The sequence below is a fragment of the Pseudomonas sp. EL_65y_Pfl2_R96 genome (assembly GCF_963970905.1).
In the GTDB taxonomy this organism is placed as follows: Bacteria; Pseudomonadota; Gammaproteobacteria; order Pseudomonadales; family Pseudomonadaceae; genus Aquipseudomonas.
The window spans coordinates 1-55,035 of the sequence record NZ_CAXAQH010000009.1 but is presented as its reverse complement, the minus strand read 5'-3'; the positions used below and the strand labels follow the sequence as shown (position 1 = coordinate 55,035).

Sequence of the window (55,035 nt, the reverse complement as noted above, 5' to 3'; positions counted from 1 at the left end):
ACAGGTCAAGCGTCTGGTTATCCACCCCAATCGGATTTACAGGCAGGGCAAGTGAAACGTTAATCCTGGCGCCGGGTATCTGGGACAGCTCCTACACTCTCACGGCCATCTCCACCCGCTCGGCTGCAAATTGGGGTGGCGGCTGTGCGCAGGTGTGCAAGACCGGGGCAACATAGGAAACCCGGCAGCCCCCGAAGATCTCCGATGGCCTCAGCCGTTTTGCTCCATTTAAGATAAGAGATCGGCAGCAGGCGACCTTCCGAACTAACTATCTCAAACCGGCACTGGCCGCCAATTTGATTGAAATGACGAATCCCGATTCGCCCAATAGTCCGGCTCAAAGGTATCGTTTGACCGAGCTTGGCAAGCAGACCGCGACGCGGTGAAGATTGAACTGGATGGACACAAAAAAATGCCCGCATCAATTGATGCGGGCATTTTCGTTTACGTCTCAAAGCAAAGAGCGCAGCCTTCGGCAAGCTCCTGCATAACCGGCCTTACCGGTTATTGATCGTCAAAGTAGCGCTCATGCCAATCCACCAGCGGCTGCGGTGAATTGAGTTTCTGGCCGTAGATCACCGAGTACGACAGCACGTTCTGCACATACTGGCGGGTTTCGTCGAACGGGATGCTTTCTACCCACACATCGAAGCTCAGGTGATCGGCACCGCGCAGCCATTGACGCACGCGGCCGGGGCCGGCGTTGTAAGCGGCGGAGGCAAGGACGCGGTTGCCGTTGAACTGGCTGTGCACCTGGCTCAGGTAAGCGGCACCGAGCTGGATGTTCTTGTCCGGATCCAGCACCTGCTGCGGCGAGGCCAGCGGAATGCTGAACTTGCGCGCGGTTTCCTTGGCGGTGACGGGCATCAGTTGCATCAGGCCGCTGGCGCCGACGCCGGAGCGGGCGTCGTCCATGAAGGCACTTTCCTGGCGGGTGATGGCGAATACCCAGCTCGAGTGCAGTCCACGGACCTTGGCTTCGCGCACCAGGGTTTCGCGGTGGGCCATCGGGAAGCGGATGTCCAGATCGTCCCAGTACTGCGCCTGACTGATGGTGCGGATCGCCGGGAAATACCATTTCAGGTCGTAGGCCAGTTTCGCCTGGGCGACCATTTCATCACGGCTGAAGTGCCGGCTGACGTGGTACCACTCGCGGCGGCCGTCGACGATCTGCCCGCGGGCATGGAACTCCAGCGCGCGGCGCACACCTGGGGTATTGCGAACCTTGTTGATCAGCGCCTGGCTGAGCACCAGCGGTTTGTTGTTCAGCGAATAGGATGACTGTGAGCGATCGGCCGCCAGGAAACCGTAGAAGTCGCGCTCGTGAGCCAGGTTCTTGTAAAGCGTCTGCGCTTGCGGATTCTGCGGCTGCGCCAGCTCCAGGCTGCGAGCCTGCCAGTAACGCCAGCGATTGGTAGTGGCCAGGTCCTGAGGCAGGCGGCGGGTCAACTGATAGGCGTCGTCCCAACGGGCCAGACGCAACAGCAGGCGCAAGCGCCATTCGGAAACGGTGTTGTCCCGCAGTTCCGGGTCGTATTTGGTCATCACGTCCAGCGCGCGGCTGTCGAAACGTCGAGCCAGGGTCAGGCCGATTTCCCGGGCGATCGCGACTTTTTCGTCACGGGAGAAGTGCATGCTGCTGGCATAACCGTCGAGCAGGGCCATGGCCTTGTCCGGATCCTGACGAGCCAGGCGGCGCAGGCCAAGGCTGACGATGTCGGACATCGGCTCATCGGCCGGGATGAAGCGCGACGGCTGATTCAGCAGCTCGGGTTTCTGCGCCACATCCACCAGCAGACGACCGCGCGGGGCGAGGGTTGTCAGGCCATTGATCAGGCTGTTGGCCAGCGGGTAGTTGCGGGCGTGGGCGGCGAGTTTGGTGCGTTCCCAGCGTTTCTGTTCAGTCAGTTGACCATCGGCGGCCCACATGCCGAACACTGCATCGCATGCCTCGGGCTGGGTTTTGCCGCTCAGCCAGAGCTTTTCGGCGTTGACGTAGCCTTCAGCCTTGCGGTTATGGCTGATCTGATACTGCGCGTTCAGGCAGTCCAGTTCGGTGAAATTGAGCTTGGGATCATAGTATTTGACGAAGGTCGCCCAATCGCCGCGTTCGGTCAGCCAGCGCAGCCAGCGCAATTTCATCCAGTTGGCTTGCGGCAGGTCACCGTGTTCGGCGAGGAAGTTCTCGATTTCGGCATTGCTCGCGGTTTTCAGCCGCGCGGTCAGTTCGTCATAAGCCAGGTAGGGGGTCAGCGGATAATCGCTGAGCGCCTGGCTATAACGGAAATAAGGGCCGGAATCGCCCTTGGCCAAGGCACGCTTGGCTTCGTCGTAATACTGGCGTTGGGTAGACAGGTCTACCGCCTGGGCGGATTGAACGGCAGCGGCGGTAAGAAGCAAACATGAAAAAAGATTGAAAAGGCGACTGCGCATGGTACGTCCGGGCAGAGAAATCGTGACATGTGCCGGCAACGCCGGCACTTGATATCTGTAGCTTAGCCTTTTGCCAGCACCCGGTGAAAGCTTTGCCGGGCTAGCGGCACAAGTTCGCAACAATTATTAGTCAGAGTGTTGTCACAGCGAAATTGCCGGCCTTCTGAAGCCTCAAGTCAGGTAGAATGCGCGCCCGGTTTTTGGAGAAGCTCATGACCCTGCTCAAATTCAGCGATGTGTCCCTTGCTTTCGGCGCTATGCCGTTGTTGGACAAGGTGTCCTGGCAGATCGCCCGTGGTGAGCGGGTGTGCATCATCGGCCGCAATGGCACTGGCAAGTCCAGCATGATGAAGCTCGTCAAAGGCGACCAGAAGCCTGATGACGGCTCCGTTTGGCGTGCGCCTGGTCTCAAGATCGGCGAATTGCCGCAAGAATTGCCGGTAGCCGACGAGCGGACCGTGTTCGACGTGGTTGCCGAAGGCCTGGACGGTGTTGGCGAGCTGCTCGCGCAGTATCACCACCTGAGCCAGAATATCGTTACCGACGCCGATCTGGACAAACTGATGCACGTCCAGCACGACCTCGAAGCCCGCGATGGCTGGCGTTTGCAGCAACTGGTCGACAGCACGTTGAGCCGCTTGCAACTGCCGGCCGACAAAACCCTCGCCGAATTGTCCGGCGGCTGGCGTCGCCGCGTCCTGCTGGCCCAGGCTCTGGTTTCCGAACCGGACCTGCTGCTGCTCGACGAACCGACCAACCACCTGGACATCGGTGCCATCGCCTGGCTCGAAGAAGCGCTGAAGGATTTCCAGGGCGCTGTGCTGTTCATCACGCACGACCGTTCATTCCTGCAGAACCTTGCGACCCGCATCCTGGAACTGGATCGCGGCGGCTTGATCGACTGGAACGGTGATTACGCCAGCTTCCTCGTGCACAAAGAAGCCACACTGGCCGCTGAAGAAACCGCCAACGCGCTGTTCGACAAGAAACTGGCCCAGGAAGAAGTCTGGATCCGCCAGGGCATCAAGGCGCGTCGCACCCGTAACGAAGGCCGTGTCCGTGCACTCAAAGCCCTGCGCGTCGAGCGTAGCGAGCGTCGTGAGCGTACCGGCAAGGCCAACATCCAGCTGGATACCGCCGACAAGTCCGGCAAGCAGGTGATGGTGCTCGAGAACGTGAGTTTCGCTCACCCGGGCGGTCCGTTCCTGATCAAGGATTTCTCGATGGTCCTGCAGCGCGGCGACCGCATCGGTCTGCTCGGCGCCAACGGTACCGGCAAGACCACGTTGCTGAAACTGATGCTCAGCGGTCTGCAACCGACCAGCGGCACAGTGGAAGAGGGGACGCGCATCGACGTGGCCTACTTCGACCAGTTGCGCCATCAGCTGGACCTGGAAAAGACCGTGATCGACAACGTGGCCGAAGGCCGTGACTTCATCGACATCGATGGTCAGAGCCGCCATGTGCTGAGCTACCTCGGCGACTTCCTGTTCAGCCCGCAGCGTGCCCGTACGCCGGTCAAGGCGCTGTCCGGTGGTGAGCGTGCCCGGCTGTTGCTGGCCAAACTGTTCAGCAAGCCGGCGAACCTGCTGGTGCTCGACGAACCGACCAACGACCTGGACGTGGAAACCCTTGAGCTGCTGGAAGAGGTCTTGCTGACCTTCAATGGCACCGTGCTGATGGTCAGCCACGACCGGGCATTCCTCGACAACGTGGTCACCAGCACCCTGGTCTTCGAAGGTGAAGGCAAGGTTCGCGAATACGTCGGTGGTTATCAGGACTGGCTGCGTCAGGGCGGCTCGCCGCGCCTGCTGGGCGTGACCGAGAGCAAATCCGGCAAGGCCGACCTGAACTCTGCCGTCGTGACGGCCGAACCTGCGCCAGCCGCTGCGGTGGAAGCCCCGGCGCCGGTGGCGAAAAAGAAGCTCAGCTACAAGTTGCAGCGTGAGCTGGAAGCCTTGCCAGGCCAGATCGAAGCCATGGAGCAGCAGATCGCGCTGGTTGAAGCGCAGATGGCGGATGCCGGCTTCTATCAGCGTCCACCTGCCGAGACGGCTGCGGTGATCGCTCAGCTCGAGCAATTGCAGGCTGAACTCGACGTGATGGTCGAGCGCTGGGCCGAACTGGATGCCTGATTGATCCGGCTATAAAAAAGCCCGGCGTTCAGTGATGAGCGCCGGGCTTTTCGTATGGAGCTCGATCTGTTGGCTGCGTTAGATCCCCTGTGGGAGCGAGCAGGGTATGGGTTGTCAGCTTTTGATCAGGCGCACCGCCAGCACATCGCAAGGCGCGCCGTGCAGTACGTCGTTGGCGGTGGAGCCCAGCAACAGCGCCAGACCATGCCGACCATGACTGCCCACCACGATCAGGTCGCAGGTTTGTTCCTTGGCAAGGTGGTGAATCTCCTGGCGCGGCTGGCCGTAGGTCAAGTGGCTGTATTCCTTGGAGAGTTCCGGGTATTTCACGATCAACCGCTCAAGGCGCTCCTTGGCCTGATCGAACTGTTGTTGTTGCAACTGGGAAAGGTCCATCGGCACGTCGCCGCCAAAGGCCATGGCCATCGGCTCGACAATATGCACCAGGGACAGCTTCGCGCCATTGCTCACCGAGAGTTCGCGAGCGCGGTGGATTACAGGATCGCACTCTTCGGTTAGATCTACAGCGACCAGAATATGGTGGTAGGGCATGAGGTGCTCCTCCTGAGGATTGCAATATTGATAAGTATGGCTGGTTTCAAGCGCATTGGTTTCAGAGTGATTCAATGGGCTCATCAAGAATCGGGAGTACAGATATGACGGTCTGGATAGTGGTGTCAATCCTGTTGGTGGTGCTGAGCCCACTGGCCTGGTTGCGTCCGTCTCGTGGCCAGAGCGGGCGCATGGCCCTGCGCATGGAGGCGCGGCGCATTGGCCTTGCCATGCAACTGGCGCCCCAGGAGTGGCCGCACTGGCTGAGCCAGGAGCCGCCGAGCCCTTGCGCCCAGTACCATCGGCCGCGCCGTGGCACTCAGCCGGCGTGCTGGAGCTATTGGCAGAAAGCGCCGGGGGCGTGGGTCAATCAGTGGCAGGAGGTCTGCGAGGATGGAGCGCTGCTGAATCATTTCGAAAAATTGCCTGCCAACGTCTACAAGATCGAGGCGGACAAGCAAATGATTGCCCTGTATTGGGGCGAGAAGGGTGAGGCCGAGGTTCTGCAACAGATCGACGCCACGCTCAAAGCACTCGCCTGAAACCCGATCTGTAGCCGCTGCCTCGCAGGCTCGGCAGCTGCTACAGAGGCAATAAAAAGCCCGACATCATCATCGGGCTGGGGTTGGCCAGGCAGGCCGGTAATTCTTTGTGGCACTGATCTTACGCTGGGCATTCGCCAAAAGCGTTCAAATTTTTTCTTCAGAGTCCCGCCAGCGTAGCTTGTTAAACACAGGCCGCCGGTAATTAGGGCGACTTTTCTAACTATTGATTCTATGAATGGCCTCGCGGGCATCCGCGTGTTGCAGGTCTTCGTGGTACGGAAGTGACTGGAAAGTCGCGTTTCAACCAGTGTTTTGGGCGATTGACAATTGTCGGAAATTCCGTGAAGGTGACGTACCCAAATCAAACGGGCGTATGAATTGAGCGTTTGTATTACACACCGCTCCTACAGAATCCCGACTATCGCGTTGGCGGGTGTGCCGGGTGAATTGGCGTTAGCATCGACGATAAACGTCCCTGCCGAGCCAGTCGCTTGCGTCCGACGTGTACTGTTCAGCTTCCATATCGTGGAGATCAGTTGATGATTTACGAAGGTAAAGCCATCACGGTTAAGGCTCTTGAAAGTGGCATCGTCGAATTGAAATTCGACCTCAAGGGTGAGTCCGTCAACAAGTTCAACCGTCTTACCCTGAACGAACTGCGTCAGGCTGTAGACACCATCAAGGCAGATGCTTCGATCAAGGGTGTGATCGTCAGCAGTGGCAAGGACGTATTCATCGTCGGCGCCGACATCACCGAATTCGTCGACAACTTCAAGCTGCCGGATGCAGAGCTTGTTGCTGGCAACCTCGAAGCCAACAAGATTTTCAGCGATTTTGAAGACCTCAATGTCCCGACTGTCGCCGCGATCAATGGCATCGCACTGGGCGGCGGTCTGGAAATGTGCCTGGCGGCGGATTTCCGCGTCATGGCCAGCACCGCCAAAATCGGTCTGCCGGAAGTCAAACTGGGCATCTACCCAGGCTTTGGCGGTACTGTGCGTTTGCCGCGCATCATTGGTGCCGACAATGCCATCGAGTGGATTGCTGCCGGTAAGGAAAACCGCGCTGAAGACGCGTTGAAAGTCGGTGCCGTCGACGCTGTGGTCGACTCGCAGAAGTTGCAGGAAGCGGCGCTGAACCTGATCAAGTGCGCCATCTCCGGTGAGTTTGACTACAAGGCCAAGCGTCAGCCGAAGCTCGAAAAACTCAAACTCAACGCCATCGAACAAATGATGTCGTTTGAAACCGCCAAAGGTTTCGTGGCCGGCCAAGCGGGCCCGAACTACCCGGCGCCGGTCGAAGCGATCAAGACCATCCAGAAAGCTGCGAACTTCGGGCGCGACAAGGCGCTGGAAGTCGAAGCCGCCGGTTTCGTCAAACTGGCCAAGACCTCTGCCGCGCAGAGCTTGATCGGTCTGTTCCTGAACGATCAGGAACTGAAGAAAAAGGCCAAGGCCTACGACGAAATCGCCAAGGAAGTGAAGCAGGCCGCCGTATTGGGCGCCGGCATCATGGGGGGCGGTATCGCTTATCAGTCGGCCTCCAAAGGCACGCCGATCCTGATGAAAGACATCAACGAGCACGGTATCGAGCAAGGTCTGGCCGAAGCCGCCAAACTGCTGGTGGGCCGCGTTGATAAAGGTCGCATGACTGCGGCGAAGATGGCCGAAGTGCTCAACGGTATTCGTCCGACCCTGTCTTACGGCGATTTCGGTCACGTCGACCTGGTCGTCGAAGCCGTTGTCGAGAACCCGAAGGTCAAGCAGGCCGTTCTGGCCGAAGTCGAAGGCAAGGTCAAAGAGGACACCATCCTCGCGTCCAACACTTCGACCATTTCCATCACCTTGCTGGCCAAAGCCCTCAAGCGTCCGGAAAACTTCGTCGGCATGCACTTCTTCAACCCGGTGCACATGATGCCGCTGGTTGAAGTGATCCGTGGCGAGAAGTCCAGCGAAGTGGCCGTTGCCACTACCGTTGCCTACGCCAAGAAAATGGGCAAGAACCCGATCGTCGTCAACGACTGCCCGGGCTTTTTGGTCAACCGCGTGCTGTTCCCGTACTTCGGTGGTTTCGCCAAACTGGTCAGCGCCGGCGTGGACTTCGTCCGTATCGACAAGGTCATGGAGAAATTCGGCTGGCCAATGGGCCCGGCATACCTGATGGACGTGGTCGGCATCGACACCGGTCACCACGGTCGTGACGTCATGGCTGAAGGCTTCCCGGATCGCATGAAGGACGACCGTCGTTCGGCCGTCGACGTGCTCTATGAAGCCAAGCGCCTGGGCCAGAAGAACGGCAAGGGTTTCTATGCCTACGAAACCGACAAGCGCGGCAAGCAGAAGAAAGTCGCCGATTCGTCGGTGCTGGAAGTGCTCAAGCCGATCGTTTTCCAACAGCTCGAAGTCACTGACGAAGACATCATCAACTGGATGATGATCCCGCTGTGCCTGGAAACCGTGCGCTGCCTGGAAGACGGCATTGTCGATACCGCCGCCGAAGCCGACATGGGTCTGGTCTACGGTATTGGTTTCCCTCCATTCCGTGGCGGTGCGCTGCGTTACATCGACTCGATCGGTGTTGCAGAGTTCGTTGCCCTGGCTGACCAGTACGCTGATTTGGGCGCGCTGTACCACCCGACCGCGAAGCTGCGTGAAATGGCCAAAAACGGTCAGAGCTTCTTCGGTTAAGCGCCCACACTAGAGCGAGAGTGAACGTATATGAGCTTGAATCCTAGAGACGTCGTGATTGTCGACTTCGGTCGTACGCCGATGGGCCGCTCCAAGGGCGGCATGCACCGCAACACCCGCGCCGAAGATATGTCGGCGCACCTGATCAGCAAACTGCTGGAACGCAACGTCAAGGTCGACCCGAGCGAAGTCGAAGACGTGATCTGGGGTTGTGTGAACCAGACCCTGGAGCAGGGCTGGAACATCGCCCGCATGGCGTCCCTGATGACGCAGATCCCGCACACCTCGGCCGGCCAGACCGTCAGTCGTCTGTGTGGCTCGTCCATGAGTGCGCTGCACACTGCCGCGCAAGCGATCATGACCGGCAACGGTGACGTTTTCGTCGTCGGCGGCGTCGAGCATATGGGCCATGTGAGCATGATGCACGGTGTCGATCCGAACCCGCACATGTCCCTGTACGCGGCGAAAGCCTCGGGCATGATGGGCCTGACCGCGGAAATGCTCGGCAAAATGCACGGCATTACTCGCGAGCAGCAGGACGCCTTTGGCGTGCGTTCCCACCAACTCGCCCACAAGGCGACCGTGGAAGGCAAGTTCAAGGACGAAATCATCCCGATGCAGGGCTACGACGAGAACGGTTTCCTGAAGCTGTTCGACTACGACGAAACCATTCGTCCGGAAACCACCCTGGAAAGCCTGGCGGCTCTGAAGCCAGCGTTTAATCCTAAGGGCGGCACCGTGACCGCCGGTACTTCGTCGCAGATCACCGACGGTGCTTCGTGCATGATCGTGATGTCGGCACAGCGTGCCCAGGACCTGGGCATCCAGCCGCTGGCGGTGATTCGCTCGATGGCAGTAGCAGGTGTGGACCCGGCGATCATGGGCTATGGTCCAGTACCGGCAACGCAGAAAGCATTGAAGCGCGCGGGCCTTGGCATCAACGATATCGACTTCTTCGAACTCAACGAAGCTTTCGCCGCACAGGCCCTGCCAGTGCTGAAAGATTTGAAAGTGCTCGACAAGATGAACGAGAAGGTTAACCTGCACGGCGGCGCGATCGCCCTGGGTCACCCGTTCGGTTGCTCCGGTGCACGTATTTCGGGCACCTTGCTGAACGTGATGAAGCAGAATGGCGGCACCTTCGGGGTGGCTACCATGTGCATTGGTCTCGGCCAAGGCATCTCCACCGTCTTCGAACGCGTTTAAGCGTTTCGTTGATGGAAGCCGGGGCCAAGTGCCCCGGTTTTTGTTTTTCCGGATTTATTTTGTTTTTATTTTAAAAAGATTTGAGTGAGGGCCAAAGCATGCCGATACAACCTGGGCTCTACCAGCATTACAAAGGTCCGCAGTACCGCGTATTCAGTGTTGCGCGGCATTCGGAGACCGAAGAAGAAGTGGTCTTCTACCAAGCCCTGTATGGCGATTACGGCTTTTGGGTGCGTCCCTTGAGCATGTTCCTGGAGTCGGTCGAGGTTGACGGCGAACAGGTGCCACGCTTTGCTTTGGTGCAAGCCGAACCGAGCGTTTTTCCGCAGCCATAAGGGGAGTGCGCGCAGAACCCTGCGCTTGACCTCACCTTGTAGCCACTATATATAGCGGTGCCGCGTCAGGCGCCAACCGCCTTTCACTTTTAGAATTCAGGAATTTTCTGATCCATGGGCAAATCGCTGGTCATTGTGGAATCCCCGGCTAAGGCCAAGACCATCAACAAGTATCTGGGTAACCAATACGTGGTGAAGTCGAGTATCGGCCATATCCGAGACCTGCCCACCAGCGGTTCGGCTAGCGCCAGCAAAGAGCCTGCCGCCAAGCGTGGCAAGGCCGCCGCAGGTGAAGGTCCGGTGCTCACGCCGAAGGAGAAAGCGCGCAAGCAGCTGGTCTCGCGCATGGGGGTCGATCCCGATCATGGCTGGAAAGCCAAGTACGAGATCCTCCCGGGCAAGGAAAAGGTTATCGAAGAGCTGCGCCGGCTCGCTAAAGATGCTGACACCATCTATCTCGCAACCGACTTGGACCGCGAGGGGGAAGCCATTGCCTGGCACCTGCGCGAAGCCATCGGTGGTGACGACAGCCGCTACAAGCGTGTGGTGTTCAACGAAATCACCAAAAAAGCGATCCAGGAAGCTTTCTCCCAGCCGGGCGAGCTGGACATCGATCGCGTAAACGCTCAGCAGGCGCGTCGCTTCCTCGACCGCGTGGTGGGTTACATGGTTTCGCCGCTGTTGTGGGCCAAGGTCGCTCGTGGTCTGTCCGCCGGTCGCGTGCAATCGGTTGCCGTGAAGCTGGTGGTCGAGCGTGAGCGTGAAATCCGCGCGTTCAACCCGGAAGAGTACTGGGAAGTTCATGCTGACCTCGGCACCGCCAAGGGCGCGACCGTGCGCTTCGATGTGGCTCGCGAGAAAGGCGAGGCCTTCAAGCCGCTCAACGAAGCCCAGGCCATGGCCGCGCTGGAGAAGCTCAAGGCTTCCAGCTACAGCATCGTCAAGCGCGAGGACAAACCGACCAGCAGCAAACCGTCGGCACCGTTCATCACTTCCACCCTGCAACAGGCCGCGAGCAACCGCTTGGGCTTCGGTGTGAAGAAAACCATGATGATGGCCCAGCGTCTGTACGAAGCCGGCTACATCACTTATATGCGTACCGACTCCACCAACCTCTCGGCCGATGCCGTGACGATGGCGCGTACTTATATTGAAGGCGAATTCGGCAAGAAGTACCTGCCGGAAACCCCGAACGTCTACAGCAGCAAAGAAGGCGCACAAGAGGCTCACGAAGCGATTCGTCCGTCTGATGCCAATACCGAGCCAAGCAAGCTGTCGGGCATGGAGCGTGATGCCGAGCGGCTTTACGAGCTGATCTGGCGCCAGTTCCTGGCGTGCCAGATGCTGCCGGCCCAATACCTGTCAACCACGGTTACCGTTGGTGCCGGTGACTTCGAGTTGCGCGCCAAGGGCCGCATCCTGAAGTTCGACGGTTACACTCGCGTCATGCCGCAAATCACCAAGCCTGGTGATGACGACGTGTTGCCGGACATGGCCCAGGGCGACGCGATGAAGCTGATCAAGCTTGATCCGACCCAGCACTTCACCAAGCCGCCGGCGCGTTACTCGGAAGCGAGCCTGGTAAAGGAAATGGAAAAACGCGGCATCGGTCGTCCTTCGACCTACGCGGCGATCATTTCGACCATCCAGGACCGCGGTTACGTGGCGCTGCATAACCGTCGTTTCTATTCGGAAAAGATGGGCGACATCGTCACCGAGCGTCTGGCCGAGAGCTTCTCCAATCTCATGGACTACGGCTTCACCGCCGGCATGGAAGAGAATCTCGATGATGTGGCCCAGGGCGAGCGCGACTGGAAAAACGTGCTCGACGAGTTCTACGGCGACTTCAAGAAGAAACTCGAAGTGGCCGAAAGCGCCGAAGGCGGCATGCGCGCCAACCAGCCGGTAATGACTGACATTCCGTGCGTGTTGTGCAGTCGTCCGATGCAGATCCGTACTGCCTCGACGGGTGTATTCCTCGGTTGCTCGGGCTACAGCCTGCCGCCGAAAGAGCGCTGCAAAGCCACCGTCAACCTGGTGCCGGGCGATGAAATCGCCGCGGACGACGAGGGTGAGTCCGAGTCGCTGGTCCTGCGTGGCAAGCATCGCTGCCCGATCTGCAGCACGGCGATGGATGCTTACCTGCTCGACGAGAAGCGCAAGCTGCACATCTGCGGTAACAACCCGGATTGCGCTGGCTACGAAATCGAAGAGGGCACTTACCGCATCAAGGGCTATGAAGGTCCGAGCCTGGAGTGCGACAAGTGCGGTAGCGAGATGCAGCTCAAGACCGGCCGTTTCGGCAAGTTCTTCGGTTGCACCAACGCGACGTGCAAGAACACCCGCAAGCTGCTGAAAAGCGGTGACGCGGCACCGCCAAAGATGGACCCGGTGAAGATGCCTGAGCTCAAATGCGAAAAGGTCAACGACACCTACATCCTGCGCGACGGTGCTTCCGGCCTGTTCCTGGCGGCCAGCCAATTCCCGAAAAACCGCGAGACCCGTGCTCCATTGGTCGTGGAGATCGTGCCGCACAAGGATGAGATCGATCCGAAGTACCACTTCCTTTGCGAAGCACCGAAGAAAGATCCCGACGGCCTTCCTGCAGTGATCCGTTACAGCCGCAAGACCAAAGAGCAGTACGTGCAGACTGAGGTCGACGGTAAACCGACTGGCTGGAAGGCGTATTACGACGGCGGCAAGTGGACGGTTGAAGACAAGCGTCCAGCAGCCAAGGCTTAAAAGCCGCTGTACACAAAAGGCCGCATGACAACCCTCGGGTTTTCATGCGGCCTTTTTGTTTTGGGCTTGCGGTGAGCTTGGGTGATCCACGACACTGTCTGACCTGCGTGAAGCAATTATTTCGTTGTGGAGGCTGCCGTCATGGCCCACGAACTCTATACCCGTACCAATCAGAAGATTTATTTCGCCGGCCTGTCGCTGGAAGCGCTTGCCAGGGCTGAAGAGGGGCGGGCGATGAACTCCCTGGCGCTGATTCAGGCCGGGCGCGAGTCAGCGTTGTTTCACCTGTATGGTGCGCTGCTGGGGTTGTGTCATGAAATCGCCGGTTTCTATCGCTTGCCTCAGGCCAATGCGCCTAGGGCAGAGACGCTGCTGACCCGCGAAGTGCTCGAAACCATCGCTATTCCGGAAATGGCGGAGATGGTCGAGCTGGCGCAAAACCCTGAGACCTGGCTGGCCAAACTGCTGTCGGCTCATGCTGCGCTGTTTCAGCCACCTCGCACTCCGCACAAGCCCAAGGGCGATGTGACACAGCCGCTCATTCTGGCCGTCAATCTGGATGAAGACGAGGCGCCTGAGGAGCTGAGCCGGGAGGAACTGGAGAGCTGGCGCCAGAACCTGAAAGGCTTGGCGATTAGGTTTCGCGAAGGGTTAAATGAGTGCTGAAAGATTGAGTGTTTGGCGAATGGCCGACTCAAGGAAGGGTGTTGTCAGAAATTTCTCTTCGTGATGGCATCTGGTCAAGATCCCGAGCGAAGCTTGGCCGATGCCTATATAATCTCCGCCTTTCGTGGAGAACAGACCTTTATGCCAACGTCCTTTCTAGAAATTGTCGAGTTACCAGACGGCCGAATCGAGCTGCGCAGGGCTGAGGACGAGGGTTCTCTGGTTACTTTGGATTTCTCCGAGGATGCCAAGGCTTTCCTGCAAGGCCAGCACGTGGAAGTCGCCAAGGCGATGTTGAGCGTCGGTGTTCAGATGGCAGGACGCCTGGTTGAAGGCGAATTTGATAAGGAAGAGGGGCCACGGGTTCTTCATTGATCCCGCCCGTCGGATTTTGCCGATACCTCTACAGATTGGCTTCTCTATATCCATGGAGAAGCCCCGCGCTATTCAGCGCGCAGTGTTTATCAGTTAACCCAGTCGAATATTCAGGCTTTGCGCATCCCCGGTACGGGCAGCGCTGATCAACTGTTGCCGCGACGAAGTACTCAACGGATTTAGCCAGCTGACAACCGTATGGCTGCGGCCAAGTCGCAAGGCTTCACAGGTCAACTGCTGAGCGCTCTGTGCGCCGCGCGGTTGCAGCAGCAGAATGCGTTCACGGTTCAGGCCAGCGTCCCGTAACCAAGCCTGGGTCAGGCTGGCGGGCGGGGCGATCAGTGTCAGCCAGCGTGCATCCTGATCCTGGCTCAGTTCCCTGAGAATCGGTGCCAGAAGGTTCAGGCAGTTCCCGGCCGCGCCGCGCAGTGATAGTTCGCTGAAGACTTCGGGCTCGGTGCTCCAGGGCGACTCGACCACGTCTTTCAGGATTGGCGCCAGCGGCTGCGCCATGAACGCCTCGAACAACGGTAGTTGGGCTTGCTGTGAGGTGTGTGGGAACTGCATAAAGCCTCCTTTAGCGGCGAATCACGCCGACACTCAAGCCTTCGATGACCAGTTCCTGATCTTTCAGGTTGACTTCGATAGGGGCGAATTCAGGGTTTTCGGCAATCAACCAGACCTTGCTGCCGTCGCGCTTGAAGCGCTTGACGGTCACTTCGTCACCGATCCGTGCCACCACGATCTGGCCATTGCGGGCTTCACGGGTCGTATGGACGGCCAGCAGGTCGCCATCGAAAATGCCGACATCCTTCATGCTCATGCCATGGACCCGCAGCAGATAGTCGGCACGAGGGTGGAAGAACGAAGGGTTGATGTTGCAGGATTCTTCGATGTGCTGTTGGGCCAGGATCGGAGCACCCGCCGCCACTCGGCCGATGATCGGCAGCGTGGACTCGTCGGCCTTGGCTTCGAAGCCTGGGATGCGAATGCCGCGGGAGGCGCCGGGGGTCATTTCGATCGCCCCCTTGCGGGCCAGTGCCTTGAGGTGTTCTTCCGCCGCGTTGGGCGACTTGAAGCCCAGTTCCTGAGCGATTTCCGCGCGGGTCGGTGGGTAGCCGTTGTCTTCGAGGCAGCGTTTGATGAAGGCCAGAATCTCTGCTTGGCGTGGCGTCAGCTTTAGCATATTGATCGCTCTGTTTTTTTATACAGTGACTGGGATTATATACAGTGAACCAGTCTTGGCAATGCCCCTTTTTTTATCGGCCGCTGGACGGTCATTCTGCTCGCTGATTGAAGCGCCACTGTTGTATGGTTAAATAACTGACCGACCATTCCAAAAACGAACCGCCAGACTTGACAAGGCCTGGGCTGAAACGTATGTTTCAAACAAGTGTTTGTCAGGCGGAGTAGCCATGGCCCAGTCGGAAACCGTTGAACGCATTCTCGATGCTGCCGAGCAGTTGTTCGCGGAAAAAGGTTTCGCTGAAACCTCATTGCGTCTGATCACCAGCAAGGCCGGTGTCAATCTGGCGGCGGTGAATTATCACTTTGGATCGAAGAAGGCGCTGATTCAGGCGGTCTTCTCGCGTTTTCTCGGGCCGTTCTGCCTCAGTCTCGATAAAGAGCTGGAGCGCCGTTCGGCCAAGCCCGAGAACAAACCGACCCTTGAAGAGCTGCTGGAGATCCTCGTCGAGCAAGCCCTGGTGGTGCAGCCACGCAGTGGCAACGACCTGTCCATTTTCATGCGTTTGCTGGGGCTGGCCTTCAGTCAGAGCCAAGGGCACTTGCGTCGTTATCTGGAAGACATGTACGGCAAGGTTTTCCGCCGCTACATGATGCTGGTCAACGAGGCTGCACCGCGCATTCCACCGATCGAATTGTTCTGGCGCGTGCACTTCATGCTCGGTGCCGCGGCGTTCAGCATGTCGGGGATCAAGGCCTTGCGCGCGATTGCCGAGACCGATTTCGGCGTCAACACCTCCATCGAGCAAGTGATGCGTCTGATGGTGCCGTTCCTGGCCGCGGGCATGCGTGCCGAAACCGGCGTCACCGACGCCGCCATGGCCACTGCACAGTTGCGTCCGCGCAGCAAATCGGCCCCGGTGGCCGCCAAGGTTTAACCGCACACGGGTGGGCGCGGCTGCTGACATCCGCTAAGCTAGCCGCCCATGCCGACTCTCGTTCTGAACCCCCTCATTGATATCGCCGACCTGCCGGGCTCAGCCCATGGCGGCGAATTCGTGCGAGCCGGGTTTATCGTAATCAAGGAATTTCTATGACTGCTGGCCTGCAAGGCTCGTTGATGGTGGACGTCGCCGGTACCTGGCTGACGTCTGAAGATCGCCAATTGTTGCGTCAACCTGAAGTGGGCGGCCTGATCATTTTTGCCCGCAACATCGAACACCCGCGTCAGGTGCGCGAGTTGAGCGCTGCGATCCGCGCCATTCGTCCCGATCTGCTGCTGGCGGTGGATCAGGAGGGTGGTCGGGTTCAGCGGCTGCGTCAGGGCTTCGTGCGGTTGCCAGCCATGCGCGCCATCGCCGACAACCCGAATGCCGAATACCTGGCCGAACAGTGCGGCTGGATCATGGCGACCGAAGTGCTGGCGGTCGGTCTCGACCTGAGCTTCGCCCCGGTGCTGGACCTGGATTACCAGCGCAGCGCGGTGGTCGGAACCCGTTCGTTCGAGGGTGATCCCGAACGCGCCGCCTTGCTCGCCGGTGCATTCATTCGCGGCATGAACAGCGCCGGGATGGCCGCCACCGGCAAGCATTTCCCCGGTCATGGCTGGGCCGAGGCCGACTCCCATGTTGCGATTCCCAACGACGAGCGCAGCCTCGATGAGATCCGTGCCAACGATCTGGTGCCGTTCGCGCGATTGAGCAAGCAGCTGGCCGCCGTCATGCCGGCCCACGTTATTTATCCACAAGTCGATTCCCAGCCCGCTGGTTTCTCCCGCCGCTGGTTACAGGACATCCTGCGCGGCGAGTTGCAATTCGATGGCGTGATCTTCAGTGACGACCTGTCGATGGCCGGTGCACATGTGGTGGGCGATGCTGCCAGTCGCATCGAAGCGGCATTGACCGCTGGTTGTGACATGGGCCTGGTGTGCAACGACCGCGCGGCCGCCGAGCTGGCCTTGAGCGCCGCCCAGCGTTTGAAGGTCAAGCCTTCGGCGCGTATTGCGCGGATGCGTGGGCAGGCGTATGCCAACACCGAATACCGTCAAGATCCGCGCTGGCTGACGGCCGTCGGCGCGCTCAAAGAAGCTCAATTGATTGATTAAGGACTTTTCGTTATGACGGTTTACGCGATTATCGGTGGCACCGGCCTGACTCTGCTCGAAGGCTTGAGCATTCGTCAGTCATTGGCGGTGGACACTCCTTACGGCGCGCCTTCGGCCGAGGTGCAGATTGGTGAATACGCTGGCAAGGAAGTGCTGTTTCTCGCGCGTCACGGGCACCCGCACCGCTTTCCGCCGCATCAGGTGAACTACCGCGCCAACCTGTGGGCCTTGAAGCAGGCTGGTGCCGAAGCGATTCTTGCGGTCAATGCCGTGGGCGGGATTCATGCCGCGATGGGTACCGGGCACTTCTGCGTGCCGCATCAATTGATCGACTACACCAGCGGTCGCCAACACACCTATTTTGCCGATGACCTGGAACAGGTGACGCACATCGACTTCAGCTATCCCTACAGCGAACCCCTGCGTCAGCAATTGATTGCGGCGTTGGCGGTTGAAGGGGTTGGCTACAGCAGCCATGGCGTATATGCCTGCACCCAGGGCCCGCGTCTGGAAACAGTGGCTGAAATCGCGAGGCTGGAACGTGACGGCTGCGACATTGTCGGCATGACCGGTATGCCGGAGGCGGCACTGGCGCGTGAACTGGAACTGGATTACGCCTGCCTGGCGCTGGTGGTGAACCCGGCGGCGGGCAAGTCGACGGCAGTGATCACCATGGCCGAGATCGAGCAGGCATTACATGACGGGATGGGCAAGGTGAAGTCGACGTTGGCGCGGGTGCTTAAGGGTTAATCAGTCGTTACATCGAGTCGACCCCCATCGCGAGCAGGCTCGCTCCCACATTAATTTTGTGTTGTCTCCATTATGGTGGGCAAACACAGATCCAATGTGGGAGCGAGCCTGCTCGCGATGGCGATTCTATAATCGCCGCTACTTGTCGATTTTTTCCGGCAACGGCGCAAACAACGCCTCGATATCATCACTCTGCAACTTCCAGTCCCCGGTCTTGCGCCCATCCAGCACGCCTGCGGCCAGATCGGACTTTTCCTTCTGCAGATGCTGAATCTTCTCCTCAACCGTGCCCCTGGCAATCATCTTGTAGACGAACACCGGTTTCTCCTGGCCAATGCGATACGCGCGATCCGTCGCCTGATTTTCCGTCGCCGGGTTCCACCAGGGGTCGTAGTGAATCACGGTATCGGCTTCGGTCAGGTTCAGGCCTACACCGCCAGCCTTCAAGCTGATCAGAAAGATCTGACGCTTGCCGCTCTGGAACTCCTTCACCGGCGTGCGCCGGTCGCGGGTTTGCCCGGTCAGGATCGCATACGCCACGCCGCGATTGTTCAGTTCGTCCTCGATCAGCGACAGCATTGAAGTGAACTGCGAGAACAGCAGAATCCGCCGACCTTCCTCGAACAACTCTTCAAGCATTTCCATCAGGCTGTCGAGTTTGCCGGAGGTGCTGCCGCGAGCGGGCAGGGCGGCATCGTTGACCAGGCGCAAATCACAACACACCTGACGCAGTTTCAGCAGCGCCTCAAGGATGATGATCTGGCTGCGCGCCACGCCCTTGCGGGTGATTTCGTCGCGGACTTTCTTGTCCATGGCCAGGCGCATGGTTTCGTATACGTCGCGCTGGGCTTCGTTGAGCTCGACCCAATGGATGATCTCGGTTTTCGGCGGCAGTTCGGTGGCCACCTGTTCCTTGGTCCGGCGCAGCAGGAACGGTTTGATCCGACCGTTCAGGTGTTGAAGTCTTACTTCGCTTGCGCGTTTTTCAATCGGAACGCGGTAATCGCGGTTGAAGCTTTTCACGTCACCGAGCCATCCCGGCAGCAGGAAGTGGAACAGCGACCACAGCTCGCCCAAATGGTTTTCCAGTGGCGTGCCACTCAGGCACAGCCGCTGGCGAGCATTCAGCTCACGGGCCGCATGGGCGGCCTTGCTGTTGGGGTTTTTGATGTACTGAGCCTCATCCAGCACCAGCACGTGTAACGGCTGCGCGGCCAGGCGTTCGACGTCCTTGGGCAGCAGCGCATAGGTGGTCAGGATCAGGTCGTAATCGGCCAGATTGTCGAAATGCTTTTTGCGGCTGACACCGTACAGCGCCAGCACTTTGAGCTGCGGCGTGAAATGCGCCGCTTCGTCGAGCCAGTTGGGAATCAGGCTGGTGGGCATGACCACCATGCACGGCCGATCGAGGCGCCCGGCATTTTTCTCGCTGAGAACATGCGCCAGGGTCTGTAGGGTTTTGCCCAGGCCCATGTCGTCCGCGAGAATCCCGCCGACTTCCAGTTGTCGCAACGACTGCATCCAGCTCAGGCCTTCCAGCTGATACGGGCGCAAGGTGGCATTCAAGCCTTCGGGCGCGGCGGCGGTGTGGTCCTTGATATCGCGCAGGCGCTGGGCAAAGGTGCGGATCTGCTCGCCACCTTCCCAGAGCAGCGGCAGGCCTTCCAGCGGGTTCAGTCGCGTGGCGTCGGCCTTGCTCAGGCGCAGCGTGGTTTCGCCGGGTTCTTGCAGATAAAACTCGCCGAGGGTGGCCAGCACCGGTTTCAGGCGGCCGAAGGGCAGGGCGACCTGCAAGGGGCCCTGGTCGGTGCTGCGGCGTTGCGGGATGTTCACCAGAATCAGTTCGTCGTCGCGACGTCGGGCGAGCCGTTCCGGGTTGAGGATCTCGGTGTGGGAGCGCATCAGGTTCAACAGGATCGGCAGCAGGCTCAGGCGTTCGCCGTTAACGATGATCCCCAGTTCCAGGTCGAACCAGTCTCGCTCCGGTGCCTGCTCGACGGTGGCGTACCAATCGTCCACGGCGGTCAGGTCGAAGCCGAAGTCCTCGTCGATCTGCAACTCCCAGCCTTGGGTGCGCAACTTCGGCAGCTCATTGAGGGTGAAGGTCAGCCAGGCGCTGTCGTTGACCATCTCGTAGAGTTCGCCGGCACTTTCCGGCAAAGCCTTGCTTTGTCGGGTGGCGACCTTGAAACCGAGAATTCGCAGCTGTTCCCTGTAGGTCTGTTCGACTTCCGGGTGACGTTTTATCCGCAACGTCTGCGTCTCCTGGCGGATCAGGATGTCGGCGTTCTTCTGTCCGCTGACGTATTCATCCAGATAACTGAAGGACAGCGCCGCACGATGCTGGATATAACGCTGCATCTTGCCGTTACGCGGTTCGAAGGCGCTGAACTCGATGCTCGCCAGCCACAGGCGCGGCACCGGTTGCACGTTGTCCACCAAAACTTGCGGCGGCGCCTTGGGGCTACGGTTTTCCAGTACGGCCTGAAGTTTTTCCAGCAGTTCGGCGTCTTTTGCCGCGGCCGGGTATGCGAGGGTTTCCTGCACTTGCAGCAACACCGCGGCGCAATGTTTGCAGTTGCTGTGAACCGGGCAGGTGCACGTGGCGTCGATCATCAGCAAGGTGCCTTTGGCCGACTCGCGCAGGCGAATGGTCTGACGGTAAACGTTACCGCCAGAGCCTTCGCAACTGGCGGTGATGGTGGCGTCGCCAACTTCGACGATCCTGACGCGGTTTTCCAGCGCGTAGCGGCGGCCGCGCTCCAGGCTCTGTTCCTTGAATCGGCTGACCCAGGATGTTGCCAGGGGTTTGCTCAGGGTCGCGGAGGACATAAGGGCTTCAATCAGTCCGGAATTACATCGGGGGCTGGCCGAGGCGCAGGAGCGGTCAGTGAGGTGATCTTGATCAGCAGGCCCAGGTGACCGTTGTCGAGGAAGTTCAGCTGGCCGTTCTTGGTGTGGCTTTCCTGTTTCAGGCGTTCGCTGGCGGTGACCATGCCGTTGGCGTCAATCTGATTGACCCAGAAGTCGGCGTCGACGTCGGTGAAACGCCCCAGTTTCAGGTTCAACGTGCCCTCGATCGGGAACTGGCCAAACTGTTCCTTGCCTTCGCTGATCGCCACTTTGCTGGCTTCTTCACCCAGGTTCTGTTGCCAGGCCTTGTGCAGCAACACTGTGTATTCGTTGCTGGCGGTGAGCTTTTCCACTTCGGTATTCAGGCTCGGCGTGCGAAAGCTGTCGGGGCTGATGCGTTGGGCGCCGGCAGCCCAGTCTTCCGGCGCGGCGCGGCTGACGATGGCGGGCACGGCGTTTTGCCGCACCAGAATCATTTCAACCTGATACAGATCATCGGCAAACGCCGTCGAGGCGAGCAACGACATTAACAGCGTCATCAACAAGGTCAGTGAGCGAAACAGGCGCATGCGGCGTCCTTCAAGCAGTGGTCGGAATGAGGCGCTCGAATAGCGCCTCTACAGTATTAAAGCGTTCTTCCGGGCGTTCCATCGGCACTTGGAATTTAAACATCGTGGCGCCTTCGAATTTGTAGCGTTTGGGCTGGCTCTGGATCAGCTTGATCAGTGTCAGCGGATCGACCGGGGTCTGTGCCGCGAACTCGATACGGCCGCCTTGCGGGCCGCCGTCGACTTTCTTGATGCCCAGCTGTTCGGCCTGCAATTTCAGCGCCGTGATCCGCACCAGGTTCTTGGTCGGCTCCGGCAGCAGGCCGAAACGATCGATCATCTCCACTTGCAGGTCCTTGAGGCCCTCCTCATCGGTGGCCGAGGCAATGCGTTTGTAGAGAATCAGGCGCGCATGAACGTCCGGCAGGTAGTCTTCTGGGATCAACGCCGGCACACGCAGATTGACTTCCGGGCCGCCACCCAGCGGTTGATCGAGGTTCGGCTGTTCGCCCTTGCGGATCGACTTCACTGCACGCTCGAGCATTTCCATGTACAGCGTGAAGCCCACGGCCTGGATCTGCCCGCTCTGCCCATCGCCCAGCAGTTCGCCGGCGCCACGGATTTCCAGGTCGTTGGTGGCGAGCACGAAGCCCGCGCCGAGGTCCTGGGTATTGGCGATCGCTTCCAGACGCTTTTCCGCGTCGGGAGTGATCTGTTGGCGCGGCGGTGTCAGCAGGTAAGCATACGCCTGGTGGTGGCTGCGACCGACCCGACCACGCAACTGGTGCAACTGGGCCAGGCCGAACTTGTCGGCGCGTTCGATGATGATGGTGTTGGCGCTCGGCACGTCGATGCCGGTCTCGATGATGGTCGAGGCAATCAGTACGTTGAAGCGCTTGTGGTAGAAGTCACTCATCACCTGTTCGAGTTCGCGCTCGCGCATCTGTCCGTGGCCGATGCCGATCCGCGCTTCCGGCACCAGTTCGGCGAGGTCGGCGGCGCATTTCTCGATGGTCTTCACGTCGTTGTGCAGGTAGTAGACCTGGCCGCCACGCAGCAACTCACGCAGCAGGGCCTCTTTGACCGTGCTCTTGTTCTGCTCCATGACGAAGGTGCGCACCGACAGACGACGGGCCGGTGGCGTGGCGATGATCGACAGGTCACGCATGCCCGACACCGCCATGTTCAGCGTGCGCGGAATCGGCGTGGCGGTCAGCGTCAGGATGTCGACTTCACTGCGCAGGGCCTTGAGCTGTTCTTTCTGACGGACACCGAAACGGTGCTCTTCGTCGATGATCACCAGCCCCAGGTTTTTGATTTTCACATCGTCTTGCAGCAGCTTGTGCGTGCCGATGACGATGTCGATCTTGCCTTCGGCCAGGTCCGCGACCGCGGCGTTCACTTCCTTGGTCGATTTGAAGCGGCTCATCACTTCCACGGTCACCGGCCAGTCGGCGAAGCGATCGCGGAAGCTGTTGTAGTGTTGTTGAGCGAGCAAGGTGGTCGGCACCAGAATCGCTACCTGACGGCCGCCATGCACCGCGATGAACGCCGCGCGCATGGCCACTTCGGTCTTGCCGAAACCGACGTCGCCGCAGACCAGACGATCCATCGGTTTCGGCGCGAGCATGTCTTCGCGCACCGCTTCGATGGTGGTCTGCTGGTCCGGGGTTTCTTCGAACGGGAAACCGGCACTGAAGGTCGCGTAATCGGCTTTCGGGTCGGCGAAGGCATAACCCTCGCGAGCGGCGCGGCGGGCATAGATGTCGAGCAACTCGGCGGCCACGTCGCGCACTTGTTCGGCGGCTTTGCGCTTGGCTTTTTGCCAGGTCTCGGAGCCGAGGCGGTGCAGCGGTGCCAGGGCATCGTCGCTGCCGGTGTAACGGGCGATCAAATGCAGGTTGGCTACCGGGACGTACAGCTTGGCGTTCTCGGCATATTCAAGGGTCAGGAATTCGGCGGCTTGATTGTCGATTTCCAGAATCGTCAGCCCCAAATAACGGCCGACACCATGATCGATGTGCACCACCGGCGCGCCTTCGCGCAGTTCGGTGAGGTTTTTGATCACGGCATCGTTGTTGGCGTCGGCGCGCTTTTCGCGGCGACGGCGCTGCATCACGCGTTGACCGAACAATGGGCTTTCAGCGACCAGCGCCAGGGCTGGATCGTCCAGCACCAAGCCTTCGTCGAGCGGCGCGATGGTGATCGCCAGGCGCTCCTTGCTGGCGACAAAGTCCGGCCAGCTGTCGACGGTTTTCGGTCGCAGCTTCAAGCGTTCCAGCAACTCCAGCAGCACTTCACGACGGCCCGCGGACTCGGCGGTAAACAGCACGCGGCCGGGGAATTCGTCGAGGAAACCGGCCAGTGCCGCCAACGGCTGAGTGGCCTTGGCTTCGATGGCCAGGTTCGGCAGCGGCTGAGCCGGGAAGCGCTCGCGACCGACACCGGTTTCTACGTCCTGTTGACTGGCAATCACACGGGGCCAGTTTTTCAGGCGGGCAAAGCAATCCTCCACCGGCAGGAACAACTCGGCCGGTGGCAATAAAGGGCGGGACGGATCGACGCGACGCTCTTCATAGCGATTGCGCACGTCGTTCCAGAAGTTCTCTGCCGCCTGTTCGATGCCTGGCAGGGAAAACACTTGGGTGTCCTGGGGCAGGTAATCGAACAGCGTGGAAGTTTCGTCGAAGAACAGCGGCAAGTAGTACTCGATACCGGCCGGTGTAATCCCGCTGCTCAAATCCTGAAAGATCGGGCAGCGACGGAAGTCGACATCGAAACGCTCGCGAAAGCGCGCCTTGAAACGGGTGACCGCGTCCTTCTGCAGCGGGAACTCCCGCGCCGGCAGCAGGCGAACGGTGTCCACCTTGTCGATGGAGCGCTGGTTTTCCGGATCGAAGGTGCGCAGGGTTTCGATTTCGTCGTCGAACAGATCGATGCGGAAGGGCAGTTTGCTGCCCATCGGGAACAGATCGATCAGTGAGCCGCGCACAGTGAACTCGCCGTGCTCGTATACGGTATCGACGTAGCGATAGCCGCTGGCCTCAAGCCGGCTGCGCATTTGCTCGACATCGAGCTTCTGGCCGACGTCCAGCACCAGGCTGCTGCCCAGCAGGAATCTGGTTGGCGCCAGGCGGTGCAGGGCCGTGGTGATCGGCACGACCAGAACGCCATGTGCCAGCTCGGGTAGCCGATACAGGCTGGAGATGCGCTGCGAGATGATGTCCTGGTGTGGCGAGAACAGGTCGTAGGGCAGGGTTTCCCAGTCGGGGAAATGCAGTACAGGCAAATCCGGGGCGAAGAAACTCAGCTCCTGTTCCAGCCGTTCGGCACTCTGGCTGTCGGCGGTCAGTAGCAGGGTAAAGCGCTTGGCAGCGCTGGCGGCCTCGGCAATGGCCAGGCTCAGGGCGGCACCGGGCAGGTTGCCCCAGTGCTGTTTACCTGCCGCGGCAGGGAGAAGCGGTAGACGCAGAACGGGCACGGAAGGTTGAGCTCCAAGCGTTGCGACAAAGTCGGCAATTGTAACGGTCTCAGGTGCCGGCTGTCAGTTGCAGACTGTGTCTATATACACAGGTTGGGCAAAATGTAGTGGTAATGACAAAAACTGGCGCTTTAATAGTGAAAATGTAGTGCCGAAACCGCTCAGTGTTACGGAGGGTTACGGACACGGCGGCGCTGTCGTCGAAAATTTGACAAGGCTGAAAGCCCCGGTTTTACTGGGCTGGCGCAGGGCGTGATTTTTTTGAACGGGATTTTGTTACCGCCCGTTCGACAGGCGCGCATTGCTACGGGAGGGACTCGGCGGCATAATGTAGCCCCTTTTTTCTGCCCCTACATGTGGAAGGTTCCCGTGACTCAGAAGCCCGACCAGTGTCTTGGTGAATGGATCGACCGTGAAGCACTCGCAGAAGCGATGATTCCGCTTATCGGTCAGCTCTACCGCAATAACAACGTGGTGAGCTCGATCTATGGCCGCAGTCTGATCAACCAGTCTGTCATCGCGATCCTCAAAGCTCACCGCTTTGCTCGCCATCGCCAGTCCGATGACAGCGAATTGTCCGTCCACGAAACATTCCCTCTGCTCAAGGCAATGAGCGAGCTCAAGCTCGGCGCTGCTTCGGTAGACCTGGGCAAGTTGGCCGTCAAGTTCAAGGCCGAAGGCAATGGCCGTACCGCCGAAGCGTTCGTCCGTGACGAACTGGCCGATGTGGTCGGCAAGCAGAATGGTTCCGGTCGTACCGGCACCGACGTTGTCCTGTATGGCTTCGGTCGTATCGGCCGTCTGCTGGCGCGCATCCTGATCGAGAAAACCGGTGGTGGCGACGGCCTGCGTCTGCGCGCCATCGTTGTCCGCAAGGGCGCCGAGAACGATCTGGTCAAGCGTGCCAGCCTGCTGCGTCGCGACTCGGTGCACGGTTCGTTCAATGGCACCATCACCATTGATGAAGCCAACAACACCATCACCGCCAACGGCAACCTGATCCAGGTTATCTACGCGAAGAACCCGACTGAAGTGGACTACACCCAGTACGGCATCAAAAATGCGCTGCTGGTGGACAACACCGGTGTATGGCGTGACGCCGAGGGCTTGGGCCAGCACCTGGCCTGCCCGGGTATCGACCGCGTTGTTCTGACCGCGCCTGGCAAAGGCAAGCTGAAGAACATCGTTCACGGCATCAACCACGGTGAAATCACCGCTGACGACAAGATCGTGTCCGCCGCTTCCTGCACCACCAACGCCATCGTGCCGGTGCTGAAGGCTGTGAATGACAAGTTCGGCATCATCAACGGTCACGTCGAAACCGTTCACTCGTACACCAACGACCAGAACCTGATCGACAACTTCCACAAAGGCGATCGTCGTGGCCGTAGCGCCGCGCTGAACATGGTCATCACCGAGACTGGTGCTGCCACCGCTGCTGCCAAGGCGCTGCCTGAGCTGGCCGGCAAGCTGACCGGTAACGCGATCCGTGTTCCGACGCCGAACGTGTCGATGGCCATTCTCAACCTGAACCTTGAGAAAGCCGCTACCCGTGAAGAGATGAACGAGTACCTGCGCTACATGGCGCTGCACTCCGATCTGCACAAGCAAATCGACTACGTCAATTCGCAGGAAGTGGTTTCCACCGACTTCGTTGGCTCGCGCCACGCAGGCGTTGTGGACGCTGAAGCGACTATCGTTCAGGACAACCGCGTTGTTCTGTACGTCTGGTACGACAACGAGTTCGGTTACAGCTGCCAGGTCGTTCGCGTGATGGAAGACATGGCCGGTGTAAACCCGCCAGCGTTCCCGCGCTAAGCCTTAGCCGCACATGAAAACGCCCCGACTTCGGTCGGGGCGTTTTTGTTTGTGCGTCCGGCGAGGGCGCAATCTGCCGGGAGAACGTCCTGGCATCAGGATAATCAGGGCGCGAAACGTGTGGGAGCGGGCTTGCTCGCGAAGGCGGAGTATCAGTCGGCATCAATTTTGAAGGGGCTGGCCTCTTCGCGAGCAAGCCCGCTCCCGCATGGGTTGTGTTTAACTGACTGGCATCAGGCATCAGGCATCAGGCCTGTTTTAGTCGCCGGTTAGCCGCAAGCCTTCATGTCGACGGGGCCGACAAACTCGTTGCCGCGACCCATCACGCACGCCACGCTCTGGTTGCGCTGACGTTCCCAGGCCTGAACCGGGTAGGTCTTGTCCCAGGCTTCGTATAATTGGCGATCCTGTTTCGAAAGGCGCAAGCCGTACTGCTTACTCATGTAGAAATACGTCCGGGCGATCATGCCGCGAATGGAAGGGCGGGGCATGACCTTCTTCGCCTTGAAGTCTACTTGAGTCAGGCACGAGCCGTACTGGCCCGATTGAACGGGCAGCCAGCCGAAACTGAAATTGCTGCGATCGCCATTCACCTCGCCGATGCTTGGCACCAGATTGTGCAGGTCGGCCTCGGCTTTTTGATAGGTCGGGTCGTAGCGCGTGCAGTTCTTGCGACCGCCTTGTTGCCAGCACTCGCGTTGATGGCCGATCTGCCAGGCCGGGACAATGTGCTCCCACTCGATGCGCGAGGCGCGCTTGGCGTTTTTGCGTGGCACATAACCACATGCGGCGAGATTCACACGGTTGCCGGTGTATTTGCAGCCGCAATAAAACTCGGTGGATTGCGGAGCGTACAGCTTCCAGGCGACTTTCTTGGCTTCGTCGAAGGTACGTGGGGCGCCAGCCTGGGCGCCGAGGGTGATGAGCAAAAACAGTAAAGCAGACCAGCGGACACTCATCGACTCAATCTTCCTTCGGCACTACCCAGAAAATCTGCACACCGCCATCGTCGCGATGGGCGAGGGTGACGTTGTCGTTCTCGTCGATTTCTTCGAGCAGGCGTTCCCACTCATCCACGGGTTCGTCCGGAAGACGGAAGATCAGCGCTGCTTTGGCTTTCTGGGCGGTGGGGGAATTGATGATTTTCTGAACGCGCATACCCAGGCGTTCATAGGTGTCAGGAGAGTCAGAGGTAGTGGCCACGGAATTATCCTTATTTAACTGTACGGGCATACAGTATTTAACTGTAAGCATTTTCGCAACTGCTTAAAGTTCAAGAAAATCCTCTGACAGTAGTTTTTCCGTTTGATGTAGGGCGGTGGGAAGTTTTTTGTCGGAAGAGGTCGTGAGCCGCTCGCCAAGGCTGGCGAGTGGTAAGCGTGGTGCCCAACCGGAACAGGTCGGGCGAGGGCGAGGGCGAGTCAGTATTCCCAGAACATCCGTTGCAGCTCTTTGCCGTTGAGCAAGTCGCCTTGCGATATCGAAAATCAGTGCTAAAGAAACCCGCACACAGGTCGATGCTCCTTCAAGGATTTTTTCTCAAGGAGTTCACATGTCGTTTACCATCGGTTTTCCCAATGCAGGTGCTATCACTATCGCGGGCAAGTCCCCGGCGACCATCAACGCCTTGAGTGAAGCGACCTCCGACGCCTCTGCCCAATCGCTGGGTGAAGAGAAGGACAGCGACAACCAGGTCAGAACCGGTGGCGGTGCAGGGGCTCAGGGCGAAACCAAATCCGAGAAAACCAGCAGTCAAAGTATTGCGGTGCAGGTGCTGCTCAAGCGCATGCAGGAACTGCAGCAGCAACTGCGCGAACAGCAGCAACAACTGGCAGCCGCTCAAGCCGCGAATTATCCGACCCCGGAAGCCAAGTCCACCGCTGTCATGACGATACAGGGGCAAATCGCCAATACCAGCGGGGCGCTCGCGCAAGTGACGGGCAGTTTGGTGAAAGAGCTGGCCAAGGATTCCAGCAGTGGCGGTCTGGTCAGCACCACGGCGTGAGGTAAAACGGTTGGTTTTTGCCAACCGAGACACAGAACGGGTCGTTGACAAAACTCGACAGGGTTCGCATAGTTCGGTCTACGCAAACGTTTGCGTGGTCGCCGTCGATGGCCTGATCCATTGATGATCCAGCGCAAGCGTTGCTCAGAATAATCATAAGATCGGAGTGAACCCATGAAGCTGCCATTCGCTGGACGTCTTCTCGCTGTCGCTATGCTGGCGGCCGCATCCGCCGCTTTACCTGTCTCTTCGGCGTTCGCCGAAACCCCTGAAAAACCTAAAGTCGCACTGGTCATGAAATCCCTGGCCAACGAATTCTTCCTGACCATGGAAGACGGCGCCAAGGCCTACCAGAAAGACCACTCCGGCGACTTCGAACTGATCTCCAACGGCATCAAGGACGAAACGGATACGGCTGGCCAGACGCGCATCGTCGAGCAAATGATTTTGTCCAAAGTCAATGCATTGGTCATTGCCCCGGCTGACTCCAAGGCCATGGTCCCGGTCATCAAGAAAGCAGTCGATGCCGGCATCACCGTGATCAACATCGATAACCAGCTGGACCCGGCCGTCGTCAAAAGCAAAAACATCACCGTTCCGTTCGTAGGTCCGGACAACCGCAAAGGCGCACGCCTGGTGGGTGAATACCTGGCCAAAGAACTGAAGGCCGGTGATGAGGTCGGCATCATCGAAGGCGTTTCCACCACCACCAACGCCCAGCAGCGCACGGCGGGCTTCAAGGATGCGATGGAAGCGGCGCAGATCAAAGTCGTGTCCCTGCAGTCTGGCGATTGGGAAATCGACAAGGGCGGCAAGGTAGCCTCGGCGATGCTCAGCGAATACCCGAACATCAAAGCCCTGCTGGCCGGCAACGACAGCATGGCTGTCGGCGCGGTATCTGCCGTACGTGCAGCGGGCAAGGCCGGCAAGGTGCAAGTGGTCGGTTATGACAACATCAATGCGATCAAGCCAATGCTCAAGGACGGTCGCGTCCTGGCCACCGCCGACCAGTTTGCTGCCCGGCAAGCGGTGTTCGGCATCGAGACCGCGCTGAAAATCATCAAAGGCGAGAAAGTCGACAGCGGTACCAACGGCGTCATCGAAACCCCAGTAGAGCTGGTTACCAAGTAGTCCTTCTGGCGACACAACGGTGCTCGCCTCTTGAGGCGAGCACATGGAGAGTTTTTATGTCCGTTTGCGCCCCGAACGCTGTCCTCTCGGTCAGCGGTATCGGCAAGACCTACGCCCAACCCGTCCTGACCGGCATTGACCTGACGCTGATGCGCGGTGAAGTGCTGGCGCTGACCGGCGAGAATGGCGCCGGTAAAAGCACGCTGTCGAAAATCATTGGCGGACTGGTCGAGCCGACCACCGGCCAGATGCAATTCCAGGGGCAGGATTACCGTCCCGGCAGCCGGAGCCAGGCCGAAGAGCTGGGCATCCGCATGGTCATGCAAGAACTCAATCTGTTGCCGACGTTGTCGGTGGCGGAAAACCTGTTCCTCGACAACCTGCCCAGTCACGGTGGCTGGATCAGCCGCAAGCAATTGCGCAGGGCGGCGATCGAGGCCATGGCCCAGGTCGGCCTCGACGCCATCGACCCGGACACCCTGGTCGGTGAGCTGGGTATCGGCCACCAGCAAATGGTGGAGATCGCCCGCAACCTGATCGGCGATTGCCATGTGCTGATCCTCGACGAGCCGACCGCGATGCTCACGGCCCGTGAAGTCGAAATGTTGTTTGAGCAGATCACTCGCCTGCAGGCTCGCGGCGTGTCGATCATCTACATTTCCCACCGCCTTGAAGAACTGGCGCGGGTGGCCCAGCGCATCGCGGTATTGCGCGACGGCAACCTGGTCTGCGTCGAGCCGATGGCCAATTACAACAGTGAGCAACTGGTCACCCTGATGGTCGGCCGTGAATTGGGCGAACACATCGACATGGGGTCGCGCAACATCGGCGCACCAGCCTTGACGGTCAAAGGGCTGACTCGCTCCGACAAAGTCCGCGACGTGTCCTTCGAAGTGCGCGCCGGCGAGATTTTCGGGATTTCCGGTTTGATCGGGGCAGGGCGCACCGAGTTGCTGCGCCTGATCTTCGGTGCCGATACAGCCGACAGCGGCACCGTCGCGCTAGGGGCGCCGGCTCGGGTGGTGAATATTCGTTCGCCGGCCGACGCGGTCGGTCATGGCATCGCGCTGATCACCGAAGATCGCAAGGGCGAAGGCCTGCTGCTGACGCAATCGATCAGCGCCAACATTGCCCTGGGCAATATGCCGGTGATTTCCAGCGGCGGCTTCGTCAACAACGCTGACGAGATGGCGCTGGCCCAGCGTCAGATCGACGCCATGCGCATTCGCAGCTCCAGCCCGACGCAATTGGTCTCGGAGCTGTCCGGCGGCAATCAGCAGAAAGTCGTGATCGGTCGCTGGCTGGAGCGCGACTGCACAGTGTTGCTGTTCGACGAGCCGACCCGTGGCATCGACGTCGGCGCCAAGTTCGACATCTATACGTTGCTCGGTGAGTTGACCCGTCAGGGCAAAGCGCTGGTGGTGGTGTCCAGCGACCTGAGGGAATTGATGCTGATCTGCGACCGCATCGGTGTGCTGTCGGCAGGGCGTCTGATCGACACCTTCGAGCGTGACAGCTGGACCCAGGATGATTTGCTTGCCGCCGCTTTCGCCGGCTACCAAAAACGTGATGCGTTGCTCAACGAAGCAGCGCCTAGGGATCTTCCATGAATACTGCAACTCTGGTCGGCAAACGTAGCGGCAATTTTTATGGCCTCGGCACTTACCTGGGCCTGGCCGGTGCCTTGCTGGCGATGGTCGCGCTGTTCTCGGTGCTGAGCAGCCATTTCCTGTCTTACGACACCTTCAGCACCCTGGCCAACCAGATTCCCGATTTGATGGTGCTGGCGGTCGGCATGACCTTCGTATTGATCATCGGCGGAATCGATTTGTCAGTCGGTTCAGTGCTGGCGCTCGCGGCGTCGACGGTCAGCGTGGCGATCCTCGGCTGGGGCTGGAGCGTGTTGCCGGCGGCGTTGCTGGGTATGGGGGCTGCGGCACTGGCTGGCACCCTCACCGGTTCGATCACCGTGGCGTGGCGGATTCCGTCGTTCATCGTGTCCCTCGGGGTGCTGGAAATGGCGCGGGGGCTGGCGTATCAGATGACCGGTTCGCGCACCGCGTACATCGGTGATGCGTTCGCTTGGCTGTCCAACCCGATTGCATTCGGCATCTCGCCGTCATTCATCATTGCCTTGCTGATTATCTTCATTGCCCAGGCCGTGCTGACGCGTACGGTGTTCGGTCGTTACCTGATCGGCATCGGCACCAACGAAGAGGCGGTGCGTCTGGCAGGGATCAATCCGAAGCCCTACAAGATCCTGGTCTTCAGTCTGATGGGGCTGCTGGCCGGTATCGCTGCGCTGTTTCAGATTTCCCGCCTGGAAGCGGCGGACCCGAATGCCGGTTCCGGTCTGGAGCTGCAAGTGATCGCCGCGGTGGTGATCGGCGGCACCAGCCTGATGGGCGGGCGCGGTTCGGTTATCAGCACGTTCTTCGGCGTCTTGATTATTTCCGTACTGGCGGCCGGTCTGGCGCAGATCGGCGCGACCGAACCGACCAAACGCATCATCACCGGTGCGGTTATCGTGGTGGCGGTGGTGCTCGATACTTATCGCAGTCAGCGCGTAAGCCGGCGGACCTGAGTCATGGCAACGATCAAGGATGTAGCGGCACTCGCGGGCATTTCCTACACCACGGTTTCCCATGTGGTGAACAAGACGCGGCCGGTCAGTGAGGAAGTGCGGATCAAGGTCGAGGCGGCAATCAAAAGCCTCGACTACGTGCCCAGCGCCGTGGCCCGCTCGTTGAAAGCGAAAACCACCGCGACCATCGGCCTGCTGGTGCCCAACAGCCTCAACCCTTACTTCGCCGAGTTGGCCCGTGGCATCGAGGATTACTGCGAGCGCAACGGCTATTGCGTCATCCTCTGTAATTCCGACGACAACCCGGACAAGCAGCGTAGCTACCTTCGCGTACTGCTGGAAAAACGCATCGACGGTTTGATCGTTGCGTCTGCCGGTGGTGACAGCGGCCTGGCTGAAGGCCTGGCGGGCGTGCGCACGCCGATGGTGATCGTCGACCGTGATCTGGAAGGCGTCGATGCGGACCTGGTGCGTATCGATCACGAATACGGCGCCTATCTGGCGACCCGGCACTTGCTGGAGCTGGGGCATCGGGACATTGCCACGATTGGCGGGCCGGCGAGTACCAGCGTGGCGCAGATGCGTCTGGCCGGATATTGCCGCGCCTTGAAAGAGGCGGGCGTCGAAGTGCCGCGTGAGCGCATGCTGGAAAGCGATTTCACCAGCACCGGCGGTTACAACGCCGCTGCGATCCTGCTGGAAAGGAATCCGCCCAGTGCGATCTTCGCCGGTAACGACATGATCGGCATCGGTGTGTTGCGCGCCGCTGCCGAGCGCAATATTCGCGTGCCCACCGAGCTGTCGGTGATCGGTTTCGACGATATCCAGATGAGCCGTTATGTCTATCCGGCGTTGACCACCGTGGGCCAGTCGATCCTGCGGCTTGGCGAGATGGCGGCCGAGGTGCTGCTGCGCCGGATTGCCGCGCCGGATCTGGCGACCGATCAGCGCATCGTGACGCCCAGTATTGTCCTGCGAGAATCGACCGCGCCGCTGGCCGGTGTGTTTGACCAATACCGCTGAAATCGAATTGATGAGTAGTGATGTATGCCAGCAAAAGTAGTGGTAATAGGCAGCCTGAACATGGACCTGGTGACCCGGGCGCCACGGCTGCCCCGTGGTGGTGAAACGCTGATAGGCCAGTCGTTTTCCACGGTTTCCGGTGGCAAGGGCGCGAACCAGGCCGTGGCCGCGGCGCGTCTGGGGGCGCAGGTGTCGATGGTCGGTTGTGTCGGCAGTGATGCCTATGGCGACGCGCTGCGCGGAGCGTTGTTGGCCGATCAGATCGATTGCCAGGCAGTCAGTACTGTCGAAGATTCCAGCGGTGTGGCGTTGATCGTGGTCGATGACAACAGTCAGAACGCGATTGTGATTGTTGCCGGCGCCAATGGTGCGCTGACCCCCGAGGTGATCGACCGTTTCGACAGCGTGTTGCAGACGGCGGATGTGATCATCTGTCAGCTGGAAGTGCCGGATGCCACGGTCGGCCATGCCTTGAAGCGCGGCCGTGAGCTGGGCAAAACCGTGATCCTCAATCCGGCGCCGGCCAGTCGCCCGCTGCCAGCGGATTGGTACGCGGCCATCGATTACCTGATCCCCAACGAAAGCGAAGCCTCGGCCTTGAGCGGTTTGCCCGTGGACTCCCTGAGCACTGCCGAAATCGCCGCGACCCGGTTGATCGCCATGGGTGCCGGCAAAGTGATCATTACCCTCGGCGCTCAGGGATCGCTGTTTGCCAATGGCACACGCTTGGAGCATTTCCCGGCGCCGAAAGTGAAGGCGGTCGATACCACTGCGGCCGGTGACACGTTTGTCGGTGGTTTCGCCGCGGCCCTGGCGGCCGGCAAAGGCGAGGCCGAGGCGATCCGTTTCGGTCAGGTCGCCGCTGCGCTGTCGGTCACCCGGGCCGGCGCGCAACCTTCGATTCCCACCTTGTCTGACGTACAGGCCTTTAAAACACCATGAAAAAGACACCTTTGCTCAACGTCGCGCTGTCGCGGCTGATCGCGTCTCTGGGCCATGGCGACATGATCGTGATCGGCGATGCCGGTCTGCCCGTACCGCCCGGCGTCGAATTGATCGATCTGGCCTTGACCCACGGCATTCCGGATTTCGTCAGTACCTTGAAAGTCGTGCTCAGCGAAATGCAGGTCGAAAGCCATGTGCTGGCCCATGAGATTCTGGACAAGAAACCGTCGGCCTTGAGCACACTGGATGAACTGAATGCCGAAGGCGCGGTTGGCCGGCGCGAACTGCTCGGTCATGAGCAATTCAAAGCGCTCAGCCGACAAGCACGGGCGATTGTTCGTACAGGCGAATGTCAGCCGTACTGCAACATTGTGTTGGTGGCTGGCGTAACGTTCTAACTTTCCGTTCTTCCCACGCACAAGGAGTGCGCTATGCACCGCTATGCCCAGAAACTGCACCACCTGCTTCGGAGTCTGCTGCTTTTGTCCCTGATTACTGCAACAAGCGCCCAGGCAGCGGAAAAGATCGACTTGATCATCGACACCGATCCGGGGGCCGACGATGTGGTCGCCTTGCTGTTTGCCCTGGCCTCGCCGGAAGAACTGAACATTCGTGCACTGACCACCGTCGCTGGCAACGTGCGCCTGGACAAGACCTCGCGTAACGCGCGTCTGGCCCGCGAGTGGGCGGGCCGCGAAGAGGTGCCTGTTTACGCGGGCGCGCCGAAACCGCTGATGCGCACGCCGATCTATGCCGAGAACATCCACGGCAAGGAAGGCCTGTCGGGTGTCACCGTGCATGAGCCGAAGAAAGGCCTGGCCAAAGGCAACGCGGTCAACTATCTGATCGATACCCTGAAGGCCGCCAAGCCCCATAGCATCACCATCGCCATGCTCGGGCCACAGACCAACCTGGCCCTGGCGCTGATCCAGGAACCTGAAATCGTTCAGGGCATCAAGGAAGTGGTGATCATGGGCGGTGCGCACTTCAACGGCGGCAACATCACCCCGATGGCCGAATTCAACCTGTTCGCCGACCCACAGGCGGCGGAAGTGGTGCTGAAAAGCGGCGTCAAGCTGACTTATTTGCCGCTGGACGTGACCCACAAGATCCTCACCAGTGAAGCGCGCCTGAAGCAGATCGCCGCTCTGAACAACAATGCCAGCAAACTGGTGGGCGATATTCTCAACGAATACGTCAAGGGCGACATGGAGCACTACGGTATTCCGGGAGGCCCGGTGCATGACGCCACGGTCATCGCTTACCTGCTCAAACCGGAGCTGTTCACCGGTCGTTCGGTCAACGTAGTGGTTGATAGCCGCGAAGGGCCGACCTTTGGCCAGACCATTGTCGACTGGTATGACGGCCTGAAGGCGCCGAAGAATGCCTTCTGGGTTGAAAATGGCGACGCTCAGGGCTTCTTCGACCTGCTGACCCAGCGGCTGGCTCGCCTGAAGTAAGCCGTATGCCCCGCAGGTGCCCGCCTGCGGGTTTTTTACGCTTACTCGGTTTCTGTTGCGCCCATATAGTCGGCGGGGTACTTCTCGAGTACCTGTGCGATGAAGGTCTGGGCGGCTTGCGTCCCCAGTTCCTTGACCAGCAAATCGATACCAATGATTGCCAACTCTTCCGGGGTGCCCGGGCTGTAAGAGCTGTGGCCCTGTGGCCACTTGATTGTGATGTTGGCGTCGATGCTTACGGTGGTCATGATGGCGCTCGTGAAATCGAGATGTCTGAGTGTCGAGTTAACCATTTTGCGGGACGTTTGGCACTCCGACTTAGGCATGAAGGGAGGGCTATGCGACACTTGGTCTTTGACGAATTTTCAAGGACTGTGCTGTGCAGATCGATTTGAACACTCCTGACGGCTTGACCCTTGGGGCGGTGCGTCAGCTACTGGCCTCTGCCAGCGATGATGAGCACACCCAGCTGCGGGTCACCAAGGGCGGCATCGCCTACATTTCGTCGGGTGTCGTGGGCGGTACTGATATCGACGGGCTGCTGTTTCGCCTGGAAACATGGGCCAAGGGCTCGGGTTATGTCGGATTGGTCGCGGCCAGCGACGAAGTCTGGGTCATGCAGATCTTTAATGCGCTGAAAGAAAACTGGCCGAATCCGCCGTTCGACTACATCGACGTCTATTGAGCGCTGTTCATATTTAGTCACGATTGCGGGATGAACGGCAGGGTGATGCTCAGGCAAACTCGCCGCTTGTCCAGGCCGAGGGCAGGGTGATAGCGCCGGTCTTGAAACCAAACACCAAAATGGCGGTCGCACGATCTCAGCTTAACTATTGAAAAAAGGAGGCTTCATGCCTTGGAAGCTCGCGTCATTGGGTACTTTGTTGGCTGCCACGCTGCTGGCTGGTTGCAGCAGTACGTCCACCGAGTCGGTAAAGGACCCGGTGGCGACCGATACCGGCCACAGCCGTTGTGAAGCAAAGGCTGCCGAATTCACCCTTGGCAAAAAGGCTTCGCCCGAACTGCTGGAGCAGGCACGCACCCGTGCAGGCGCGCAGAATGCCCGGTTCCTCAAGCCCGATGACATGGTGACCCTGGAGTACCGCTCCGATCGCCTGAACCTGAACACCGATAACAACCTGGTGGTCACTCGCGTCAACTGCGGCTGATTGCTGCAGGCTTTTGTTTCATCCATAAAAAAACCCCGTCACATGGACGGGGTTTTTTAGTGCGCCAGAAAATTACTCTGGGCGAACTTGTGCAGCTTGCATACCCTTTTGGCCTTTCTCAGCCACGAAGGAAACGGTTTGGCCTTCTTTCAGGCTTTTGAAACCGTCGCTTTCGATAGCTTTGAAGTGTACGAACAGGTCGTCACCGCCACCTTGAGGAGTGATGAAGCCGAAGCCTTTTTCATCGTTGAACCATTTAACGGTGCCGGTTTGGCGATTAGACATGGTGTATCTCCAAGAAACATATATTTTCAGTAGTACTGTGCTGCTCAGGCCAACTGGGCACACCGGAGTATCATAGTCGAAATGTTCGCTTTGGGAGCCCCCCGGCCGTGCTGTTTGCCCTGCAGTCGCGTTCTCTTTGTTGCTATATGTGGCTGAAAGCCCCGTTTTAAAAGGCTTTCAGCCGAAAGTAAAGACAATAAAAAAAGCTGTAAAACCTGCATATTTTGTACGAAAAAGCTGTTTTCAGAGGCTTTTCATCGGCTGTTAAGGCCTTCAAAGCGTTCTGTGGGGCTTATTTTTTCGCCTTCTCATCGGCTTTGCAGGAGGCAATTTTAGTCAGTGCTTTTTGTTTCAGTGCGTCACTGGCGGTGTTGTCCATCAATGACTGGATGTCGCTGGCCGGGTACGATTTGATCGCATCAGCACCGCATGCACAGTGAGCTTTTGCAGCCGCAGCGCCAATCTGCGGGGAAGCAGCTTGTGTGCACTGCGCCATGTACTTCTCGCGCTCGCCCTTTGGCCAGTCGGCATGAGCAGTCAGCGGCAGCAGCAGGACGACGGGTGCGACGACGGCAAATAAACGATTCAGACGCATGCTGAGATGCTCCTTTTGGGTCAATGTCTTTTATCTGATGGGTGACGCGGGGTTCAAGTTCAGCACTCTGGCATAAAAAAGCCCGATTTGCCCCAGCAGAAAACCCCGGTGCATCGACGACCGTTCATCTGTGCTAGCATGCCCTGCTCGGGCGTTTGCAGGCTCCGGATGACCTTCAGTCCCGGTAGCGGCAGAGGCGCGAATAACCCTGATTTGAATCCCAGTCACTCTGGTTCGGTTTTCCGGTTGGCCGCAAGGCTCCTGCCGCTGTAAGGCAGGCGTTCGTTATTGAATGGCCTGGACCGGATCTTGTACTGGCTCATCCCAACCCACGTGACCTTTGGTAGGGGTCACCACTAGGAGAGGAGGCGCCATGCCAACTATTACTCTTCCCGATGGCAGTCAACGTTCATTCGATCACCCGGTTTCCGTAGCCGAGGTCGCCGCATCCATTGGTGCCGGTCTGGCCAAGGCCACCGTGGCCGGCAAGGTCAATGGCAAGCTGGTCGACGCCAGCGATATCATCGACAGCGATTCCTCGCTGCAAATCATTACGCCAAAGGATGAAGAGGGGCTGGAGATCATTCGCCACTCTTGCGCCCACCTGGTTGGCCACGCGGTCAAGCAGTTGTACCCGACGGCCAAGATGGTCATCGGCCCGGTCATCGAAGAAGGCTTCTATTACGACATCGCCTTCGAGCGTCCTTTCACGCCCGACGACCTGGCCGCCATCGAACAGCGCATGCAGCAGCTGATCGAGAAAGATTACGACGTGATCAAAAAAGTCACTCCGCGCGCCGAAGTGATCGAAGTGTTCAAGGCCCGCGGCGAAGACTACAAGCTGCGTCTGGTCGAAGACATGCCGAACGAGCAGGCCATGGGCCTGTACTATCACGAAGAATACGTCGACATGTGCCGTGGCCCGCACGTGCCGAACACGCGCTTCCTGAAATCCTTCAAGCTGACCAAGCTGTCTGGCGCCTACTGGCGTGGCGATGCCAAGAACGAGCAATTGCAGCGCGTTTACGGCACCGCATGGGCGGACAAGAAGCAGCTGGCGGCTTACATCCAGCGCATCGAAGAAGCTGAAAAACGCGATCACCGCAAGATCGGCAAGCGCCTGGGCCTGTTCCACACCCAGGAAGAGTCGCCGGGCATGGTGTTCTGGCACCCGAACGGCTGGACTCTGTACCAGGTGCTCGAGCAGTACATGCGCAAGGTTCAACGCGACAACGGTTATCTGGAGATCAAGACTCCACAAGTCGTTGACCGCAGCCTGTGGGAGAAATCCGGGCACTGGGCCAACTACGCCGACAACATGTTCACCACCCAGTCGGAAAACCGCGACTACGCCATCAAGCCGATGAACTGCCCTTGCCACGTGCAGGTGTTCAACCAGGGCCTGAAAAGCTACCGCGAGCTGCCAATGCGTCTGGCCGAATTCGGTGCCTGCCACCGTAATGAGCCGTCGGGTGCGCTGCACGGCATCATGCGCGTTCGTGCCTTCACTCAGGACGATGCTCACATCTTCTGTACTGAAGAGCAGATGCAGGCCGAATCCGCCGCGTTCATCAAGCTGACCATGGACGTTTATGCCGACTTCGGCTTCAAAGACGTCGAGATGAAGCTGTCCACTCGTCCGGAAAAACGCGTCGGTTCCGACGAACTATGGGATCGCGCCGAAGCGGCATTGGCCGCAGCCCTTGATAGCGCGGGCCTGCCGTACGATCTGCAGCCGGGCGAGGGTGCGTTCTACGGTCCGAAGATCGAGTTCTCGCTGAAAGATTGCCTCGGCCGCGTCTGGCAGTGTGGTACCCTTCAGCTCGATTTTAACCTGCCTGTCCGTCTGGGAGCCGAATACGTCTCCGAAGACAACAGTCGCAAGCACCCGGTGATGTTGCACCGGGCGATCCTGGGTTCCTTCGAGCGCTTCGTCGGAATTCTGATCGAGCACTACGAGGGTGCATTCCCTGCGTGGCTGGCGCCGACCCAGGCAGTGATTATGAATATCACTGATAAACAAGCCGATTTTGCCGCCGAGGTTGAAAAAACTCTCAACGAAAGCGGGTTTCGTGCCAAGTCTGACTTGAGAAATGAAAAGATCGGCTTTAAAATCCGCGAGCATACTTTGCTCAAGGTTCCCTATCTCTTGGTTATCGGAGATCGGGAAGTCGAGATGCAGACTGTCGCTGTGCGTACTCGTGAAGGTGCTGACCTGGGCTCGATGCCCGTCGCCCAGTTCGCTGAGTTTCTCGCGCAAGCGGTTTCCCGGCGTGGTCGCCCAGATTCGGAGTAATTATTATTAAGCGTGAAATGAGACAAGATAAACGAGCTGCACCGAAAGCCCCGATCAACGAGAATATCTCGGCACGCGAGGTTCGGTTAATTGGGGCTGAAGGTGAACAGCTTGGGATTGTGTCAATTGAAGACGCGCTTCTTAAGGCTGAAGAGGCCAAGCTGGATCTGGTGGAAATTTCCGCCGATGCAGTACCCCCTGTTTGCAAACTGATGGACTACGGCAAATCGATCTTCGAGAAGAAGAAGCAGATTGCCGCAGCCAAGAAAAACCAGAAGCAGATTCAGGTTAAAGAAATCAAGTTTCGTCCAGGGACGGAGGAAGGGGATTACCAGGTAAAACTGCGCAACCTGGTACGTTTCCTGAGTGACGGGGACAGGGCCAAGGTATCCTTGCGATTCCGCGGCCGTGAGATGGCCCACCAGGAGCTGGGGATGGAACTCCTCAAGCGAGTTGAAGGTGACTTGCTCGAGTACGGTTCGGTCGAACAGCATCCTAAGATGGAAGGACGCCAGCTGATCATGGTCATCGCCCCGAAAAAGAAGAAGTAATCAACAGGGCACGGCAGGCCTTCTGATTATGTTTATCAACTGAATGCGGAGTATCCGAACATGCCAAAAATGAAAACGAAAAGTGGTGCTGCTAAGCGGTTTTTGAAAACTGCTAACGGTATCAAGCACAAGCACGCTTTCAAGAGCCACATCCTGACTAAAATGTCGACCAAGCGTAAGCGTCAACTGCGCGGTAGCAGCTTGCTGCATCCGTCTGACGTGGCAAAAGTCGAGCGCATGCTGCGCCTTCGTTAATTTTAGTCAAGAATAGAGGAAGTAACTCATGGCTCGTGTAAAGCGTGGCGTCATTGCCCGTAAACGTCACAAAAAAATTCTGAAACTTGCTAAAGGCTACTACGGCGCTCGCTCGCGCGTATTCCGTGTTGCCAAGCAAGCGGTAATCAAGGCAGGCCAATACGCCTACCGTGACCGTCGTCAGAAAAAACGTCAGTTCCGCGCTCTGTGGATCGCTCGTATCAACGCTGGTGCACGTATCAACGGTCTGTCCTACAGCCGTTTCATCGCCGGCCTGAAAAAAGCGTCCATCGAGATCGACCGTAAGGTTCTGGCTGATCTGGCAGTGAACGAAAAAGCGGCGTTTGCTGCGATTGTCGAGAAAGCTAAAGCCACCTTGGCTTAAGTACCCCCGACAGTCACCCGGCCTCACCTCTGTGGGGTCAGGTGTTAAACGTCATAAATAGGGGAAGAGCCTTCAAGCTCTTCCCCTATTTTGTATCTGGAGTCTGTACATGGAAAACCTGGACGCGCTCGTCTCTCAAGCACTAGAGGCTGTGCAAAGCGCTGAAGATATCAATGCCCTGGAGCAAATCCGGGTTCACTACCTTGGCAAAAAGGGTGAATTGACTCAGGTGATGAAGACCCTGGGGAATTTGCCGGCGGAAGAGCGTCCGCAAGTCGGTGCGCTGATCAACGTTGCCAAGGAGCGTGTCACAGAGGTTCTCAATGCGCGCAAGGCACTGTTTGAAGAGGCTGATCTGGCCGCCAAACTGTCTGCCGAGTCCATTGACGTGACCCTGCCTGGCCGTGGCCAGACCTCGGGTGGTCTGCATCCGGTTACTCGCACTCTGGAACGTATCGAACAGTTCTTCACTCACATCGGCTACGGCATCGCCGAAGGCCCTGAGGTCGAAGACGACTACCACAACTTCGAAGCGCTCAACATCCCAGGCCATCACCCGGCCCGGTCGATGCATGACACCTTCTATTTCAATGCCAACATGTTGCTGCGCACCCATACCTCGCCGGTACAGGTTCGCACCATGGAATCGAAACAGCCGCCGATCCGCATCGTCTGTCCAGGCCGTGTGTACCGTAGCGACTCCGATATCACTCACTCCCCGATGTTCCACCAGGTCGAAGGCCTGCTGGTCGACCGCGATATCAACTTCGCCGACCTGAAAGGGACCATCGAAGAGTTCCTGCGCGTGTTCTTCGAAAAAGAACTGGCTGTGCGTTTCCGTCCTTCGTACTTCCCGTTCACCGAGCCATCCGCCGAAGTCGACATGGAATGCGTGATGTGCAGCGGTAAAGGTTGCCGTGTCTGCAAGCAGACTGGCTGGCTGGAAGTCATGGGCTGCGGCATGGTTCACCCGAACGTGCTGCGTATGTCCGGGATCGACCCGGAAGAGTTTTCGGGCTTTGCCTTCGGCATGGGCGTTGAGCGTCTGGCCATGCTGCGTTACGGCGTGAACGACTTGCGTCTGTTCTTCGACAACGACTTGCGGTTCCTCGCGCAATTTCGCTAGTCGTAACGAATTCTTAGGAGAGCAGGATGAAATTCAGTGAACAATGGCTGCGTGGCTGGGTAAGCCCGCAGGTAAATCGCGACGAGCTGGTTGCTCGTCTGTCGATGGCCGGTCTTGAGGTCGATAGTGTTACGCCGGCCGCCGGTGAATTCAGTGGCGTGGTGGTGGGTGAGGTGCTGAGCACCGAGCAACACCCGGACGCCGACAAGTTGCGTGTTTGCCAGGTCAGCAGTGGCGCGGAAACTTTCCAGGTCGTATGCGGTGCACCCAACGTGCGCCCGGGCCTGAAGATCCCGTTCGCCATGATCGGTGCCGAACTGCCGGGCGATTTCAAAATCAAGAAAGCCAAGCTGCGTGGAGTTGAATCCAACGGCATGCTGTGCTCCCAGGCCGAACTGCAAATCGGCGAAGGCAACGACGGCCTGATGGAATTGCCGGCCGATGCGCCGGTCGGTCAGGACATTCGTGAATACCTGAGCCTCGACGACGCCAGCATCGAGGTCGACCTGACCCCGAACCGCGGTGATTGCCTGTCGCTGGCCGGTCTGGCCCGCGAAGTCGGTGCGCTTTATGCCGCCCCGGTGGTTCGCCCGGCCATTGCCAGCGTTCCTGCCGTACACGACGAAGTGCGTTCGATCGAAGTGCTGGCGCCAAACGCTTGCCCGCGTTACCTGGGTCGTGTGATCCGTAACGTTGACCTGTCTAAACCTACGCCACTGTGGATGGTCGAGCGCCTGCGTCGTGCCGACGTGCGCAGCATCGACGCCGCCGTCGACATCACCAATTACGTGATGCTGGAACTGGGCCAGCCGCTGCACGCCTTCGATCTCGCCGAAATCAATGGCGGCATTCGCGTGCGCATGGCCGAAGAAGGCGAGAAGCTGGTGCTGCTCGACGGTCAGGAAGTCAGCCTGCGTAGCGATACGCTGGTGATTGCCGACCACACCCGCGCCTTGGCTATCGCCGGCGTCATGGGCGGCGAGCACAGCGGCGTCAACACCGCGACCACGCGCGATATTTTCCTGGAAAGCGCGTTCTTCGACCAGATTGCCGTCGCTGGCAAGGCTCGTTCCTACGGCCTGCACACCGACGCTTCGCACCGCTACGAGCGTGGCGTGGACTGGAAGCTGGCCCGTGAAGCCATGGAGCGCGCCACTGGCCTGCTGCTGGAAATCACCGGTGGCGAAGCCGGCCCGATCGTCGAAACCGTCAGCGAGCAGCACCTGCCGTCGATCGCGCCGATCACCCTGCGTGCCCAGCGCATCACCCAGATGTTGGGTATGGAAATGGATTCGGCCGAAGTCGAGCGTCTGCTCAGCGCTTTGGGTCTGACCATTTCTGCCGATGGGGCAGGGCAGTGGCGCGTAGAAGTGCCAAGCTTCCGTTTCGATATCAGTCTGGAAGTTGACCTGATCGAAGAGCTGGCCCGCCTGTACGGTTACAACCGCCTGCCGGTTCGTTACCCGCAAGCCCGTCTGGCGCCACAAGCCAAGGCTGAAGCGCGCAGCGATCTGCCAGAGCTGCGTCGTCTGCTGGTGGCCCGTGGTTATCAGGAAGCGATCACGTACAGCTTCATCGATCCGAAACAATTCGAGTTGTTTAATCCGGGTGTCGAGCCGCTGCTACTGGCCAACCCGATTTCCAACGACATGGCTGCGATGCGTTCGTCCCTGTGGCCGGGTCTGGTCAAGGCACTTCAGCACAACCTGAACCGCCAGCAGGATCGCGTCCGCCTGTTCGAAAGCGGCCTGCGCTTCGTCGGTCAGCTGGAAGGCTTGAAGCAAGAGCCGATGCTGGCCGGTGTGGTATGCGGTAGCCGCCTGCCGGAAGGCTGGGCACAAGGTCGCGATGTCGTGGATTTCTTCGACGTCAAAGCCGATGTGGAAGCGGTGCTTGGCTTCGCCGGTGCGCTGGATTCGTTCACGTTCGTGCCAGGTAAACACCCTGCGTTGCACCCGGGTCAAACCGCGCGCATCGAGCGTGATGGTCGTTTGGTAGGTTATGTCGGCGCCATCCACCCTGAATTGTCGAAAACCCTCGGTCTCGACCGTCCGGTCTTCGTTTTCGAGCTGGTTCTGGCCGAAGTGGCTTCGGGCAAAATGCCTAAATTCCAGGAGTTATCGCGCTTTCCTGAAGTGCGTCGTGACCTTGCACTGCTGGCGGACAAAGACGTTGCGGCCACTGCCGTACTGGACGTAATCCGTGAAAATGCAGGCGAATGGCTAACGGACCTCAGGCTATTTGACGTGTATCAGGGTAAAGGCATTGATCCGCATAGAAAAAGCCTTGCAGTTGGCTTGACCTGGCAGCATCCATCGCGCACTCTTAATGACGATGAGGTGAATACCACGACGCAAAACATCCTCACCTCGCTCGAACAAAGGTTGAACGCCACGTTAAGGAAGTGACGTATGGGGGCTTTGACGAAAGCTGAGATGGCGGAACGTCTGTATGAAGAGCTGGGCCTGAACAAGCGGGAAGCCAAGGAATTGGTCGAACTGTTTTTTGAAGAAATCAGGCACGCTCTTGAAGACAACGAACAAGTCAAATTGTCCGGTTTCGGCAATTTCGACCTTCGGGACAAACGCCAGCGGCCTGGCCGCAATCCGAAAACGGGAGAAGAAATCCCGATCACGGCTCGCCGTGTGGTCACCTTTCGTCCAGGGCAGAAGTTGAAGGCCCGAGTTGAGGCTTATGCTGGAACCAAGTCATAACGACGAACTACCCGTCATCCCGGGCAAACGCTACTTCACCATTGGTGAAGTCAGCGAGCTGTGTGCGGTAAAGCCGCACGTGCTGCGCTACTGGGAGCAGGAGTTTCCTCAACTCAACCCCGTCAAACGCCGCGGAAACCGCCGGTATTATCAGCGCCAGGACGTGCTGATGATCCGGCAGATCCGCGCGCTTCTTTACGATCAGGGGTTCACCATCGGCGGCGCGCGCCTGCGTTTGTCCGGCGATGAAGCCAAAGACGACACCACCCAATACAAACAAATGATCCGCCAGATGATCGCGGAGCTGGAAGATGTTCTGGTAGTCCTCAAGAAATAAATTCCTGCTTTTAAATACTTCCAGTTTTCAAAAGCTTGCGATATATTCTTGAGCGTTCCTCGAGATGAGGAACAGAGTCAACGCCTAGTCGGGGCGTAGCGCAGTCCGGTAGCGCACTAGCATGGGGTGCTAGGGGTCGAGTGTTCGAATCACTCCGTCCCGACCATATTTCGTAAGGGGATCAAGCACTTAGCGGCTTGATCCCCTTTCTCGTTTCAGGTCTGCGCAAAACTGGCGCAAAACTATCCGGTGATTTCGCTGATATTCAGGTCCGGAATCGCCTCGGACCAGACGATTTCCTCATGGTCCCGCTGGTAGTTTTTGGTCATACCCTCGCTCGCGTGCCCTGCGATCTTCTGTCCATCCTTTCCGGCTTTCTTGTACAGGTGCAGCGACAGCGCTCGCACTTCATGGAAGCCCGGCATCTCCTCTTCCTTCCATCCCTTGTAGCATTCCGCCGCCTCCCTGGCGTCCTTGAATGCACGCGTGAGATACCGCTCTTCAACCTTCGTCCAGTGGTCCTTGGTCTGTGCCTGTTTCTGTTTCAAGCGATCAGGCTTTCGGTGTACCAGATACGGCGAAGCGGTGTCATCGCGGCACCGACTGATCACGGCCTGCAATTCGGCAGTAACCCGAAAGCGAATCCATGCCGCGTCACTAGCCTTGGCCGTCTTCTTCTGCACTACGTACAAGAAGCCCTCACGAACGCCATCGAAGCGCATGTCCAGGATGTCTGTTCGGCGCTGGGCGGTGATCAGGGCGAGATCGATTGCGTTCTGCAGCCAGGCAGGCGCCTTCTCCCGGATGGCCTTCAGGCCCTCTATGGTGTGACGCTTGCGCTGCTTCTTCTCGATGCGGTTGATTGTGCTGGCCGCCGGGTTCTCCGGGCATAAGCCTTTGGCCGCTGCGTGGTTGAAGATGTCGACGAGTAGAGCCCGGCACTGGTTCGCGGTGCGCGGGGTGAGAGCGTCCAGCATTTCCGCGACCATGCGAATGGATATCTGGTCGACGGCCTTTCCCTCGAACTGCTTGCGGAAACACCTGAAGTGCACTGCGTACAAGCCGAGCGTGCCCTTGGCCAGCTCTCGCGGTGGCAGCACATCAGCTTCGTACTTATCGAGGAAGGTAGCGAACGACTCCGATGAAGCGGACATCACGGCACCGACTAGGTCAGCACCGCGCATAAATTCCAGGTTCAACTGCTTCGCGGCGTCGATCGCTTTGATGCGGTCACTACCGAACTGGAACCACTTCCCATCGGTCGGCCGCCGGTAACGATAAGTCGAGCGCCGCGCATCGAAGTACAGGTTCTGCGGAAGGCTTTTGTTCGCAGTATTGCGCGGCCGTGGTGCCATCATGCAGCTCCTTTCAATACCATCGCCACTAGGTCGTTGCCGTTCGACCGGCTGAACGCGGCCCAGTCAACGTACCAGAGTTTGCCGATCTGCTCGCCGGGCACCATGCCGTTGCGAATGTGGTTGCGGATGGCCTGCGGGCATTGCGGTGTGCCGCCTTCGCCCCATCGCCGGCGCTGAAACTCGCTGATCTTGATCAGTTCTTTTTTCATTACTTGCTCCATGCCGCGCGTGGTGGCAGAAGGTGGGAAGTGGATTCAGTCTTTGCTGTAGCTGGAGCTGCTATCACTCGAGCTGGACGAACTGCAGCTGTCGTTCGACGAGTAACTGCTACCGCTGTCATGGCTGCTGTAACTGGTAGGTGCGCAATGGCTGTGTGAGCGGGGCGGCTCGTACGAATCGACCTGACTGAGAGGGCTGAACGGGCTCAGCGGATTTAGAGGGCTGAGCAGATCTGATGGAGGGGCGCTTCTTATGGGGCTGGATGATGGGGTGTAAAGGCTGTCGGCTGAGCCGCCGGCGAAAGTTGATGCTGAGGACTTCTCGGTGGGCTTGCGACGAAAGCGCTTTTTTAGAAAATCGAACATGCAAGATTCCTCGCCCGCCGTTCACCGGCAGGCTGTTCAGTTGTGAATAGTTCAGAATTGCAGAGGAGACGCAGCGTTGCGGAGCGCGTCCCAGTTCGCCCTGCCAGGTGCTCAGGATATGTGCTGAGCGGCCAGCAGCTGGTTAGGGCGAACTCTTTTCGATCAGCTCCGCGGCCCCGTATAGATGAGCCAGGCCATGTAGGTGATGTGTTGGTTTTCTGTGGGCATGGGGATACGTCGCAGGTATTATTCTGCAAAAACTAGAAATGGAGTTCGTTATGAACCGTTGGCTATCAGGAATTGGTTTAGTTCTTTCGGCTATTTATTTGTACGGGGTCTACCACTTTGCCGGTTCGAGAATTGGTTCGCTTGAAGTGATGGCCTTAAATGAGTTTGGTGATTTTTTAGCCGGAGTGTTTGGGCCTATTTCGATACTGTGGCTGGTTCTTGGTTTCTTCCAGCAAGGGCTTGAACTTCGTCAGAACAATGAGGCACTAAGGCTTCAGGCTGTAGAGTTGAAAAACTCTGTTGAGCAGCAGAAAGAACTGGTTTCTGTATCTAGGGAACAGGTCCAAGCTGAATTAGACAATATGCGAAATGCTCGTGATCAACGCGCAAAATCCATTCGGCCTTTGTTCGTGGTTGCTGGAAATGGAGGCTCTCATTCCGGTTTACATCATGAAATGGATTTTTCAGTTCAAAATCTAGGCTCGACTGTTACGAGTGTGAATTTTGATTTTTCTGATCAGTTTAAACTTATAAGTCAGACTAAGCACTTGATGGAGCATAAAGACATCGCTCGATTTAAAGTCTCGTTCAATGGTAACGGTGAAGGTGTCGGCGACAAGCTTGCAGTGACTTATTTGGATGCGGATTTTACTCCAGGAGTATGTATGTTCAATATTTCCTTTCCGCCGGGAGGCGGGTATCCCAACTTTAAGGTTGAGCAGCTCTAATATCTTCGCCGGCTGGCGTGATTCGTTGAAGTGGGGTATTTGTGTTCTGGCCCGGTATGGAGCCGGAAGGAGATCTACATGTGCGCCGAACCAGTAGCACCAGTGCTTATCCCGAAGGAGCTAACCAAAGGAAAGGATGCATGGATTGACTATGCGTCGAATGTCCAAAGTCCTGCCCTGCCTGACTCAGTGCGTGTGCTGATAGGTAGAGGCGAAAGGTATGACGTGATAGAGATTCTAAGCGGGCCATTTGATAGCTGGAGCGCTGTCAATCAGCAGGCAGCTGATATTGCAAACAACTGGTACGACCGTGGCGATGGCTGATCTAGTAGCGCAATAGGTGAGGGTGGGTCAGGCCCGCTCGCCGAGATCCAGGCCGATCTGGCTGACCCGATCAACACAGGCCGGGTTCAGCCAGATGCATTCGGTTCGGATTGCCGTGCCGCGCCCAGCGGAGATTCGCGCCGAGGTGCTGTAACTCGCCCAGCCTGGCAGCAACTCTGCGTAAAGGTCGCTCGGGTATCCCGACAGCACGACCATTCCTTCTAGCTCGAGCAACACGCTGAGCAGATCTCGGTGCGCCGCGTCGTCCATTTCGTGCTTATAGTAGCGGCCGCTTGATGCGCCTTTGTAGCGGGTGTCATGCACGTATGGTGGGTCGACGTAGTGCAAAGTTTGCGGTCCGTCGTGGGCTTTGATTACCTCGATCGCCGGCCTGTTCTCGATAAGTACGCCGGTCAGGCGTTGGCCAACCTCGGCGAGCTGTTCCGGGTAAGTTGCCCAAAGCGACTGGGCCGTGCCGTACTGCCGCTTGGTGTCGATGCGAAAACCCGTGACGCCCTTCGTTGCGCCGGCGGAGCCGAAGCCCATCTGGGCTCTGATGATCGTCCGGCGCGCACGTTCGATCGGCTCGGCGCTTGGCTCCCATGACAATTCGAACTCTTCCCGGGAGTAGGGTGTGAACACCAGGCGTTCGGTGAGTCACGATCGCGTAACCGGATCCTGAAGAACGCGGAACAGGTTCACGATGTCGCCGTCTAGGTCGTTGTACACCTCGGCATACGACCGAGGCTTTTGCATCAGCACGCCGGCCGCGCCGCCGAACGACTCGACGTAGCAGGTGTGCGGGGGGAAGTGTTGCAACACCCACGGCGCAAGCCGGAACTTTGCACCGTGGTAGCGGATAACCGGTGCGGTGATGGTCATAAGTGATTTCCAGTCAGGAGCCGCCCTCCGTGACCGGATGCGACAGTGGGGGGTGGTGGCAATTTAATGGTGTGTGGTCTACAAAGAGATGGGCTCTATTCGCCCATCAATGGACTTTTTAACGGGAGCAGATGCAATGGATTTCACTCGTAATCCTGAAGAATTCCCAGGCTACTTAAGCAAGGTCAAGCGTGACTGGACTTATGCGTCATCAACTTTTTTGGGGCTTGTAGAGAACTGGCAGGAAATATCGAAAGCATATTTCGCGGATCTCGTCGATGTGAAGTTGGCTCAGGAAGAAAACAGCATCGAAGGGAAGGTGCTGGATAAAATATTCTCAATTAAGCTTAGCCTTTTAGCCGTAGAGCAAGCCGGCTACGCAGAGGCCGTGCTTCTGACTCATCAAATCGGGGGCGGCAAAGTGGAAATAGGTCGATTCCGCATCCATCGAGATGGCGGCATCCTGAGTGTGGACGGTACAACACTCATCGATGCTGGCGATCGCTTTTACAGCTACAAAATAATCACTTCTGTTCTTCGCGCGGTGATGGAAGCACCGACAACAATTAAATCTTGAGCAATATGCGAAAAAACTGTGCTTGTTAGTCGTCTCCGCACAGGCGCAGCGCCTCGCGCCTGTAAGCATGCTCCAATTTCCGCGACACGTTTTCGCTGATTGTGAATTCGTGTCGCGACATGGTGGCAAAGCGGGCTGATTCTTCGGCCGGCGCCGCAGCAAGATTGAGCAGGAAGGTCGACACTGTTTCCTGCCATTCCTCGAAGTCATGGCGCTCGCCCAGTACCTGAAGTGCATCAGCAAGCGCCTTCGACACAATCAGCGACCGCTTCTCGGCGCCGATCCGATCCAGCAAGGCTTTCTCCTTGGCGCGCTTGTCCTTCTGAATCTCCGCGTTGCTCTTGGCCATGGCCTACCTCTTCAATTCCGTGGGCCGGTAGATCCAGCCATGTCTGTCGTCGGCGCTGGCGCGCTTGGCTTCCATGCCCATTTCTTTCGCTGCCTCGATGACGGTCTTGCCGGCGTCGGCCAGTTGCTTCAGCCGCGGAGCGAGCTTGTCGCGCTCGATCTTCAGCTTGTTGCTGTGGGAGCTGCCGTACATCATCTCCCTTTCACCACTGACGCCCGGGGCGACTTCCTGCACCGATCGGCCAGTGCCGAAGAATTGATCCAGCTGCTGGTTCAGGTTCGCGATGAGCGAGTCTCGCGGGTTGGGCATTGGTACGCCGATCACTGCGCACCTCCGGGAAGGCGGCTGGCCTTTTCCTCGAGCTGCATGGCGTAGTCGACGGCGGGGGCGTATTCAAAGCGGAAACCGCAGGTCCTGCCGGTGACCAGGTCGACAATGTGGTAAGCCTTCGGACCGACAGTTTTCACCTGGAAGCGCACCTTCTGCACAGGCGCTTCCTTACCGATCAGGGAGTAGAACTCGGACGTTGCGATAACTGCGCGAAGACGCAGAGCCTGAAGCCCGTCGATGCGTTGCTTCATGAGTGATTGCATGGCTGATTCCTCCGGGTGGGTTGCTTGTATTCGTCAGCACTCGGGCCGCCTGCTGGTTGCCGTTGGGCGCAGGGGAGGGTGCTGACGGATAAAGGCAGGATTGATTTCATGGGTGTTCCTCTGGGTTGGGTTGCATCCCGATGCACCCGGTAAGCCACCCGATGCATCAACGGCGGATTGAACGGTTTGCAGGATCGGCTGGAAATCTGGTCGCGGGCTCAGGCGGTGCTGTTGTGATTGCGGTCCCGTGGAAGGCGGTCGGCGCGCTGGTGCTGGTTCTGATTGGAGCCGGAAGTACTTGGCATTTACAAGACTGGCGCTATGGGAAGCAACTGGCCGAGCAGGCGCGGTTGCAAGCCGAAACCCTCAATCAACTGACCCTGATGGCCGCCACCGCGCAGCAGGCCGAGCAGGACAAGCGTCTGGCTCTCGAGGAGCGCCTGTCGGTCAGCGAACAAACCCACTACAGGAAATTGAGCGATGCACAAAAAGACCAGAACCGCCTGCGCGATCGTCTTGCCACTTCTGATCTGCGGCTGTCAGTCCTCCTCGACGCGGATTCAGCCGCTGGCTGTGACGTGCCAAAAGCCACCGGCGCCGGCGGCGTGGATCATGCAACCGTACGAGCCCAACTTGACCCAGCGCATGCTCAAAGAATTATCGCCATCACCGATGAAGGCGACCGGGGAATGATTGCCCTGGCTGCGTGCCAAGCGTATGTGAGGGGGGTATCACACTGAGGTTGAATGACTGCAATTTTCGGCGCGGGGCCAGGTACTGGCAAATGTCGCCCCATTCAAAATGGTCGGTTGCTATCCCGCGCCGCGCTTACTTGGCGTCAGGACACTCATCGGCCCATCGCGTAACCGTCATGTCATTGAATTGCTCCCCAATGGTGTCGACGCGCAGGCAAGTGCCGTTCTTTGAGTAGAACAAGATGCAACGCGAGCTATCAAAAGAGCAGACATCGAGTTCGAAGAACTTGCGTGCAGCCAGCTCCCGCTCCACGCCACTATATTCATAGCCATCGGTGGTATGCATCCGCGTCGGCTTCCATCCTTGTTTGACGAGCTTGGCCCTGGCCGCGACCAAGGGTTCACCGACGGCGATGCCTGCCGGCCCGCGCCTGTCGCTTGTCGCCTGCGAGCCATCCGCAAACGCTGCGCTGGTGCCAATGCAATAAAGTGCGACGAGCGCGAGGATTGAAAACTTCATTTGACAGTCCCTCCAGCCGATTTGTAACTCTCCAAAAACTTTGGATACTCGGCATACGGTTGCGGCGGATAATGATTTTTCTTACCAGGCCCTTCGGGAAGTGCCGCCCACCTCGTTGCCGCCTTCGGCATTGCTCCCGGGATGTCGCCGGCCTTGATCTTATCGATCACACCGAGGGTGCGCAGAATGTCGACCGCGATAAGGTCTTGCGTATTAGGCGTAAAGTCGGTGAGCCCCATCTTTCCGGCATACTCGCGCCAAGTGGCAATGGTAATTTGATACATGCCCGATGCCGTAGTTTTTCCGCCGTGACCTGCCCCCGGATGGGTGGACTCATCAGTGAAAGTCCATTTTCCAGTTTTAAAACCCGGTGCCCAGCCATAACCATATTTCGCGTGGTAGCTACCGCCTTCAGATTCGGCAATGGCAACCAAAAATGCCTTCACGTTCTTATTCTTCAAATACTCCTCATTCTCAGCCCGTCTTACCTGTTTCTTTGCGTCCAGCGATACAGTTTTTGGGGTGGAGTCTTTGACGGGCGTCACCGCTCTTGTGGCTACGGGAGACATTTTTCTGCCATTCTTGCTAACCACTTCAGCCATGATGAAAGTCACCAATATAGATTTTGACGCTCACTGTCTGCCCCTCTGGGCAAACAGAAATAATGAAACTTGTTCTTTGGTCTGGGGAAGATTGTGTGCTGTCGGTTGTATGAAGGGCATCTGCTGCCATGCCTTAGTCCTCCAGAAACAGTTTGATTGTTTCGGACAGGTGCGAACTCACTACATGCGTATACCCCATCGGATCACTTACACCGTGTTCCATGCTGCCGTCAGCGCGCTGGATGGCGTAATTAAGATTGGGTAGAGGCTCGCCCGAGTCTTGGTCAACTAGTCTGAACTTGTCGCTGAAGTGCACTGGCATCGGCAGCAGGCCGCTGAAGGGGGCTGGTACGAAGGTGTCGCCAATAATGACCGTGCCGGATCCACCCATAACCACGTTTCCGTGGCCACCTGTACTGCCTTGAGTAGCGGCATTCAGCCCATTGATGAGAACCGTAGAGCTGACGGCACCGGTGATCGGGCTACCGCATGCGGATTTATCGGTCATGCGAGCGGCGGCAAGGCCGTCGAAATTCACATTGGGGGAGCCACTGGCAATCGGATTCGTGCCATGTCCCGGAAGCGGACAATTGGTGGGATCTGTAACTCGGGCAGCAGGTTTGCCACTCATGGGAAGTTCCTTTTCAAGGTTTCAAATGGGGTAATAAGGGTCGATGGGCGAGTCGGAAAAGCGCCAGCACTCATCCCTAGGGTTGAACAGTGCTCGGTGGTTTTCTCGCATGGGACGGCAAGCCAATAACGCCTGCCAGGCGATTTCGACGCAGCTGTCCATGGCCTGAATGGAATAGCCATCAAGCTGGTTGAGCCAGGCGTTGTAATTGGGCATGCCGACGCTGCGGTAGGTACTGAGCAATATCTCGGCGACTTCTTCGCCCCAGTGGATGAAGCGCCCCGGGCTCCAGGGGCCTGTCTGGGCGTAAATAAACCAGCCCAAGCTTGGCAAGTCACCATCTGCAAGTCGTAACGTGTCGCGCTGCGAGGAAAAACCACAGGTGATGTGGACGGTCAGCCAACCCTGGTGTTGCTGGATAAATCCAGTGGGGTCGAATTGTGCCAGCGGTACGACACGATAACCTGAGTCAGGCATTGACCTGGCAACCAACTCAGCGTCCAGCCTTGAAACGAAGGCCCGAATCGCCTTGCCTTCGCCGGACGCCGTGCAAAGAATTTCAACCGGCGTGCTCGCAGGTATGTCGCTGAAACCGACGATGCGAACTAGCCCATAAAGGCGTAATGAGGTTTTTAGGCCGCTGGGATGAAGCGAGGTATCGAGTGTGCAGGCGCAGGGGATGGGCACATCCATAGGTGCAGGGCGCATCAAATATTACCGTCCATGTAAATGTGCGTCGCGAAGAATGCCCTAGGCAGAAGTCGCGCTCAACAATATTTACAATGTTTAGGTTGACAACCAGTCAATGATCGCCGATTTCGTGGGCCGTACCGCCTTGGCGTTCGAGCCTGGCGCGGAGCGTCTGGTGTGGTTGCCCCATTCGTGACGCAGGTTCATCCGCGGTGGTGCGGGGGAGGTGTGATTGTGTTCGGTCGGCAGGACGCCGGGGGAGGGGGGCGCGCAAAACCACCGCTGGAGGCCACGGTTTCTCGTTTGCATAAGCACAAAAGTACGGATATTTTGCCCGACTGAATAAGGCATTTATTTATTTAAAAACAATAGGTTAGGTGTTTTATGCCCCCAGTATGGGGTGCTAGGGGTCGAGTGTTCGAATCACTCCGTCCCGACCATATTTACTGAGTAAAATCAGACACTTAAGCCGATCAGATGGATCGGCTTTTTTGTGCCTGTGAGAAACCTCCACTTTAGGGCACATATAGGGCGCATGAGGACCATGTCTAGAACTCTCGCAGTTTTTGTCCTGCATGTGCTGTCCTAACATCGGTTGAAACCCTTTTCCAGTGCGTGTCTTTTTTCTCCGTGTTTAGAATTTCGGGATGTCTTTCAAGTGCCTTTTTTTGGCGTGATTTGGAGGCTCACTCACTTCGGTCGTGCCACGTCTCGTAAGAGTCAGAGCTAGGGTTGCTCATCTATGAAAATTGGGGACCGCCAGAGGGCTTCATTTACGAGATTTTCGTGCTTAGAGAAGACAGGAGAGGTGGGGTCGGAGCTTGGGTGCTTGGGGAGGCTGAGCGTCTTGCAATTGACCTTGGCTGCATGTAGTGGTCAACTAATTCCGGACACCTCGATAGGAGGTTTAGACGCCATTGCCCGTTCGTAAACGGTCGGTGGCAGATATCCCAGTTTCGAGTGCAGCCGCTCGTTGTTGTAAAACCCAACGATGTATT

The 55,035-nt window shown here is 58.3% G+C and carries 58 protein-coding genes, 1 tRNA gene and 2 pseudogenes (1 of these 61 only partly in view); 39 read left to right on the top strand and 22 right to left on the bottom strand.

The window, feature by feature from the left end; translation table 11 throughout:
- Together AACY49_RS12115 and AACY49_RS12110 are read left to right on the top strand one after the other, a co-directional pair.
- Window positions 1–55 carry the final stretch of a type VI secretion system amidase immunity protein Tai4 gene (locus AACY49_RS12115; protein WP_320394539.1) on the top strand. The gene continues 344 nt to the left of window position 1, outside the view, so only the last 55 of its 399 coding nucleotides appear in the window; the start codon falls outside the window, past its left edge; the stop codon is at window positions 53–55.
- A gap of 142 nt (window positions 56–197) precedes the next feature.
- A complete protein-coding gene (locus tag AACY49_RS12110) occupies window positions 198–386 on the top strand; it encodes a Fic family protein (protein ID WP_408980637.1) in 189 nt (62 codons plus the stop codon).
- A 118-nt stretch (window positions 387–504) separates the two neighbouring features.
- On the opposite strand, the gene AACY49_RS12105 is transcribed toward AACY49_RS12110, so the two are convergent.
- Window positions 505–2,433, bottom strand: coding sequence for a transglycosylase SLT domain-containing protein (locus AACY49_RS12105; protein ID WP_258696727.1), 1,929 nt, complete (start codon window positions 2,431–2,433; stop codon window positions 505–507).
- 212 nt (window positions 2,434–2,645) lie between these two features.
- On the opposite strand from AACY49_RS12105, the gene AACY49_RS12100 reads away from it, so the two are divergent.
- Window positions 2,646–4,568: an ATP-binding cassette domain-containing protein gene (locus tag AACY49_RS12100; protein WP_339523936.1), complete on the top strand. Its 1,923-nt coding sequence runs from the start codon at window positions 2,646–2,648 to the stop codon at window positions 4,566–4,568.
- A gap of 114 nt (window positions 4,569–4,682) precedes the next feature.
- Here the strand turns inward: AACY49_RS12100 and AACY49_RS12095 are convergent, their stop codons facing one another.
- Window positions 4,683–5,120: a universal stress protein gene (locus AACY49_RS12095; protein ID WP_030128421.1), complete on the bottom strand. Its 438-nt coding sequence runs from the start codon at window positions 5,118–5,120 to the stop codon at window positions 4,683–4,685.
- A gap of 104 nt (window positions 5,121–5,224) precedes the next feature.
- On the opposite strand from AACY49_RS12095, the gene AACY49_RS12090 reads away from it, so the two are divergent.
- The 7 genes from AACY49_RS12090 (at window position 5,225) to AACY49_RS12060 (ending at window position 13,676) form a co-directional block, all read left to right on the top strand.
- Window positions 5,225–5,662 (top strand): hypothetical protein, encoded by a 438-nt coding sequence (locus AACY49_RS12090; RefSeq protein WP_339523934.1) that lies wholly within the window; start codon window positions 5,225–5,227, stop codon window positions 5,660–5,662.
- A 542-nt stretch (window positions 5,663–6,204) separates the two neighbouring features.
- The gene (gene fadB / locus AACY49_RS12085; protein ID WP_258696724.1) at window positions 6,205–8,352 is read left to right on the top strand and encodes a fatty acid oxidation complex subunit alpha FadB; all 2,148 of its coding nucleotides are present in this window, start codon (window positions 6,205–6,207) and stop codon (window positions 8,350–8,352) included.
- Between the two features lie 30 nt (window positions 8,353–8,382).
- Window positions 8,383–9,558, top strand: a complete 1,176-nt coding sequence (gene fadA / locus AACY49_RS12080; RefSeq protein ID WP_007933190.1) for an acetyl-CoA C-acyltransferase FadA — start codon at window positions 8,383–8,385, stop codon at window positions 9,556–9,558.
- A 98-nt stretch (window positions 9,559–9,656) separates the two neighbouring features.
- Complete coding sequence (locus AACY49_RS12075) at window positions 9,657–9,893, top strand: DUF1653 domain-containing protein (RefSeq protein WP_057715655.1); 237 nt, start codon at window positions 9,657–9,659, stop codon at window positions 9,891–9,893.
- A gap of 114 nt (window positions 9,894–10,007) precedes the next feature.
- Window positions 10,008–12,635: a type I DNA topoisomerase gene (topA, locus tag AACY49_RS12070; protein ID WP_339523927.1), complete on the top strand. Its 2,628-nt coding sequence runs from the start codon at window positions 10,008–10,010 to the stop codon at window positions 12,633–12,635.
- Between the two features lie 141 nt (window positions 12,636–12,776).
- Complete coding sequence (locus AACY49_RS12065) at window positions 12,777–13,301, top strand: DUF6586 family protein (protein WP_258696722.1); 525 nt, start codon at window positions 12,777–12,779, stop codon at window positions 13,299–13,301.
- Between the two features lie 141 nt (window positions 13,302–13,442).
- Window positions 13,443–13,676 (top strand): hypothetical protein, encoded by a 234-nt coding sequence (locus tag AACY49_RS12060; protein ID WP_007933173.1) that lies wholly within the window; start codon window positions 13,443–13,445, stop codon window positions 13,674–13,676.
- Between the two features lie 93 nt (window positions 13,677–13,769).
- Here AACY49_RS12060 and sulA read toward each other — a convergent pair whose 3' ends face one another.
- Window positions 13,770–14,243, bottom strand: a complete 474-nt coding sequence (sulA, locus tag AACY49_RS12055; protein ID WP_258696721.1) for an SOS-induced cell division inhibitor SulA — start codon at window positions 14,241–14,243, stop codon at window positions 13,770–13,772.
- 10 nt (window positions 14,244–14,253) lie between these two features.
- The gene (gene lexA / locus AACY49_RS12050; RefSeq protein WP_007933171.1) at window positions 14,254–14,862 is read right to left on the bottom strand and encodes a transcriptional repressor LexA; all 609 of its coding nucleotides are present in this window, start codon (window positions 14,860–14,862) and stop codon (window positions 14,254–14,256) included.
- Between the two features lie 229 nt (window positions 14,863–15,091).
- On the opposite strand from lexA, the gene AACY49_RS12045 reads away from it, so the two are divergent.
- The 3 genes from AACY49_RS12045 to AACY49_RS12035 all read left to right on the top strand — a co-directional run bounded on the left by AACY49_RS12045 (window position 15,092) and on the right by AACY49_RS12035 (window position 17,715).
- Entirely contained in the window at window positions 15,092–15,799 is a 708-nt protein-coding gene (locus AACY49_RS12045) for a TetR/AcrR family transcriptional regulator (RefSeq protein ID WP_339523920.1), read from the top strand.
- Window positions 15,800–15,966: 167 nt separating this feature from the next.
- Window positions 15,967–16,965, top strand: a complete 999-nt coding sequence (gene nagZ / locus AACY49_RS12040) for a beta-N-acetylhexosaminidase (protein WP_177318265.1) — start codon at window positions 15,967–15,969, stop codon at window positions 16,963–16,965.
- 12 nt (window positions 16,966–16,977) lie between these two features.
- Window positions 16,978–17,715, top strand: a complete 738-nt coding sequence (locus AACY49_RS12035) for an S-methyl-5'-thioinosine phosphorylase (RefSeq protein ID WP_339523918.1) — start codon at window positions 16,978–16,980, stop codon at window positions 17,713–17,715.
- 138 nt (window positions 17,716–17,853) lie between these two features.
- On the opposite strand, the gene AACY49_RS12030 is transcribed toward AACY49_RS12035, so the two are convergent.
- From AACY49_RS12030 to mfd, 3 genes are read right to left on the bottom strand one after another with little or no spacing between them, the layout of a single operon-like run.
- Window positions 17,854–20,547, bottom strand: a complete 2,694-nt coding sequence (locus AACY49_RS12030; protein WP_258696718.1) for a DEAD/DEAH box helicase — start codon at window positions 20,545–20,547, stop codon at window positions 17,854–17,856.
- 11 nt (window positions 20,548–20,558) lie between these two features.
- Complete coding sequence (locus AACY49_RS12025) at window positions 20,559–21,137, bottom strand: CsiV family protein (RefSeq protein ID WP_339523915.1); 579 nt, start codon at window positions 21,135–21,137, stop codon at window positions 20,559–20,561.
- A gap of 10 nt (window positions 21,138–21,147) precedes the next feature.
- Window positions 21,148–24,597: a transcription-repair coupling factor gene (gene mfd / locus AACY49_RS12020; protein WP_339523913.1), complete on the bottom strand. Its 3,450-nt coding sequence runs from the start codon at window positions 24,595–24,597 to the stop codon at window positions 21,148–21,150.
- Window positions 24,598–24,951: 354 nt separating this feature from the next.
- On the opposite strand from mfd, the gene AACY49_RS12015 reads away from it, so the two are divergent.
- Window positions 24,952–26,415, top strand: a complete 1,464-nt coding sequence (locus AACY49_RS12015; RefSeq protein ID WP_123720883.1) for a glyceraldehyde-3-phosphate dehydrogenase — start codon at window positions 24,952–24,954, stop codon at window positions 26,413–26,415.
- Window positions 26,416–26,684: 269 nt separating this feature from the next.
- Here the strand turns inward: AACY49_RS12015 and AACY49_RS12010 are convergent, their stop codons facing one another.
- Together AACY49_RS12010 and AACY49_RS12005 are read right to left on the bottom strand one after the other, a co-directional pair.
- On the bottom strand, window positions 26,685–27,374 hold the full coding sequence (locus AACY49_RS12010; RefSeq protein ID WP_258696715.1) for an endonuclease I family protein: 690 nt from the start codon (window positions 27,372–27,374) through the stop codon (window positions 26,685–26,687).
- Window positions 27,375–27,378: 4 nt separating this feature from the next.
- Window positions 27,379–27,669, bottom strand: a complete 291-nt coding sequence (locus AACY49_RS12005; RefSeq protein WP_258696714.1) for a DUF1654 domain-containing protein — start codon at window positions 27,667–27,669, stop codon at window positions 27,379–27,381.
- Window positions 27,670–27,967: 298 nt separating this feature from the next.
- Here AACY49_RS12005 and AACY49_RS12000 point away from each other — a divergent pair, with 298 nt between their 5' ends.
- The 8 genes from AACY49_RS12000 (at window position 27,968) to AACY49_RS11965 (ending at window position 35,563) form a co-directional block, all read left to right on the top strand.
- A complete protein-coding gene (locus AACY49_RS12000) occupies window positions 27,968–28,420 on the top strand; it encodes a hypothetical protein (RefSeq protein ID WP_258696713.1) in 453 nt (150 codons plus the stop codon).
- Window positions 28,421–28,594: 174 nt separating this feature from the next.
- A complete protein-coding gene (locus tag AACY49_RS11995; protein ID WP_258696712.1) occupies window positions 28,595–29,551 on the top strand; it encodes a sugar ABC transporter substrate-binding protein in 957 nt (318 codons plus the stop codon).
- A gap of 56 nt (window positions 29,552–29,607) precedes the next feature.
- Complete coding sequence (locus AACY49_RS11990; RefSeq protein ID WP_258696711.1) at window positions 29,608–31,161, top strand: sugar ABC transporter ATP-binding protein; 1,554 nt, start codon at window positions 29,608–29,610, stop codon at window positions 31,159–31,161.
- On the top strand, window positions 31,158–32,135 hold the full coding sequence (locus AACY49_RS11985) for an ABC transporter permease (protein ID WP_339523903.1): 978 nt from the start codon (window positions 31,158–31,160) through the stop codon (window positions 32,133–32,135). The genes AACY49_RS11990 and AACY49_RS11985 overlap by 4 nt, the downstream gene beginning before the upstream one ends.
- 3 nt (window positions 32,136–32,138) lie before the next feature.
- On the top strand, window positions 32,139–33,158 hold the full coding sequence (locus tag AACY49_RS11980; protein ID WP_258696709.1) for a LacI family DNA-binding transcriptional regulator: 1,020 nt from the start codon (window positions 32,139–32,141) through the stop codon (window positions 33,156–33,158).
- Window positions 33,159–33,182: 24 nt separating this feature from the next.
- The gene (rbsK, locus tag AACY49_RS11975; RefSeq protein WP_320391204.1) at window positions 33,183–34,100 is read left to right on the top strand and encodes a ribokinase; all 918 of its coding nucleotides are present in this window, start codon (window positions 33,183–33,185) and stop codon (window positions 34,098–34,100) included.
- The gene (gene rbsD / locus AACY49_RS11970) at window positions 34,097–34,501 is read left to right on the top strand and encodes a D-ribose pyranase (RefSeq protein ID WP_258696707.1); all 405 of its coding nucleotides are present in this window, start codon (window positions 34,097–34,099) and stop codon (window positions 34,499–34,501) included. Before rbsK ends, rbsD begins: the two co-directional genes overlap by 4 nt.
- A gap of 33 nt (window positions 34,502–34,534) precedes the next feature.
- Window positions 34,535–35,563 (top strand): nucleoside hydrolase, encoded by a 1,029-nt coding sequence (locus tag AACY49_RS11965; RefSeq protein ID WP_339523899.1) that lies wholly within the window; start codon window positions 34,535–34,537, stop codon window positions 35,561–35,563.
- A 41-nt stretch (window positions 35,564–35,604) separates the two neighbouring features.
- On the opposite strand, the gene AACY49_RS11960 is transcribed toward AACY49_RS11965, so the two are convergent.
- Window positions 35,605–35,811, bottom strand: a complete 207-nt coding sequence (locus AACY49_RS11960) for a hypothetical protein (protein WP_258696705.1) — start codon at window positions 35,809–35,811, stop codon at window positions 35,605–35,607.
- A 131-nt stretch (window positions 35,812–35,942) separates the two neighbouring features.
- On the opposite strand from AACY49_RS11960, the gene AACY49_RS11955 reads away from it, so the two are divergent.
- Together AACY49_RS11955 and AACY49_RS11950 are read left to right on the top strand one after the other, a co-directional pair.
- Window positions 35,943–36,248: a hypothetical protein gene (locus tag AACY49_RS11955; protein ID WP_320391202.1), complete on the top strand. Its 306-nt coding sequence runs from the start codon at window positions 35,943–35,945 to the stop codon at window positions 36,246–36,248.
- A 166-nt stretch (window positions 36,249–36,414) separates the two neighbouring features.
- Window positions 36,415–36,732 carry an I78 family peptidase inhibitor gene (locus AACY49_RS11950; protein ID WP_258696703.1) on the top strand — a complete coding sequence of 106 codons (318 nt, stop codon included), beginning with the start codon at window positions 36,415–36,417 and terminating at the stop codon, window positions 36,730–36,732.
- 72 nt (window positions 36,733–36,804) lie between these two features.
- On the opposite strand, the gene AACY49_RS11945 is transcribed toward AACY49_RS11950, so the two are convergent.
- Complete coding sequence (locus tag AACY49_RS11945) at window positions 36,805–37,017, bottom strand: cold-shock protein (protein ID WP_003179963.1); 213 nt, start codon at window positions 37,015–37,017, stop codon at window positions 36,805–36,807.
- Window positions 37,018–37,309: 292 nt separating this feature from the next.
- Window positions 37,310–37,612 (bottom strand): hypothetical protein, encoded by a 303-nt coding sequence (locus tag AACY49_RS11940; RefSeq protein WP_258696702.1) that lies wholly within the window; start codon window positions 37,610–37,612, stop codon window positions 37,310–37,312.
- A gap of 373 nt (window positions 37,613–37,985) precedes the next feature.
- Between AACY49_RS11940 and thrS the strand changes: the two genes are divergently transcribed.
- The 9 genes from thrS (at window position 37,986) to AACY49_RS11895 (ending at window position 45,442) form a co-directional block, all read left to right on the top strand.
- A complete protein-coding gene (gene thrS / locus AACY49_RS11935; RefSeq protein WP_258696701.1) occupies window positions 37,986–39,908 on the top strand; it encodes a threonine--tRNA ligase in 1,923 nt (640 codons plus the stop codon).
- Window positions 39,908–40,459 (top strand): translation initiation factor IF-3, encoded by a 552-nt coding sequence (gene infC / locus AACY49_RS11930; protein WP_172435341.1) that lies wholly within the window; start codon window positions 39,908–39,910, stop codon window positions 40,457–40,459. Before thrS ends, infC begins: the two co-directional genes overlap by 1 nt.
- A 60-nt stretch (window positions 40,460–40,519) precedes the next feature.
- Complete coding sequence (gene rpmI, locus AACY49_RS11925) at window positions 40,520–40,714, top strand: 50S ribosomal protein L35 (RefSeq protein ID WP_002553160.1); 195 nt, start codon at window positions 40,520–40,522, stop codon at window positions 40,712–40,714.
- A gap of 28 nt (window positions 40,715–40,742) precedes the next feature.
- Entirely contained in the window at window positions 40,743–41,099 is a 357-nt protein-coding gene (rplT, locus tag AACY49_RS11920) for a 50S ribosomal protein L20 (protein ID WP_007905879.1), read from the top strand.
- Between the two features lie 109 nt (window positions 41,100–41,208).
- Complete coding sequence (gene pheS, locus AACY49_RS11915; RefSeq protein WP_007905876.1) at window positions 41,209–42,225, top strand: phenylalanine--tRNA ligase subunit alpha; 1,017 nt, start codon at window positions 41,209–41,211, stop codon at window positions 42,223–42,225.
- A gap of 26 nt (window positions 42,226–42,251) precedes the next feature.
- On the top strand, window positions 42,252–44,633 hold the full coding sequence (pheT, locus tag AACY49_RS11910; protein ID WP_320391200.1) for a phenylalanine--tRNA ligase subunit beta: 2,382 nt from the start codon (window positions 42,252–42,254) through the stop codon (window positions 44,631–44,633).
- 3 nt (window positions 44,634–44,636) lie between these two features.
- On the top strand, window positions 44,637–44,939 hold the full coding sequence (ihfA, locus tag AACY49_RS11905; protein WP_002553164.1) for an integration host factor subunit alpha: 303 nt from the start codon (window positions 44,637–44,639) through the stop codon (window positions 44,937–44,939).
- The gene (locus AACY49_RS11900) at window positions 44,920–45,276 is read left to right on the top strand and encodes a MerR family transcriptional regulator (RefSeq protein WP_003179985.1); all 357 of its coding nucleotides are present in this window, start codon (window positions 44,920–44,922) and stop codon (window positions 45,274–45,276) included. The genes ihfA and AACY49_RS11900 overlap by 20 nt, the downstream gene beginning before the upstream one ends.
- 89 nt (window positions 45,277–45,365) lie before the next feature.
- Window positions 45,366–45,442, top strand: a tRNA-Pro gene (locus tag AACY49_RS11895).
- A gap of 76 nt (window positions 45,443–45,518) precedes the next feature.
- Here AACY49_RS11895 and AACY49_RS11890 read toward each other — a convergent pair.
- Window positions 45,519–46,631: a phage integrase Arm DNA-binding domain-containing protein gene (locus AACY49_RS11890; RefSeq protein ID WP_339524056.1), complete on the bottom strand. Its 1,113-nt coding sequence runs from the start codon at window positions 46,629–46,631 to the stop codon at window positions 45,519–45,521.
- Window positions 46,631–46,843, bottom strand: a complete 213-nt coding sequence (locus AACY49_RS11885; protein ID WP_090318852.1) for a hypothetical protein — start codon at window positions 46,841–46,843, stop codon at window positions 46,631–46,633. Before AACY49_RS11885 ends, AACY49_RS11890 begins: the two co-directional genes overlap by 1 nt.
- A gap of 653 nt (window positions 46,844–47,496) precedes the next feature.
- Between AACY49_RS11885 and AACY49_RS11880 the strand changes: the two genes are divergently transcribed.
- Entirely contained in the window at window positions 47,497–48,174 is a 678-nt protein-coding gene (locus AACY49_RS11880) for a hypothetical protein (protein ID WP_339523896.1), read from the top strand.
- A 78-nt stretch (window positions 48,175–48,252) separates the two neighbouring features.
- The gene (locus tag AACY49_RS11875; RefSeq protein ID WP_339523895.1) at window positions 48,253–48,498 is read left to right on the top strand and encodes a hypothetical protein; all 246 of its coding nucleotides are present in this window, start codon (window positions 48,253–48,255) and stop codon (window positions 48,496–48,498) included.
- A 27-nt stretch (window positions 48,499–48,525) separates the two neighbouring features.
- Here AACY49_RS11875 and AACY49_RS11870 read toward each other — a convergent pair.
- A pseudogene (locus tag AACY49_RS11870) lies at window positions 48,526–49,380 on the bottom strand (DNA adenine methylase).
- Window positions 49,381–49,516: 136 nt separating this feature from the next.
- On the opposite strand from AACY49_RS11870, the gene AACY49_RS11865 reads away from it, so the two are divergent.
- Window positions 49,517–49,957 carry a hypothetical protein gene (locus AACY49_RS11865; protein ID WP_339523894.1) on the top strand — a complete coding sequence of 147 codons (441 nt, stop codon included), beginning with the start codon at window positions 49,517–49,519 and terminating at the stop codon, window positions 49,955–49,957.
- 25 nt (window positions 49,958–49,982) lie between these two features.
- On the opposite strand, the gene AACY49_RS11860 is transcribed toward AACY49_RS11865, so the two are convergent.
- Genes AACY49_RS11860 through AACY49_RS11850 form a run of 3 tightly spaced genes read right to left on the bottom strand, consistent with a single transcriptional unit; the run spans window position 49,983 to window position 50,899 of the window.
- The gene (locus AACY49_RS11860) at window positions 49,983–50,306 is read right to left on the bottom strand and encodes a hypothetical protein (RefSeq protein ID WP_339523893.1); all 324 of its coding nucleotides are present in this window, start codon (window positions 50,304–50,306) and stop codon (window positions 49,983–49,985) included.
- A gap of 3 nt (window positions 50,307–50,309) precedes the next feature.
- Window positions 50,310–50,630, bottom strand: coding sequence for a hypothetical protein (locus AACY49_RS11855; protein ID WP_339523892.1), 321 nt, complete (start codon window positions 50,628–50,630; stop codon window positions 50,310–50,312).
- Window positions 50,627–50,899 (bottom strand): hypothetical protein, encoded by a 273-nt coding sequence (locus tag AACY49_RS11850; RefSeq protein WP_339523891.1) that lies wholly within the window; start codon window positions 50,897–50,899, stop codon window positions 50,627–50,629. Before AACY49_RS11850 ends, AACY49_RS11855 begins: the two co-directional genes overlap by 4 nt.
- Before the next feature lie 156 nt (window positions 50,900–51,055).
- Between AACY49_RS11850 and AACY49_RS11845 the strand changes: the two are divergent.
- Window positions 51,056–51,136 (top strand): annotated as a pseudogene (locus tag AACY49_RS11845) (glycoside hydrolase family 19 protein); the annotation flags it as partial.
- Complete coding sequence (locus AACY49_RS11840) at window positions 51,136–51,639, top strand: lysis system i-spanin subunit Rz (protein ID WP_223483711.1); 504 nt, start codon at window positions 51,136–51,138, stop codon at window positions 51,637–51,639. The pseudogene AACY49_RS11845 and the gene AACY49_RS11840, both read left to right, overlap by 1 nt.
- Before the next feature lie 88 nt (window positions 51,640–51,727).
- Here the strand turns inward: AACY49_RS11840 and AACY49_RS11835 are convergent, their stop codons facing one another.
- The 4 genes from AACY49_RS11835 to AACY49_RS11820 all read right to left on the bottom strand — a co-directional run bounded on the left by AACY49_RS11835 (window position 51,728) and on the right by AACY49_RS11820 (window position 54,055).
- On the bottom strand, window positions 51,728–52,114 hold the full coding sequence (locus tag AACY49_RS11835; RefSeq protein WP_339523890.1) for a hypothetical protein: 387 nt from the start codon (window positions 52,112–52,114) through the stop codon (window positions 51,728–51,730).
- Window positions 52,111–52,716: a hypothetical protein gene (locus AACY49_RS11830; protein ID WP_339523888.1), complete on the bottom strand. Its 606-nt coding sequence runs from the start codon at window positions 52,714–52,716 to the stop codon at window positions 52,111–52,113. Before AACY49_RS11830 ends, AACY49_RS11835 begins: the two co-directional genes overlap by 4 nt.
- Window positions 52,717–52,849: 133 nt before the next feature.
- The gene (locus tag AACY49_RS11825; RefSeq protein ID WP_258696646.1) at window positions 52,850–53,347 is read right to left on the bottom strand and encodes a PAAR domain-containing protein; all 498 of its coding nucleotides are present in this window, start codon (window positions 53,345–53,347) and stop codon (window positions 52,850–52,852) included.
- Window positions 53,348–53,368: 21 nt separating this feature from the next.
- The gene (locus AACY49_RS11820) at window positions 53,369–54,055 is read right to left on the bottom strand and encodes a hypothetical protein (protein WP_339523882.1); all 687 of its coding nucleotides are present in this window, start codon (window positions 54,053–54,055) and stop codon (window positions 53,369–53,371) included.
- A 714-nt stretch (window positions 54,056–54,769) separates the two neighbouring features.
- Between AACY49_RS11820 and AACY49_RS11815 the strand changes: the two genes are divergently transcribed.
- Window positions 54,770–54,910: a GNAT family N-acetyltransferase gene (locus AACY49_RS11815; RefSeq protein ID WP_339523879.1), complete on the top strand. Its 141-nt coding sequence runs from the start codon at window positions 54,770–54,772 to the stop codon at window positions 54,908–54,910.
- Window positions 54,911–55,035 lie beyond the last annotated feature (125 nt).

Bases quoted from the DNA above. Each gene is read 5' to 3' on its own strand.
- AACY49_RS12105 (WP_258696727.1), bottom strand. From the start codon at position 2,433: ATGCGCAGTCGCCTTTTCAATCTTTTTTCATGTTTGCTTCTTACCGCC.
- AACY49_RS12100 (WP_339523936.1), top strand. From the start codon at position 2,646: ATGACCCTGCTCAAATTCAGCGATGTGTCCCTTGCTTTCGGCGCTATG.
- AACY49_RS12095 (WP_030128421.1), bottom strand. From the start codon at position 5,120: ATGCCCTACCACCATATTCTGGTCGCTGTAGATCTAACCGAAGAGTGC.
- AACY49_RS12090 (WP_339523934.1), top strand. From the start codon at position 5,225: ATGACGGTCTGGATAGTGGTGTCAATCCTGTTGGTGGTGCTGAGCCCA.
- fadB (WP_258696724.1), top strand. From the start codon at position 6,205: ATGATTTACGAAGGTAAAGCCATCACGGTTAAGGCTCTTGAAAGTGGC.
- fadA (WP_007933190.1), top strand. From the start codon at position 8,383: ATGAGCTTGAATCCTAGAGACGTCGTGATTGTCGACTTCGGTCGTACG.
- AACY49_RS12075 (WP_057715655.1), top strand. From the start codon at position 9,657: ATGCCGATACAACCTGGGCTCTACCAGCATTACAAAGGTCCGCAGTAC.
- topA (WP_339523927.1), top strand. From the start codon at position 10,008: ATGGGCAAATCGCTGGTCATTGTGGAATCCCCGGCTAAGGCCAAGACC.
- AACY49_RS12065 (WP_258696722.1), top strand. From the start codon at position 12,777: ATGGCCCACGAACTCTATACCCGTACCAATCAGAAGATTTATTTCGCC.
- AACY49_RS12060 (WP_007933173.1), top strand. From the start codon at position 13,443: ATGCCAACGTCCTTTCTAGAAATTGTCGAGTTACCAGACGGCCGAATC.
- sulA (WP_258696721.1), bottom strand. From the start codon at position 14,243: ATGCAGTTCCCACACACCTCACAGCAAGCCCAACTACCGTTGTTCGAG.
- lexA (WP_007933171.1), bottom strand. From the start codon at position 14,862: ATGCTAAAGCTGACGCCACGCCAAGCAGAGATTCTGGCCTTCATCAAA.
- AACY49_RS12045 (WP_339523920.1), top strand. From the start codon at position 15,092: ATGGCCCAGTCGGAAACCGTTGAACGCATTCTCGATGCTGCCGAGCAG.
- AACY49_RS12035 (WP_339523918.1), top strand. From the start codon at position 16,978: ATGACGGTTTACGCGATTATCGGTGGCACCGGCCTGACTCTGCTCGAA.
- AACY49_RS12030 (WP_258696718.1), bottom strand. From the start codon at position 20,547: ATGTCCTCCGCGACCCTGAGCAAACCCCTGGCAACATCCTGGGTCAGC.
- AACY49_RS12025 (WP_339523915.1), bottom strand. From the start codon at position 21,137: ATGCGCCTGTTTCGCTCACTGACCTTGTTGATGACGCTGTTAATGTCG.
- AACY49_RS12015 (WP_123720883.1), top strand. From the start codon at position 24,952: ATGTGGAAGGTTCCCGTGACTCAGAAGCCCGACCAGTGTCTTGGTGAA.
- AACY49_RS12010 (WP_258696715.1), bottom strand. From the start codon at position 27,374: ATGAGTGTCCGCTGGTCTGCTTTACTGTTTTTGCTCATCACCCTCGGC.
- AACY49_RS12005 (WP_258696714.1), bottom strand. From the start codon at position 27,669: ATGCTTACAGTTAAATACTGTATGCCCGTACAGTTAAATAAGGATAAT.
- AACY49_RS12000 (WP_258696713.1), top strand. From the start codon at position 27,968: ATGTCGTTTACCATCGGTTTTCCCAATGCAGGTGCTATCACTATCGCG.
- AACY49_RS11995 (WP_258696712.1), top strand. From the start codon at position 28,595: ATGAAGCTGCCATTCGCTGGACGTCTTCTCGCTGTCGCTATGCTGGCG.
- AACY49_RS11990 (WP_258696711.1), top strand. From the start codon at position 29,608: ATGTCCGTTTGCGCCCCGAACGCTGTCCTCTCGGTCAGCGGTATCGGC.
- AACY49_RS11985 (WP_339523903.1), top strand. From the start codon at position 31,158: ATGAATACTGCAACTCTGGTCGGCAAACGTAGCGGCAATTTTTATGGC.
- AACY49_RS11980 (WP_258696709.1), top strand. From the start codon at position 32,139: ATGGCAACGATCAAGGATGTAGCGGCACTCGCGGGCATTTCCTACACC.
- rbsK (WP_320391204.1), top strand. From the start codon at position 33,183: ATGCCAGCAAAAGTAGTGGTAATAGGCAGCCTGAACATGGACCTGGTG.
- rbsD (WP_258696707.1), top strand. From the start codon at position 34,097: ATGAAAAAGACACCTTTGCTCAACGTCGCGCTGTCGCGGCTGATCGCG.
- AACY49_RS11965 (WP_339523899.1), top strand. From the start codon at position 34,535: ATGCACCGCTATGCCCAGAAACTGCACCACCTGCTTCGGAGTCTGCTG.
- AACY49_RS11960 (WP_258696705.1), bottom strand. From the start codon at position 35,811: ATGACCACCGTAAGCATCGACGCCAACATCACAATCAAGTGGCCACAG.
- AACY49_RS11950 (WP_258696703.1), top strand. From the start codon at position 36,415: ATGCCTTGGAAGCTCGCGTCATTGGGTACTTTGTTGGCTGCCACGCTG.
- AACY49_RS11945 (WP_003179963.1), bottom strand. From the start codon at position 37,017: ATGTCTAATCGCCAAACCGGCACCGTTAAATGGTTCAACGATGAAAAA.
- AACY49_RS11940 (WP_258696702.1), bottom strand. From the start codon at position 37,612: ATGCGTCTGAATCGTTTATTTGCCGTCGTCGCACCCGTCGTCCTGCTG.
- thrS (WP_258696701.1), top strand. From the start codon at position 37,986: ATGCCAACTATTACTCTTCCCGATGGCAGTCAACGTTCATTCGATCAC.
- rpmI (WP_002553160.1), top strand. From the start codon at position 40,520: ATGCCAAAAATGAAAACGAAAAGTGGTGCTGCTAAGCGGTTTTTGAAA.
- rplT (WP_007905879.1), top strand. From the start codon at position 40,743: ATGGCTCGTGTAAAGCGTGGCGTCATTGCCCGTAAACGTCACAAAAAA.
- pheS (WP_007905876.1), top strand. From the start codon at position 41,209: ATGGAAAACCTGGACGCGCTCGTCTCTCAAGCACTAGAGGCTGTGCAA.
- pheT (WP_320391200.1), top strand. From the start codon at position 42,252: ATGAAATTCAGTGAACAATGGCTGCGTGGCTGGGTAAGCCCGCAGGTA.
- ihfA (WP_002553164.1), top strand. From the start codon at position 44,637: ATGGGGGCTTTGACGAAAGCTGAGATGGCGGAACGTCTGTATGAAGAG.
- AACY49_RS11900 (WP_003179985.1), top strand. From the start codon at position 44,920: ATGCTGGAACCAAGTCATAACGACGAACTACCCGTCATCCCGGGCAAA.
- AACY49_RS11890 (WP_339524056.1), bottom strand. From the start codon at position 46,631: ATGGCACCACGGCCGCGCAATACTGCGAACAAAAGCCTTCCGCAGAAC.
- AACY49_RS11885 (WP_090318852.1), bottom strand. From the start codon at position 46,843: ATGAAAAAAGAACTGATCAAGATCAGCGAGTTTCAGCGCCGGCGATGG.
- AACY49_RS11880 (WP_339523896.1), top strand. From the start codon at position 47,497: ATGAACCGTTGGCTATCAGGAATTGGTTTAGTTCTTTCGGCTATTTAT.
- AACY49_RS11875 (WP_339523895.1), top strand. From the start codon at position 48,253: ATGTGCGCCGAACCAGTAGCACCAGTGCTTATCCCGAAGGAGCTAACC.
- AACY49_RS11865 (WP_339523894.1), top strand. From the start codon at position 49,517: ATGGATTTCACTCGTAATCCTGAAGAATTCCCAGGCTACTTAAGCAAG.
- AACY49_RS11860 (WP_339523893.1), bottom strand. From the start codon at position 50,306: ATGGCCAAGAGCAACGCGGAGATTCAGAAGGACAAGCGCGCCAAGGAG.
- AACY49_RS11850 (WP_339523891.1), bottom strand. From the start codon at position 50,899: ATGCAATCACTCATGAAGCAACGCATCGACGGGCTTCAGGCTCTGCGT.
- AACY49_RS11835 (WP_339523890.1), bottom strand. From the start codon at position 52,114: ATGAAGTTTTCAATCCTCGCGCTCGTCGCACTTTATTGCATTGGCACC.
- AACY49_RS11830 (WP_339523888.1), bottom strand. From the start codon at position 52,716: ATGGCTGAAGTGGTTAGCAAGAATGGCAGAAAAATGTCTCCCGTAGCC.
- AACY49_RS11825 (WP_258696646.1), bottom strand. From the start codon at position 53,347: ATGAGTGGCAAACCTGCTGCCCGAGTTACAGATCCCACCAATTGTCCG.
- AACY49_RS11820 (WP_339523882.1), bottom strand. From the start codon at position 54,055: ATGCGCCCTGCACCTATGGATGTGCCCATCCCCTGCGCCTGCACACTC.